This is a genomic window from Bradyrhizobium sp. AUGA SZCCT0431 (assembly GCF_018131065.1).
GTDB lineage: Bacteria > Pseudomonadota > Alphaproteobacteria > Rhizobiales > Xanthobacteraceae > Bradyrhizobium.
In genome coordinates this window covers 1-57671 of sequence record NZ_JAFCLR010000006.1, presented here as the reverse complement: position 1 = coordinate 57671, position 57671 = coordinate 1, and the positions used below count along the sequence as shown (strand labels likewise).

Sequence of the window (57671 nt, the reverse complement as noted above, 5' to 3'; positions counted from 1 at the left end):
GGCGGCGTAAAGCAGTCGGGACTAGGGCGTGAAGGATCCCAGCTCGGGATAGAAGAGTATCTCGAGATCAAAACGCTTCATGTCGGCGGGTTGGAATGAGGGGCCGCTTCCCAGTTTCGGGAAAGGAATCGAAGGGGTTTTCTATTTCGCGGCGGGCCGCGTCCGCGCGATAAATAGAATGATGCCTCAACCGCGAAGAAACGCAGTATCTATCGGATGACTAGCCGAAACACGAGAAAGGGGGCGGCTGAACCGCCCCCTTTATGCATCGATCTCTATTGAAGTTTTCGAAGGTCTGAAGTGCCGCGAAAGGGCCCGAGAAGGATACCCATTCACGCGCTTTTTCGAAGGGGCTCCAAACCGACTGCCGCGGCGAGCCCGCCGATGTCATCGACCTCGGTGTACTGATAGAAGGGGTTCGCGGGTTCATGGCCGCGGTTCACCCATACCTTGCTCTTTATGCCCATGTCATAGGCCGTCATCAGGTCGTAGCGGAAGGAGGATGAGACGTGAGTGATGTCTTCCGGACCGCAGCCCAGCCTGTCCAGCATGTACTCAAAGCCCTTCATATGCGGTTTGTAGGCGCCAGTCTCCTCGGCCGTGATGACCATGTGGAAGGGGGCGCCGAGCTTTTCCACGTTCGACATGATGAGGTTCTTCATGGAGTTCGACAGGATAACCAGCGGAATCTCTTTCGCAACCCGGGCGAGGCCTGCCGGAACGTCGGGATGTGGACCCCACGTGGGAACCTCGTCATTGATGCGCTGGGCATGCTCCGGCCGAAATGCCACCCCATTGCGCTTGCAGGCGCGCTCTAGCGAATTATACACGACCTCGGAGTAGGGCTTCCATGCGCCAAGAACCTCGTCCAGGCGATAGGCTGAAAAATCCTTGATGAAACTTGCCATCGCCGTGGGGGAAAGCTGGGAGCCGTAGACTCTCGTTGCCGCGCCGGCCATGTCGAAATTCGTCAGCGTGCCGTAGCAATCGAAAGTGATGTATTTCGGTCGGAACTTCGTCATGGCGTGGAATTCTCCAATCCTCTCGGCACTGCGCCGGTACGACAGCATCATATGAGGATCTCGGAAGATAAAGCGCCGCTTTTGCTGGAGCCGGAAGCAGATTGTGTCGTACCGGATCAAAGCTTTGGCAGAGAGTTGCGCCAAGCAACTTTCGAATTGAGCAGCACCGCGACGCGGCGGGCTGCTCCGGCATAAGATGCGGCATCGGTCACCAACGAAAGTGACAACTCCTTTGGTCCGGGCGCTGCTTGGGAGGAACTGCCGTCCTCGATATCGTACTTTGCTCTTCGGGTTGATTTGGAGAATGAAATGTTGAGCAATTCGCTGATCGAGTTGGACCGCGCGCATCTGATTCACCCGGTCTCATCTTATCGCAGCCATGAGGCGTTGGGCGTGCGAGTGTTAAAATCAGCGAAGGGCGCGACCCTGACCGATGCCTCGGGACATCGATTACTCGACGGGTTTGCTGGCCTGTGGTGTGTCAATGCCGGGTACGGACAAGACAGAATCGTTGAAGCAGCAACGAGGCAACTCCGCGAACTACCCTATGCGACAGGCTATTTCGGGTTGGGCTCCGAGCCGGCCATTCGTCTCGCCGCCAGACTGGCTGAATTGGCTCCCGGCGATCTGAACCATGTCTATTTCACACTCGGTGGTTCCGATGCGGTCGACAGCACGATCCGCTTCATTCGGTACTACTATCACGCCAAGGGTATGCCGCAGAAGGACCAGTTCATCTCTGTGGAGCAGGGCTATCACGGATCCTCGACGGTGGGGGCCGGTTTGACAGCTCTGCCGGCCTTTCATGCGGGCTTTGGGGTGCCCTACAGCTGGCAGCACAAAATTCCGTCGCACTATGCCTATCGCAATCCTGTCGGACCCCATCCCCAGGCAATTATTGATGCGTCGGTCGCGGCCCTGCGAGCGAAGATCGCTGAACTGGGCGCAGATCGCGTTGCGGCTTTTTATGTCGAGCCAATTCAGGGGTCAGGGGGCGTTCTCGTGCCACCGCCGTCTTGGCTGAAAGCCATGCATGCGGTGTGCAAGGAGAACGATATTCTGTTTGTTGCCGATGAGGTAATCACGGGCTTTGGTCGTGTCGGGCCTCTTTTCGCCTGCGAAGAAGACGACGTCGTTCCGGATTTCATGACCACCGCAAAGGGACTGACGTCAGGCTATGTGCCGATGGGCGCGGTTTTCATGTCTGACCGAGTTTACAATACGATTGCGGATGGGGCCGGCAAGACGGCCGTCGGTCATGGCTACACCTATTCTGCACATCCTGTCAGTGCGGCGGTCGGGCTCGCGTGCCTCGACCTTTACCAGAATGGCTTGCTGGAAAACGGGCGCAAGGCCGGGCACCGCCTGATGGAGGGGCTTCGCTCGCTTGGCGATCATCCACTTGTCGGCGATGTCCGTGGTCGCGGCATGCTGGCCGCAATCGAACTTGTCACGGACAAGCAGCGCAAGACGCCCCTGCCACCAGAGGCTGACGCGGCGCGCCGCATCTTCGACCGCGCATGGGATAACGGCCTCGTCATCCGCGCCTTTGCCCAGGGCGTGCTGGGCTATGCGCCGCCGCTTTGCTGCACGCATGAGGAGATTGACGGCATCATCGAACGAACCCGGACGACGCTCGACCAAACGCTCGAGGACCAGGACGTCCGCGCGGCGATGAAAGGATAATCATTTGCGCCTGCCATCGATGCGCCGCCTGGTTCGGAGCCGCGAAATATGGCAACAGCATAATCGCTGCAGAGGATTGTTCCTTAGCTGTTGAATATGCTTTCGAGAGGCAGATGGGATTTAACGATAGGCGACTTCAGTACGACAAAACTGAAGTACTTATCGATGCCAATATCGAGTTCGACGAGACGTTCCATAACCGCCTGGTATTCACTTATTCCAGCTGTGATAAACTTCACGAGGTAGTCGTATCCGCCCGAAACCAGATGGCATTCGACGACCGAATCCAACTTTTCGATGGTCGTGAGAAAGCGAGCGAAATCGATCTGGCGGTGGTTTTTGAGCGTGATCTCGGCGAAGACGGTCAGAGTTTGTCCAAGCTTTGAAACATCGATCTGAGCGGAGTAACCGGTGATGAAGCCCTCCGTCTGGAGCCTTTTGACGCGCATCAGGCACGGGCTCGGAGAAAGGTGAATCAGCTCCGCGAGTTCGACGTTGGAAATCCGTCCATTTTTTTGCAGTTCGCATAAAATCCTTATGTCGATCTTGTCGAGCTTCATAGGACGGCCCCACCAGCCGTTCGAGCCGCGGCTCGCCGAAGCCCTCTGGCGTCCATGTTGGCGGTCGATCTACCCCCGGGGCTGCCCGCGCCCGCCAGGCCGGACGGTATGCCGGCGGAGTAATTGGGGCGACGATGGCAATCGTTACTCTGAGGTGTCGGCAACATGCGCGCTTTCATAGCATCAACTCCCGTGCCACCTCGGCGGGCCACCGTGTGTTCGCCCATGAAGACACGCCGGGTGGCTCTCTAAGGTGATGCCACCCCCCGGCGTCCGTCAATCGAATATTCGCGGAGCAGGCTTTTCAGAAGTCGGCGACCTTGCCCCAAGCTCCCATTTTCAGACGCTCCGGCCTGTAGGGACGCGGATCGACGATCGGCTCGCTGCCGGTGATGATGTCGGCAATCATATGTCCCGCGCCAGGGCCAATCCCGAAACCATGACCGCTGAATCCGGCCGCGAGGATAAAGCCAGGGATCGCCTCCACTTCACCGATTGCGGGAACGCCATCCGGTGTGCTGTCGATATAGCCGGCCCAGACATTGGAGATTGCGACGCGCCGAAGCTCGGGCAGCAATTCGCAAGCTCTTTGATGTGTCGCCCGAATCTGCCGCATGTCGGGGCGGGGATTAAGTGTCCGGTTCAGCTCCATCGGGGTCACCTCACCGAGCGCCCATTTCGCCAGGGATTCGTGACCCTGGCGCATGCCCTCGAATGCGCCAGGGGCGAGACTGCGCCAGCGGCGAGTGAACATCGGCACGAATTCGCGGCCGAACCTGAATTGCTGCGGCGTTGGATCGACTCGCGCGCGCCCGCTAATCGCGAGCGTGTATCCGCCGCTGCTGCGCCGCGTAAGTGACACGAGCGCAGTGTGCAAAGCATCGGGCAGACCGTCTGCGCCTGGAGCCGTCGCGAGAATGGATTGGCGAACGGAAGCCTGCGGGAAGCGAATGCCGAGCTGGTTGCAGAAAGAAGAAGCCCACGCCCCTCCTGCCATGACCACCGTCTTCGTCCGGATTGTGCCCAGTTCGGTCACCACGCCGCTCACCCGGCCGGCACTGAGCTCTACGCCGCGAGCGGCGCAATGCTGGTGGACCGTGCCGCCAGCCGTCATGATCGCACGCGCGGCCACGGGCACCGCCTTCGAAGGGTCCGCCGTTCCGTCGGTTGGCGAGAAGACGCCGCCTTTCCATTTGCGGCCCGTCGCTTTGCCTCTCTCGCTCGCTTCTTCCGTGCTCAACATGTGCGTCGTAACGCCGACCGTCCTTGCAAAATCGCGCCAGTTCGCCCAGCCGGTCAGCTCTTTCTCGTCGTTCGACAGATAGAGAAGCCCGCAGCGACGGAAACCCGTGTCTTCCCCGGTCTCCTTTGCTACTCTCTCCCAGAGATCGAGACTCTTGGTGGCGATCGGTAGCTCGCGCGCATCGCGATTCTGTTGACGACACCATCCCCAGTTGCGACTGGACTGCTCGGCGGCGACACGCCCCTTTTCGAGCAAGGCGACCTGAACGCTGCGGCGGGCAAGATAGTAGGCCGTGAACACGCCCACCACGCCGCCGCCAATGACGACGACGTCAGCCTCTTGAGGCAGAGACCGACTGGATTCGATATGCATCAGTGGCGCGCTCATCGAGCGAGGACTCCGGCGTTTGAGGTATCGTACCGAGCTTCAGCGGATGCGCCTTGCCGAGTTTGGTGGTCAGACGGAATATCCTGCGGTTTGCTACCTTCATTACAAGCTTTTGTTGCGAGAACAGATCGCTCGCGCCGTATCTCAGAGGCAGAGACTGGGCATGTGCTCTCCGCAATCAGATCGGCGTCAGTCGGAGAATGAAGGCGTGCAGCAATGAAACTAGCATGCAGTTCGTGGTGGTAATGCGTTCTTTGCAGGACCGCTGAAGGCTGTCTTCGAGCCCACCGGGTCCTTTTGCCGCGGGGGCGGTACGTGCCAAGTTGACGAACCTTATGGACAAGCGTGCGGGGGTTCTCGTCAGCCGCGGGCGTATCGGGCGCGCGTCCCCCGGCTGATGATGGAGGCGTCGCAGCGCAGAGCGAAATGCCAAATCGGACTTCCTTTTCAGAAGTTCCTGCCGCCCGCGTGCCGCGTTTCGGCGACTCTGGGAGGACCGAAGCGGCCAGACTCGTGAGCATCAAGCAAGAATCTCGATCAATGAGTCGAGGATCATAGTGGGAGCCATCGACATGGGCCTTGCCGAGGAACTGACCTTAGCGGAAGCCGTCACGCCTCTCATGGCGTTCCGCTACAAAAGCTTCGATGTCGCAGGTACGGTGATCGATTTCGAGAGCGTGACTGAGGATAGACCTGCCGTCATCTCGGCCGTGGCTGGGCAGTTCACCAAGCCCGACTATCAGTTTCGCTCACTGATAGGTTTGGCGAACGCGGGCAACGCTGCGTCTTGAGCGGCACAGCTCTTGCTCGTCGAGCAAAGAGGTCAGAATTATGTCGCAGCTTCCGACCAGGGAATGTCAGTATGAACGGCGAGTTCTCGACCTGTCCGATCGCGCAGCCAAAAGCGTCCGAAGTCTCAATTCGCAGCAGTATGTCCCGATGCCGTTGAAAGGGGAGGATACTCTGATGGCCTCCAGCATCCAGGCTGCAGACTCCCAAGACGTGGCGCTCTCGGTGCGCGACCTTTGCGTAAGCCTGCCGGAGGGGATGGAGCGGGCCTTTGCCGTCGAGAATGTCTCCTTCGATCTAAAGCGCGGTCAGATCCTGTGCATCATTGGAGAATCCGGATCGGGAAAGTCGGTCACGGCCAACGCGATCATGGGACTTCTGCCCAAGGTGATCCGGGTTTCCTCTGGCGCAATCCACCTGGACGGAATGAACATCGCAGGTCTGCCTGCCGAAAAGCTGCGCGGCCTGCGCGGACGGGTCGTGTCAATGATCTTTCAGGATCCGCTTTCGGCGCTCAATCCGCTGATGACTGTGGGTGCGCAGATCGAGGAGGCCATAGCGGCGCATGGCATCGGCACAGCGAAATCCCGCCGCAACCGCGCAATCGAGTTGCTGACCGAAGTGGGTCTGCCCGATGTGCAACTGATGTATCATCAGTACCCGTTCCGGCTTTCGGGTGGGCAGCGACAACGCGTGATGATCGCGATAGCCCTGGCGCTCGAGCCCGCGATCTTGATCGCGGACGAACCGACAACCGCACTCGACGTAACCACCCAGGCGCAGATCCTGAAGCTGATCCGCGACATTCAGCGCCGCAAGGGAATGAGCGTGATGTTCATCACGCATGATTTTGGGGTGGTGGCCGAGATCGCCGACAGCGTCGTGGTGATGGAGAAAGGCCATGTCGTCGAGCAGGGCAGCGCCGTTCAGGTTCTGCAATCGCCCGGCCACCCTTACACGCGGCGGCTCATTGCGGCCGTCCCACATCTGACAGGCAAGGACCGGATTCCTCTGGAAGCTGCCGGGAAAGCGCCGATCCTGCAGGTTGACGGTTTGATGAAAACCTATCGCAGCGGCAGCAAATGGTTCGGCGCGACGCGGACCGTGCCGGCGGTAAACGACGTATCGTTCGACCTGGCACCTGGGCGGACACTTGGCGTCGTGGGCGAAAGCGGCTCCGGCAAGTCGTCGCTAGGGCGGCTTCTGATCAAATTGATGGACAGTGACGACGGTCGCATTCTGTTCGAGGGCCGAGACGTTGCCGGGCTTTCTGAGACCGAATTCCGCCCACTGCGGCCGCGGATCCAAATGATCTTTCAAGATCCTTTCGCCTCCCTCAACCCGCGCTCGACGATCGGTCATATCCTTACGGTAGGTCCGATCGCGCATGGAATGCCTTCTGCGCAAGCACGCGAGGAGGCCCGGGGACTACTATCGCATGTGGGTCTCGACGCTGGCGCCTTTGGCCGCTATCCGCACGAGTTCTCCGGTGGGCAACGCCAACGCATCGGCATTGCTCGGGCGCTGATGTTCAAACCGACGCTGCTGATTGCCGATGAAGCAGTTTCAGCGCTCGATGTGTCGATCCAGGCCCAGATCTTGAAGTTGCTGGATCAAATCCAGCGGGAGACCGGCGTCTCAATGATATTCATTACCCACGATCTGCGCGTGGCCAGCCAGATCTGCGACGAAATCGCCGTGATGCAGTACGGGCGGATCGTGGAACGCGGACCACCCTCGCAGATATTCCTGAACCCGAAATCCTCCTACACGCGCGAACTGGTCGCGGCGATTCCTGGAGAGCAGCGGGCGCACGATCGCCAGACTTCGGCAAACCGATGAGAGTAACTGCGGATACCGCCATAAGGAGGAATCAATGACCAAGCGTTCCAAATCTGCATCCAACTACTCGCGGCGCGACACATTGCGAATGATCGCCTTAGGCGGGGCTGCCGGCGTCTTCGCACCCAATCTGTTGACCAGGCCCGCCTTCGGCCAAAAGGCTCCACGAACTCCCAAGGGCCGGATTGTCGTCGGGCTCTCGCAGGAACCCACGGTCTTTAATCCGCTGATGGCACATATCGAGGTCGATGACGGCGTCCATTTCTCGGTTTTCGATGTGCTCTTTCGCATCGATCCCAAAGGCGTAATTCAGCCGAACCTTGCCGTCGAAGTGCCGACCCAAAAGAACGGCGGCATTTCCGAGGACGGTCTGAAATGGCGGATCCGCTTGCGCGACGATGTCAGTTGGCACGACGGCAAGCCTTTCACGGCTGAGGACGTGAAATTCACCCTCGAACTCATCACGAAGCCGAACTTCCGCAGTTGGCGTACAACGGGGCACTCGTTGGTGCGCGACATCGCCGTGGTCTCGCCTGTCGAGATCACATGGCGGATGGAGCAGGCCTTCGCACCGTATTTGTCGTTCCTGACCGAAACCTTCGTTGTGCCGAAGCACATCCTGGAGAAGGAGGCTGATCCAAACAATGCCGCTTTCAACCAAGCGCCAATCGGTACTGGTGCATTCAAGTGGGGCACGCGCGTTCCCGGCGACCGCGTCGAGCTTGTCGCCAACTCGAATTATTTCGGTGATGGTCCTTATATCGAGCGCCTGATCTTCAAATACATCCCCGATCTCACCGTCCTCTACACCCAATTCAAGAGCGGTGACATAGACCTCGTGGGCCAGACATACATCAGCCCCGATCATTACGAGGAAGCTCGCAAGCTGCCGAGCCGGGTGGTGACGCTGGAGCCCAAATCCTCATTCGAGTCTTTTTACCTGAATCTCGAGCGCCCGCAGTTCAAGGAGCTGCAGGTCCGTCAGGCGCTTTATGCAGCGATCGACAAGAAGGCAATTATCGACGGGCTCTATTACGGCGTGCCGACTCCGACTGAGACCTTCATGCCGCGGCAGTCTTTCTATTATAACCCGGGCCTGCCGGTGCAGGAGTTCAGCGTCAAGCGTGCGCAGCAGATCCTCGACGCGGCCGGCTGGGTGCCAGGAAAGGACAGGATCCGGGTAAAGGACGGGGTGCGTCTGTCTTTTACCAACTCGACCACGTCAGGCGACCCCCTTCGCGAGCAGGTGCAGCAGTATCTGCAGCAGGCGTTTGCAGAGATCGGCGTCGAAATGACCATCTCCAACCTTCCCGCCGCGGTGATTTGGGGCGAATTCTGGCAACGATCGCGTTTCGATTCGGTCATAGTAGGCAGCACTTATTTGATCGGCGCAGACCCGGACGTCACCAACCGCCTGCATTCGAATGCGATCGGTAATAAAGGCGGCCGCGGCTCAAACAATGCGCAATACGTCAATCCGGAGGTCGACTCTCTATTGGAGAAAGGCAGCCGCACCTTCGATCCGGAAGCACGGCGCGCAATCTACTTCCGCGTACAGGAACTGGTCCGGCAAGATCTACCCTTGCTACCGCTTTACCAGAACATTGCCGTGCAGGGGCACAAGAAAGGGATTCAAGGTGCGGTGTCTAATGGCAACACGCGCACCGAATCCTGGAATGCCGGCGCCTGGTCTTGGGCGAGCTGATATTCGCGTCCGCCGCTCCGTCTCGCGAAAGCCAGTCGGAGCGGCAACGTACTGCTAAATTTCTCATTCTCAGGAGGTGGGCCGAATGCGCGGATTTCTGCTGAATCGCCTCTCACAGAGCCTCGTGCTGCTGGTGATCGTCTCGATCATCGGCTTCGTCATTCTGAGCCTTATTCCAGGCGGCCCCCTGTCGCAATACGCGCGGGATCCAAGCATGACCCAGCAGGATATGGAGCGGCTGGCGGAACAGTTGGGGTTGAACAGGCCGCTATGGATCCAGTATTTCGACTGGGTATGGCGCCTTGTGCAAGGCGACTGGGGCCGCTCCTTCCGCGACGGCACATCCGTGCTGGCCGTGATCGGACGGCATATCTTTGCCACGCTGCTGCTGATGGGTACCTCGACGGTGATCGCGATCGCGATCGGCACCTGGATCGGTATCCGTGGCGCCACCCACCGCTATTCGCTGTTTGACTATCTGGCAACGATCGGCGCCATGGTCGCGCTATCGATCCCGACCTTCTGGTTCGGGCTTGTCGGGATCTACGTCTTCTCCCTGCAGCTGGGTTGGGTGCCCGCCGGGAACATGTACACGATCGGCGACGGCTCCGTTCTGGATTACCTGCACCATCTGATCCTGCCAAGCGTGGTGCTGTCACTTGTCCATGTCGCGGTTTGGAGCCGCTACATGCGGACGGCGACGCTGGACGCCATTAGTCAGGACTTCGTCAAAACTGCCCGCGCCAAGGGCCTGAGCGAGCGCCGAATCCTCTTGAAACATGTTGTCGGCAACGCACTCCTGCCAATGATCACGCTTGCAGGAGTGCAGCTGCCCAGCATTCTAACGGGTGCATTGGTGACCGAGACGGTCTTTACCTGGCCAGGAATGGGACGGTTGTTTCTCGACAGCCTCGGTTACAGCGACTACCCGGTCGTGATGGGGTTGCTGATATTCTCCGCCATCCTGGTCATTCTCGGAAACCTGATCGCCGACATCGTCGTCGCGATCGTCGACCCGCGCATTCGTCTGGCTTGAACCCGCAAAAGCCCCGACAGAGGAGCCAACCGATATGACCGCTCTCGCCGTAAGCACAGCTCCAAGCCGATGGTGGCACAGCCGCGCGGTACACCGCTTCATTAGCCATCGCCTGGCGCTGCTAGGTCTGACAATGATCACGCTGCTGACGCTGGCATGCGTCTTAGGCCCCTATCTGCTGCCATACGACTCGCTCCACATTGACTTGCGCGCCCGCTTCGCTCCTCCGATGACCGGACATCATTATCTTGGCACCGATCCGCTGGGGCGTGACTTGGCTGCTCGACTGTTGATGGCAGGGCGGATCTCGCTGCTGGTGGGATTTTCGGCGATGCTATTATCGATAGTGATCGGAACACTCGTCGGCGTGATCGCGGGGTATCGCGGCGGCTGGATCAGCGCAGTCCTCATGCGTACGGTTGATGGCTTCTTGTCGTTTCCGTCGATCTTTCTCGTACTGGCGCTGGCTGCAGCATTGCGGCCCAGCCCCGTCATGATCACGGTTATCATCGCAGTCACCAAATGGATGGAAGTTGCCCGCATCGTCGAGGCCGAGGTTCGCTCGTTACGCGAGCGTGAGTTTGTCCAGGCCGGTCGGATGCTTGGGCTAAGCGGCACGCATATCATGTTCCGGGAGATCTTGCCCAACGCCATGGGCCCGATCATCGTAGCCGCCAGTTTGACGGTCGCCCGCGCGATACTTCTGGAAGCGTATATCAGCTTCCTCGGTTTTGGGATCCAGCCGCCGCTGCCCAGCTGGGGCAACATGCTCAACGGTGCCCAGAAGTACCTGGCCAGCGCGCCCTGGCTGGCCATCATTCCTGGCGCTGCGATCACAATCGCGGTGACAAGCTTCAACTTCATCGGCGACGGGCTGCGCGATGCGCTCGACGTTCGAAACGACCACATCTGAGTTCAATACGATGCGAGTGGCAGGAAAGCGGACAGCGTTGAAGGCCATGCAGCAGTGTTTCGTGACGCGCGTAGACGTCGCAAGCAACGCCTTGGCTGATCATAACGGATCTTGTCAGTAATCGCAGGCCACACGTTAACACACGAGAAGTCAGCCACATGCACGAGCCGAGAGTCGCCGAGAAGGATACGCCCTACTGGTGGGAAGCCTCACCGCTAAAACCGCTGCCTCAGCAGCCATTGCCCAAGAAACTCGACGTGCTGATCGTGGGCGCGGGCTATGCCGGCCTTTCGGCCGGGTTGGTGCTGGCGCGCGAGGGCCGCTCGGTTGCGGCCTTTGATGCAATGGACCCGGGCGAGGGGGCTTCGACGCGCAACGGTGGAATAACCAGCGCAAGCATACGACCTGATTACGCGACGATCTCCCGGCGCTTCGGCGAAGACAAGGCGCTGGCGATCGAGGCGGAAGGCAAGGTCGCACGCGAATTCCTGTACGATTTCATCAGAACGGAACGGCTCGAATGCGACTTTCAACTGGTTGGACAGTTCAAATGTGCGTTCGGATATGAACAATACGAAGCGATGGCGCGCAGCGCTGATGCGCTCTCGAAGAAATTGCGGATCGAGTCTCACGCGGTTCCGTATGCCGAGCAGCGCAACTACATCGGCACCGACTTCTACCGTGGTGGCACGGTCCGGATGGATATCGGTGGGCTACACCCGGCGAAGTTTCACGCCGAACTCCTTCGAGTGGCGCTCGCTTCGGGAGTGGTGGTCCATGCACGCACGCCGGTCATCTCAATCGAGAGGGATGGCTCCGGATTCCGCGTCGTGACCTCGGCCGGATCGGTGCAGGCGCGTCAGGTGCTGGTTTGCACGAATGGCTACACCGACGGCGCGGTACCCTTCCTGCGCCGCAGGCTGGTCCCGGTTCGCAGCCGGATCATTGCAACCGAAGAGCTTGCACCTGACGTCATGGCGCGGCTGATGCCAAAACGAATGATGATGACGGAGAACCGCCAGGTCGGCTTCTATTACCGACCTTCGCCGGACGGCAAACGTATCCTGTTAGGGGGGCGCGACAGTTCTCGTGTGGGGAACCCGGTGGCTCCGAAGCTCCTTCTGCGCAAAGGGCTGGTGAACCTTTTTCCGGAACTGGAGAATGTTCGCCTTTCGCACAGCTGGTTCGGCAATGTGGCGATGAATCGCGACATGCTCCCGCGCATCTTCGAAAAGGACGGTGTGGCCTATGCCACCGGCTTCTGCGGCTCAGGCGTAGTCTGGGCGCCGTGGATCGGTATGCATGCGGCCCACAAGCTGATGGGTAACGACGAGGCGGCGCGCACCGCCTTTGACTTCCGTCCGCCGGCCTCCATCCCGCTCTATCGGGGCGATCCGTGGTTCATGCCCGCCATCATCTGGGGATATCGGATGCAGGATCGCTTCGCGCTGTGGCGCGACCGCCGCTGACGGCACATCGTCTGTTCTGATGCATCATCAATGAAATCCTGTGCCGTACTTTGCTTCAGTCTGATTGCGTAATGCTGTCGGACCCAAGATACGCTGCAGCTCGTGTGAGCATCGTCAAATGGATCTCGCCGCGTCAGGCACTGGCGGTAAGTCCGGCAACCCAAGCAAGAGACGTCGACCCATCATGGCAACCGCAGCTACCCAGGCCGGAGATCGCGAGAATGAAGACGTGGCCCTGGTCCCTTTCGCGAGATCGCATCTTGAAGGTGCCCTGAAGCTCTCGCAGGAGATGTCTTGGCCGTACCTGCTCAAGGATTGGGAATTTGCGCTGCAGCTTGGCCGCGGTTTCGTGGTGACGAGTGCAGGTGCTGTGGTGGGGACCGCGCTTTGGTGGCCTTACGGCGACACCCATGCTTCCGCCGGAATGATCATCGTCTCGAAAGCCGTTCAGGGATTGGGTTACGGGGCCCGGCTGATGGACGCGCTGCTCGCGGCGGCACGACCACGGATCATCACGCTGAATTCGACGGCCGAAGGCATGGCGCTTTACCAGCGCCGCGGCTTCGCCAGCATCGGCATGCTGCACCAGCATCACGGCATTCCTGGCCAGCGCCGTGACACGCCGCCGCTCGGAGACGTCAGAACGATGGTTCGATCGGACTTCGAGGCGGTCGTGGGTCTCGATCACGAGGCCACCGGCTGGACCAGGCGCGAGATGCTGAACCGGCTGATCGAGGTCGGCGATGGCTATGTCCTCTTGCGTGACGGCATACCCCGCGGCTACGCCATTTCCCGTCTCTTCGGCCGTGGGCATGTCATCGGTCCTGTGGTCGCCGAAAGCCCGACCGATGCGCGCGCATTGATCGAGGCCGCGCTCGCGCCCCTCGGGAGTGTTTTCGTCCGGGTCGATACCTCTACCACCTCGCAACTCGGGGAGTGGCTCGAAGGCATCGGGCTGCAGCAAGTCAGCGACGCCACCACCATGGTCCTTGGGACGCAGATGCCATCGACTGGGCCGGCGCGCACGTTCGCGCTCGCCAACCAGTCATTCGGCTAGGAAACATCGGGATGCTGCGCTTGGAGATGCACGGAACGGATATCCCGAACGCCGGACCGAGCGAGACGGCCGCGACGGTCGGCGCGCTGGCAACGCCGGCCCTCCTGCTCGACAAGGACCGGCTGGATCGCAATCTCGGCCGTCTGTCCTCTCGCATGGACGCGCGGGGCGTCGTGCTGCGCCCCCATATGAAGACGGCGAAATCCATCGAGGTCGCCCGGCGCGCCTGCCCGTCCGGATTGGGGCCGATCACCGTCTCCACGTTGGCGGAGGCGGAGTACTTCGCGCGGCACGGTTTTCGGGACATGACTTATGCCGTGGGCGTAGCACCGCACACCGCTGCGAGGGCGATGCGTCTCCGGAAAGCCGGCGTCGACCTCAAGGTGCTGCTCGATTCGTCCGAACAGGCGAAGATTCTGGGCGATGCTGGCCGCGCCGCTGCTGTGACGCCATCCGCCTTCATTGAGATCGACTGCGATGGTCATCGCGGCGGGCTGACCGCCACCGATCCCAGCCTCATCGCCGTCGCAGCCGCCATGGCCGAGGCCGGCGTCAAGCTCGCCGGCATTCTCACCCATGCCGGCGAATCCTACAGCCTCTACACGTCCGATGCCCTTGTTGCGGCTGCAGAGAACGAAAGGGCGGTGGCTGTGGCCGCCGCGGAGACGTTGCGGGCGGCGGGGCATGAATGTCCGGTCGTGAGCGTCGGTTCGACGCCGACCGCCCATTTCGCCGAAGACCTGACCGGCGTCACGGAGATGCGAGCCGGTGTGTACATGTTCTTCGATCTGGTGATGCACGGTGTCGGTGTCTGCACCACTGACGACATCGCGATCTCGGTTCTCACCACCGTCATCGGAACGAAGCCGGAGAAGGGCTGGATTTTGGTCGATGCGGGCTGGATGGCGCTGTCACGTGATCGCGGCACCGCGGCGCAGCGGATCGACCAGGGTTACGGTCTCGTCTGCGATCTGTCCGGCAAACTCTATCCGGATCTGATTGTTTGGCAGGCGAGCCAGGAGCACGGCATCCTCGCCATCAGATCCGGATCGGCTGCAACCCTGCCGGATCTGCCGATTGGCATGAAGGTCAGGATCCTGCCCAATCACGCCTGCGCGACGGCGTCACAGCACGAGCTGTACAATGTTGTCTCCGCGGGAAGCGACGCAATCGAAGCTCAGTGGCCGCGAATGCGCGGCTGGTAGGTTCTCAAACAGAGTTGCGCCGTCACGATTTGCGGATGCCCAGCATTCAGATAGCGAGAATCCGAGGTCGATATGAAGCTCACATCCTATTGGTTGGACACATCGGAGCCATTCAGGAGCGCCACCGCAGGACCGGTGCAAGGCACCTGCGACGTTGCGGTGATCGGCGGTGGCTTGACCGGTTCTTCGGCCGCTCTGGCTCTCGCCAAGAAGGGCGCGCGCGTCGTGCTCCTCGAAGCCGAGACGATCGGGCACGCGGCGTCCGGCCGCAACGGCGGCATGTGCAACAACGGGTTCGCCCAGGACTACGGCACGCTCTCGGCCAGGCTTGGTAAGGAAGTCGCCGATCGGCTCTATCGGGCCTTCGACGCCGGGGTCGATACGGTCGAGCGCCTGGTGGCGGAAGAGAAGATCGACTGCAGCTTCGCGCGCGTCGGCAAGATCAAGCTCGCGGCCAAACCTGAGCACTATGACAAGCTGGCGCGCAGCCAGGAATTGCTCGCCGCCAATGTCGATCCCGACACGACGATGGTGAGCCGTGCCGATCTGGCCGGCGAAGTGGGATCGGAGCGCTATTACGGCGGATTGATCTACCGCAAGAGCGCCGGCATGCATGTCGGACGCTTCGTCCGCGGTCTTGCGGAAGCGGCGGCGCGGCGCGGCGTCGAGATCCACGAGCATGCGCCGATGATGGGCCTGCGACCCGCCGCCGGCGGAGGCCACGAGATCGAGACACCGAAGGGCCGGCTTCGGGCCTCGCAGGTTCTGTTGGCGAGCGGCACCTCGCATACGGGGCCGCTGGGTTGGATTCGACGCCGGATCGTGCCGGTGGGCGCCTTCCTGATCGTCACCGAGCCCTTGCCGATCGCGACGCTCGATCGGCTGCTGCCGCGGCGCCGAATGGCGGTCGATACGAAGAACCTGGTCAACTACTTCCGAACCACGCCTGACAACCGGCTGCTCTTCGGCGGCCGCGCCCGTTTCGCCATCTCCAACCCGAGCTCGGACGAGAAGAGCGGCGCGATCCTGCAGGCTGCGCTGCACGACGTCTTTCCCGAGCTTCGCGCCATGCGCATCGACTATTGCTGGGGCGGGATGGTCGACATGACGCGCGACCGGCTGCCACGCGCAGGCGAACGCAACGGCATCTACTATTCCATGGGCTACAGCGGCCATGGCACCCAGATGTCGACTCTGATGGGGACGATCATGGCGGAAGTCATGGACGGACGCACCGAGCTCAATCCCTGGAAGGACTTCACCTGGCCCGCCATTCCAGGTCATCTCGGTCCTCCCTGGTTCCTCCCGCTGGTCGGCGCCTATTACCGGATCAAGGATCGTTTCCAATGACCTCGGCCGTTCGACACCTGATGGAAGCCGGCTTCCTCGGCAAATTCTACATCGACGGAGAATGGCGGAAGCCGAATGGATCGGCGACGGCGGACATCGTTAACCCGGCGGCCGAGCAGCCGATCGCCGAAGTCGCGCTCGGCAATGACGAGGATGTCGAGTACGCGGTCGCCGCCGCCAGACAAGCCTTCGCCGGCTGGTCCCGCACGCCGGCTGCTGGGAGGGCGGCGCTGCTCGACCGGATCCATGGTTTGCTCCTCGAGCGGCTCGAGCTGTTCGCGCAGGCAATCACGAGCGAGATGGGGGCCGCCATCACGTACGCGCGCAGCGCCCAGGTGCCGCTCGCCGCCGAACATATCCGCGTCGCGCGTGACAATCTCGCAACCTATTCGTTCATCAGCCCGCGCGGCAGCACCGCGATCATGCGCGAGGCGATCGGCGTCTGCGGCCTGATCACCCCTTGGAACTGGCCTCTCTACCAGATCACAGCCAAGGTCGGTCCGGCGCTCGCGGCAGGTTGCACGGTGGTGTTGAAGCCGAGCGAATTGTCGCCCCTGAGCGCCTTGCTGTTCGCCGAGGTGGTAGATGATGCCGGGTGTCCGCCTGGTGTATTCAACCTCGTCAACGGGACCGGTCCGGTCGTGGGGACCGGTCTGGCGTCGCATCCCCAGGTGGACATGATCTCGATCACGGGCTCGACCCGTGCTGGAGTTCTCGTTGCGCAAGCGGCGGCAGTCACCGTCAAGCGCGTCGCCCAGGAACTCGGCGGCAAGTCACCGAACATCATTTTGCCGGATGCCGATCTGAGCCGGGCGGTTCCGCTTGGCGTCGGCGCCGCGTTCCGCAATCTCGGCCAATCCTGCAGCGCACCGACGCGCATGCTTGTCTCCCGCTCGCAGATGGCGAAGGTCGAAGTTCTGGCTGCGGCGGCCGCTTCCGAACTGGTGGTCGGCGATCCGCTTGCGGAAAGCACGACCCATGGTCCGATCGCCAACCAGCCGCAGTTCGAGCGTATCCAGGCCATGATCGGCGTCGGTCTGGAGGAAGGTGCCAAGCTTGTCATCGGCGGGCCGGGGCGGCCCGGCGACCTTCAGGTCGGCCTCTATGCGCGGCCGACGATCTTCTCGAACGTCCGTCGCGACATGAGGATTGCGCACGAGGAAATCTTCGGCCCCGTGCTGTCGATCATTCCCTACGATACGATCGACGAGGCGGTCGAGATCGCCAACGACACTGTCTACGGCCTCGGTGCCCACGTTCAAGGCACGGATATCGAGACGGTGCGGGCGGTCGCCGGGCAGATCCGGTCCGGTCAGGTCCATCTCAACTATCCCGACTGGGACCCGAACGCACCTTTTGGCGGATACAAGCGTTCCGGCAACGGCCGGGAATATGGCCTCGAGGGCATGGAAGAATATCTTGAGACCAAAGCCATTCTCGGGTTTTTCCGATGAAATGCTACCTATAAGGCAATGGTCCGAATGGACATCGGCGGGCTAAATCCAGCCAAGCTACCAAACGCAGGACCCCATCGCCTTTCATTCCGCGGACCGTAGAGACCACGGCCAGTTTTTCGACTGGTTCCGAGATAATGGAATTTTGTGTGCCCGGGAAAGTGGTGCGCACGCGTGGGAAGAGCGAGGCGCTGTGGCAGTCTGTGCTGGCCGAAGTTGCAAAAAGAGCTTTTGTGTGCAGGCCTGGCAACTTCATCGGTAGGAAATTTCGCGTCTGAGATGGAGTAATCACCTCGCTCGAAGTGTGGTTGAACGTGAACTCGCGAGTTCCGTCTTCGCAGTAATTGGAGAGAGACACCATGACCATCTACCGGCCCAAATACATCAGCTTCGACTGCTACGGAACGCTGACCAACTTCCGGATGGCCGAGATGGCCCGCGAAATCTTTCCTGACCGCGTGCCGGCAGACCGGATGGAGGCGTTCGTCAAGGACTTCGCCGGCTATCGTCTTGATGAAGTGCTCGGCGCGTGGAAGCCGTACCACGAGGTGGTCCACAATTCGATCGAGCGGACGTGCAAACGCTGGCGCGTCGAGTTCCGCCCAGAAGAGGCGCTACGCGTCTACCAATCGATTCCGACCTGGGGCCCGCATCCGGACGTGCCGGATGGACTGGGGAGGATCGCTGACAAAATCCCGCTGGTGATCCTGTCGAACGCCATGAACGAGCAGATTCACGACAATGTGCGTCTGCTGGGCGCCCGCTTTCACGCAGTATACACGGCCGAGCAGGCGCAAGCCTACAAGCCGAGGTCACAAGCGTTCGAATATATGTTCGACCAGCTTGGCTGCGATCCGAAAGACATCATGCACGTCTCGTCGAGCTTCCGCTACGATCAGCAGCCAGCAAGCGATCTCGGCATCGGCGTACGAGTCTTCGTCGGGCGCGGGCACGAGCCCTCCAGCCCCTTTTACCGCGACGTGGAGATTCCTCACATCGGATGCCTCCCGGCGGTCGTCGGCTTGTGATAGGCGATGATTAATCCCAGCAAGGCGTCATAGCAGTGTCGCCCCGCGTCGAGCGCATTCACAGCGATGAGCGTCTCCCGGCCGAGGCCGACGTCGTCATCGTCGGCGGCGGCATCCTCGGCTCTACGGCCGCCTATTACCTCGCGAAGCGTGGCCTCTCTGTGGCGCTCCTCGAGAAGGGCCACGTCGCCTGTGAACAATCGAGCCGAAACTGGGGTTGGTGCCGCCAGCAGAACCGCGACCGGCGCGAACTGCCGCTCTCGGTGATCTCCATGCGGCTGTGGGACGAGCTCACGCGCGATATCAATCGGGACCTCGGATTTCGACGCTGCGGTCTCGTCTATGCGACCCACGACGAGGCTGTGCTCGCCGGTTGGGAAAGGTGGCGCGAGGTCGCCAGGGAGTACGACGTCGACACCCGCGTGCTGAGCCGGGCGGAGGTGGCCGAGCGCGTCCCCGACGCGCGCGACAAATGGGTCGGCGGGACCTATTCGGCTCGGGACGGCAAGGCCGAACCTGCGCTTGCCGCGCCGGCTATCGCCGAGGGGGCCAGAACTCTCGGCGCCACGATCCACCAGGGATGCGCCGCGCGGGCGCTCGACTTGGCCAATGGCAAGATTGCGGGCGTGCACACGGAGAAGGGCTACATCAGAACCAGCGCGGTGCTGTGCGCCGCCGGCGCCTGGTCCTCGCGCTTCCTTCGGCCGCTCGGGATCAGTTTCCCCCAAGCGAGCATCCGGCAGACCGCGCTGCGTTCCACCCCCACAATCAACATAGGCGACGCGATCTCCACACCTTACTGCACGATCACGCGCCGACTGGACGGCAGCTATACGCTTGCGATCAGCGGCAAGGCGAACCTCGAAATCACGCCCCAGGCCCTCCGGTATAGCCGGGAATTCATGCCGCAGTTCTTGCGTCGCCTGAAAAACGTCAGGCTCGGCATCGGCCAATCGTTCGTTTCGGGGCCGGATTCATTGCCCGCGCTGCTGACCAACGACGATCGGATCTTCGAACAGAATCGCGTGTTGGATCCTCCGCCCTTGAAATGGCTGATGAGCCAAGTGGTGGAGAGCGTCCGGAAAACCTTCCCCCAACTCGGCGAACTAGAGATCGATAGCGCCTGGGGCGGCTTCGTCGATTGCACCCCGGACGCAGTGCCTGTGGTGTCGCAGGTGGACGGGGTGGAAGGCCTCGTCCTCGCGGCGGGCTGCTCGGGTCACGGCTTCGGTTTGGGCCCGGGGCTCGGCTATCTGGCCGCAGAGCTTGTCGTAAACGACACGCCTTGCGTCGATCCCACACCGTTCCGGCTGTCGCGTCTGGTCGACGGCTCGAAGCTGGACATCGCCGCCATCTGAAGATCGAGCCGGAAGTCAAGCCTGACGCGCACCGTGGCGAGCAAAGGATTCGCAGCCGTGCTGGAAGATCCGCATCTGCGTGCTGGCCTGAATGTCCATCGTGGTCGGTTAACGTATCAGGCCGTAGCCGAGAGTCTCGGCCTGCCATGCTCCCCGATCGAGCAGGTTGCCGCCTGATCTGCTCCAAGAGGTCCCCAAGAGGTCCCTACGGGACATTTCCTCCCCAACTTGAGCCACTCCTTCGGAGTGGCTCCCTTTTTCGCTCCCTCACCTCGGCATCATCAAGAGGCAGCCTCCCTCCCCAACGGGCGAACCATCGCGCCAGCGTTCATGATGTCCGCTGGATCAAAGGCGGTCTTGATACGGCGCATCGCAGCGATGCGGCCGACGTCGCCGTACCGCTCCAGAAGATGCTTCTTGAACCGACCGACACCGTGTTCAGCGCTAAACGTGCCGCCGAGCGCCGCGGCCGTGTCGTAGAGTTGCAGCGACAGGCCGCTTTCGATCCGCTTGGTGAACTCTATCCGGTCGACGCCGGGAGGCACGAGCACATTGTAATGCAGATTGCCATCGCCGACGTGTCCATAGACGGACAGCTCAAGATTTGCGTCATACGACCGTACCTGCGAGCCGGCTAAATCCAGAAAACGCTGAATGGAGGAAAGCGGTACGGAAATGTCATGCTTGACCGATCCGTTCCGGCGCTTCTCGCCCTCCGGGATGGTCTCGCGTACCTCCCACATCGCGGTCCGCTGCGATCCGCTCTGCGCCAGGAAGGCGTCCTCGATCCATCCGGACTCGATCGCTTCGGCCAGAACGGCTTCCATCAGTCCGTCGAGATCGAGATGACGCGAGGAGGAGGCGAATTCGGCCAGTACGGTGCCCCCAGCGCCGGCGCGGACGGAGGGCGGGTTAGTCATCGCTTCGCTCGCGAGCGCGATCGATCGGGCCGTCATGAATTCGAACGTGGTGAGCAGGTCCGCGGATTCGCGACGTACCAGGGCGAGAAGCTCGGCGAGCGGGGCACCCATCGCGAGCTTCAGCCAGGCGGTCGCGCGGCGGACCGGCAAGGGCGCGAGGCGCAACACAGCGCCCGTGACGATGCCGAGAGTTCCCTCGCTTCCAACGAAGCACTGTTTGATGTCGTAGCCTGTATTATTCTTCCGTAGTTTGCGCATGTCCGAAACCACCGTGCCGTCCGATAGAACCGCCTCGATCCCGAGGAGGAGATCGCGGGTCATCCCGTATCTGACGACGGACAGTCCGCCGGCGTTCGTTCCGATGTTGCCGCCGATCCGGCAACTGCCTTCCGCGCCGAGGCTGAGCGGCAACAGAAGTCCGGCGGTCGCCGCGGCGTCCTGTACGTTCTTCAGGATGGTGCCGGCGTCGACAGAGATGCTCATGGAAGCGGGATCGACTTCGCGGATCCTGTCCATCCGCTCGAGGCTCACGATGATCTGCCGTCCGGAGGCGTCCGGCGTCGCGCCGCCGCAGTAGCTCGTGTTGCCGCCCTGCGGAACGATTCCGATGCCCTGTTGTGCCGCCAGCCGGACGATGTCGACGACCTGCTTCGTCGTCGCCGGCTTCAGTACGGCGAGCGTTGATCCCGTGAAGAGCTGGCGTTGATCCGTTGTGTAGGTGGCGATCCGCTCTGGATCGTCAACGACGCCCCCGCCATCCAGAAGGTCGCGAAAGGCGTGAACTTGTATTGACCGAGACATGCTTCAGCTTCCGATGGGCGTCGTCGGATCATTTTCGCGCGTTTGTGCGACATTGCTTGCTGTTCGTTGGCGGTTCCGAAGACACGAATGCCGAAATGCCACGATGTTCCGCAGTTTGCGCCGATTCAGCCTCGCACGGAACGCCTTCATCGCAGCCGTTTCGGACTTCAGAGGGGGCAATCGATGACTCGCAAGACAGCCTATTGAGCCCAGTGTTCGAATTGGGTGCGCCGCGGCCGCGTCCAGGTTGACCGAAGAAAGATGGCTCAGAGGCTTGGGGCGCAGCAGGCGCACGGGATGCTTGCTGGTAGCTAGGACGTGGATTCCCACGTGCGGGAATGAAAAACAGCTTCTACGTCAATGGTTCCGCATGTCCTATTGAAATGTGCATTTTTCGACTTCCGAATTGCTTTTTGGGTGGGACAGGTTTGGAAGGCGAGCGTGACGCGCTCTAAAATTCGGCCGAGAACTTAATTGCGCTGTGCCTTTGTTTCTGCACCGTTGACGCCAGCGAGAACCGCGCACAGACCCATTGTTACAGGTCGACTTCGTGCGCGTCGCTGCCATCTGTATAATTTCCTCCAATCCCGAGAGAGCCGAAAATGAATGGAAACGACATTACGCGTATCCCGAACAGGAATCTGCCCAGCAAGTCAGCGGTAGCAACATATCATTTGCCGGGCGGCGGCGGGTTTCTGTGGGCGGTGGCGGTTTCGCCTGATCGCACCCAAGATATTCGCATACAGACGCTGGGCGCCTTGGGCGTCATCGATAATTATCTGAAGGATGCGGGTCTGGATCGCACGCGCATCGTCAAGGCTGAGATCGTGGTGACCGACCACGACAACAAGCCGGCGTTCGACGAGGCCTGGGCGAGCTGGATGCCGGCGGGCCATGGGCCGGTGCGGTCGTTCGTGCAGTCGGTCATGCCCGATGGCGATCTTATCGAGATTATCATCACCGCCGCTCTGCCGGCCGGCACGCGCGACGCGTCTCAAGCATCAGGCTGAAGCTCCCAGAACCTCGTTCGCCCTGACCCATCTTGCTGGCGCTCATCGGCCATCGTCAGAGGACGACGTCCCGGTTGACGTTCTTGTACAGCAGATAAACCGAGTGGTTCAGGCCGGTGGGATAGAATTGCTGCGGACAGAACGATCCCATCCAGATGAAATCATCAACCCAGATTTCGTGCCAGCTATTGCCAAGATAGTATAGGCCTTGACCTTCCAGCATGAACAATCCGTGCTCCATGATGTGCGTTTCGACGGCCGGGAAGCAGACGCCGGGCTGGAAAAACATCAGGTTCATCTCAAAGTCGAACCGCAGGTCGCCCATTGGCAACAGGTGCTTGAAACCGCGGCCCTGCAGCCCGGTATGGTTCGTCATCGGCATGGCTTGTTGTTGACCGATGATCGCCGTTGGGGTGGCAATACCCTCGGCCTTCTCATAGCGCTTCTTGACCGCGATGACGCGGGCAGGCGCTGTGGGATGACAGGACATTGTGAAGGATACGCCGGGCGGCACATAGACAAAGGCGCCGGCAGCAAGCTCCACCGGCGGGTCGGAGCCGATGGTCACGTCCACGCCGCCTGCCACAACGTAGAAGAAGTGCTGCAGGTCAACACAGATCGGCTGGGCCGTACCGCCGTCGGGCTCGATTTCCAGCATATACTGGGCAAAACCGGCGCCGAGCGAAGGCGCCGCCAGAAAGCGCACAGTCGTGGACTTCCACGCCGGAAGCCGGCTCTTCAACACGCCTTCCGGCGGTATGAACGCGAAGTTGCGACCGACAACGCCGCGGTTGTGGCCGATCGCTCCGGGAGGAACGACGCCGGATTGGCCAGGCAAATCGTTGGGATGCATCTGAGGTCCTCGGTCAAATCGCGGGAGTCTGGCTCAATCGAAGGGCTCTAGCGATAGGCCGCGCCGCCTGGTTTCGGAAACATATGGCGGACACTGGAGCCCGCTTCACGTTGCAGCCAGTTCCGGACAGCCATCATCACGGGATCCTTGCGACGAAAGCGCGAATGCAGAAGATACCAGCCAGTCCCCCGCATCAATGGCGGAAAGGACAATGGGGCAATGAGCCGGCCAAGGTCGAGCTCCGATGTTACCAGGCTGGGATCGATGAGCGCAAAGCCGAGCCCGTTCATGGCGGCATGGGCGGGTAATACGCTGTTGGCGAAATGCAGCATTCGTTGCGGTTGTTCGCCGTGCAATCCGACCATCGCAAACCAGGCGGCCCAATCCTCCGCGGTGTCATCTGTGGAGATCAACGTTTCAGTGAGCAAATGAGCCGGTTCGACCAGCCTTCGTTGCGCGGCGAGGTAGGCAGGACTGCACATCGGTATCAGCCGGTCGGCGAACAAAAAATGGGCATTCAGTCGCGGCCATTCGCCTCTGCCATGGGCAATGGCCGCATCGGGTGCGCCTTCGCGCAAAAGATCCGGTAGATCCGCGTGGGTGAGCAGCCTGATCGTCAACTCCGGCTGCTCACGATGGAAGCGGGCGAAGCGCGGCAGCAGCCAGCCGGTGGCGAAAGCCGTTGGCACGTTCAATGCGAACGTTGCGCGGGGGCGCTCTGACAGCAGCCGGGCAGTCCCGCTTTCGAGCGTGTCGAAGGCTTCAGACACGACCGGAAGCCAGGTCCGGCCAAACTCCGTCAGCTCGAGCGACTGCGGGTAGCGATCGAACAGCTTGCGGCCGATCTGTGCTTCCAGCGCCTTCACATGCCGGCTGACCGCTCCCGGCGTCACCGCCAGCTCATCTGCGGCAAGCGCGAAGTTGACGTGACGAGCGGCCGCCTCAAAGGCCCGCACCGCATTGAGCGGGGGTAGACGGCGGCGGGCTGTAGATACGCGTTTCGATGGGCGTGCCACGGGTCAATCCTGCCTTTTGCTCGGTTCAGTCTCTGCAGTCGCCATCCTAAGCCTCGCCCGGGAGGCTTAGTTTTTATCATGCTTAGCCGCAAAACAAGTGGTTTGCTGAAAAATCAATGAGGACGATAGGCTCGGCAGGTCGATGACGCGGCACAATGGCTTCGCGTCATGGACCAACGACGCAAAGATCGACCGGGAGGCGACCGAACGGAATATGTCCGGTGATGGATGATGCTTCGCTCCAAAGGTGCAGTGAAGTATCTGGCAACAAAAGAGGTGCTCCCGTGGGATTGCGTCATTTTATGCTGTCTGCCGCTCTTTCACTTGTCGGTGCCGCCGGTTTTTCCGCGGCCGCGCATAGCCAAGACCGGGTGCTGAAGGTCTCCCTGCAGACCGAACTTCAGGTTCTCGATCCAATCATCACGACAATCAATGCGACGCGCGTGTTCGCTTACCTCGTCTTTGACCAACTCGTGGCGATCGACAGCGAAGGCCATTACAAGCCGCAAATGTTGGCCGGCTGGGACGTCAGCCCTGACCGGTTGACCTACACCTTCCATCTCCGTGACGGGTTGAAGTTCAGCGACGGTGCGCCCGTTACATCGGAAGATTGCGTCGCCTCGATCGAGCGTTGGGCCAAGCGTGAAGGTTTCGGTGCCCAACTGATGGATGCCGCGGATCGCTTCCGGGTCGTCGATCCCAAGACCTTCGAGTTGAAGCTCAAGCGGCCGTTCGCGTTCGTCATCGAGGCGCTCGGCAAGCCCGGCCATCAGATACCCGTCATGATGCCGGCGCGGTTGGCTCGCCTGGATGCAAACACCGCGGTGCCCGAAATTGTCGGCTCCGGGCCCTTCCTTTTCCTGAAGGACGAGTGGCGTCCGGGCGCCAAGGCGGTCTTTGCCCGCAACCCGAACTATGTTCCCCGTTCCGAGCCACCAGATGGTCTCGCCGGCGGAAAAGTCGTGAACTTCGACCGCATCGAGCTGTTGAGCATTCCCGATCAGTCGACGCGGGTTGCAGCCTTGCAAAAGGGAGAAGTCGATCTGCTGGAGGTCGTCCCATACGATCACATCGATCTGCTGCGCAAAGACGCGAAGGTGACGATCGGCAAGCAGCCGGCGATCGCTCAGAACATGATTGCGATCAATCTCAATCATGCGCAACCGCCGTTCGACAATCCCCTCATTCGGCGGGCGTTGCAGGTTGCGGTCGAACAGACCGACGTTATGGCGGGTCTCGGGCTTCCGTCCGACATGTATCGTGCCTGCTACTCGATCTACATGTGCGGCAACGACGGAAGCTCGGACACCGGCACGGAATATTCCCGCGACGTCGGGCCGAAGGCTGCCCAGAAGCTGTTGAAGGAAGCCGGCTACAAAGGAGAGCCCGTGGTGTTTCTGCATGCGGGAACATCCGCCATTCTCAATCCGGTCGGCTCCGTAGTGGCAGACCAGTTGAAGAAGGCCGGCTTCAACGTCGATCTGCGGACATCGGACTTCGCGACGGTTGCTTCGCGACGCTTGAAAAAAACGCCGGTTGCGGATGGTGGCTGGAGCGTCTCACCGTTGGTGATGGCGGGGATCGATCTGGTCAATCCGCTCGCGCAGCAGATGGTGTCGCTGAACTGCATGGAGAACAATCCAGGCTGGTACTGCGATCCGGCGATGAATGAGCTGTTGAAGGCGTATGCGCAGGCGTCGACGCCGGCTGAGAGCAAGAAGTATCGCGACGGGATCCAGGGCATCTTCCACAAGAACGTCAATTACGTTCTGGCCGGGCAATTTGCTGTACCTCCGGCGTACCGTTCCGATCTCAAGGGTATGATCCCTTTCAGCTTCCCGGTGTTCTGGAATGTTCGCCGCGAGTGAGGGGTCGGGGGCAAACGAAATCTGATTTCCGCCTTTCGGCATTCTGCTCCCGGAGCAACCGTGAAATGCTACCCAGGATTCTCTACCAGTTGACCAGCCCGATGCACCGAACCCTGGGTGTCGAGGAGATCGCGCGGCGCCGTGCGTACCTGTCGGAAGCCGCTTCATCCGATGTTACCATTGATGTCTGGCCGCTCGAAGATGGACCGTCGGCGGTCGAGTCGAACGCCGACGCGGCCCTGGTGGTGCCTGAACTTCTCCGTACCGTTCCAAAATGGGTAGAGGAGAGCTATGAAGCCGTCATCATCGGCTGCTTCTGCGACCCCGGCATTGCGGCGATACGAGACGTCACTGATATTCCGGTCATTGGGCCGGGCGGCGCCGCGATGCATCTGGCGGCTCAATTCGGCGAGCGCTTTTCGGTGTTGTCGTCCGATCCCACTCCCAAGGGGTTGATCGCCCGCCTTCGTTCCCTCGGGCTCGCCGAGCTCTTTGTCTCCGAACGCTTGGTTGGCTGCTCGGTGCTCGATCTCGTCCGAAATCCGGATGAAGCCTTCAATGGTATTTTGGCAGCGGCGCGCAACTGTGTTGATGACGGCGCCGACATTCTGGTCATGGGCTGCATGGGAATGGGATTCACGCCGCAGCTGACGGAGCGCCTGCAGGATCGTGTCGGGGTACCCGTGGTCAATTCCGTTCTTGCCGGTCTCAAGATCGCCGAGGCCGCCGTCAGTTTACGTCTTCGCCGGGCCAGCACCGCCGATGCCGTCACGGCACCGGTCGTGAGTGCTGCGTGAGTCATTGTCGTTGCGGTCTCATTCCGCCGTATCCAGGGTAAATCGATGACAAGTGCCGCGCTCGCCCATGACGTCGAACAGCTGAAGGCCGCAGCCCTTGGGTACGAGGCGCGGCATCTTCCGATCGCGAACTTCATTCTTCCGCCCGGAGTGCGGATGGCGGTGAACTTCACCCTGGATTTCGATGCCATGCTGGCCCGGCGGCTTGCGAATGAGCCGCCGATGCAGCTCACGAAAGGGGAGTTCGGCGGCCGCATCGGCATTTGGCGCCTGCTGGAAATGTACGAAGCCCATGGCATCAAGGTCACGGTGTTCACCCCGGGGCGGATCTGTGAACTCTATCCTGAGGCCCTCAAGCGGGCGGCCAGAGCCGGGCACGAAATCGCCGATCACATGTGGGAGCATCACGTTCCCAAGGACAAGGCACTCGAGGAAGACCACCTGCTCAAGACGATCGCGGCGCTTGAACGCGTCGCAGGTCGCCGTCCCGTCGGAACCCGCAGCGAACACAGCCCCGCGCTGCTCCGGCGGGAGGGGTTCATCTACAATTCCTCGACCTCGTGCACCTACACGCCACTCTATCAGGACGACGAGAACGGCATGAACCGGATGGTGCAGTTGCCGGTGCATTTCGCGATCGATGATGCAATGTATTTCAGTACCAACTGGGCCGGCAGCAAGACACCTTCTCAAAGACTTCTCGATCCGGACGAGGTTTTCGAGATGTGGTGGAGCGCCTTCTGGAACCAGTACAAGGCGGGCGGCTACCTGAACTTCATGCTGCATCCCTTCGTGTCCGGGCGCGCCTCCAGGGTCGACATGCTGGAGCGACTGATCGTCGAAATGAAGAAACTTCCGGGGGTTTGGTTTCCAACCTGCGAGGAACTGGCGCGGCACTGCCTGTCCCAGCATCCAGCCTAATCACCGCCGGCAAGCCATCAGGACCAGCTCAATGCCTTGGAAGCAGAACTATACGATCTCGGATGAAATCGGGATTAGCGATGCCGACGTCCGCTGGCCTGAGGGCAAGCGCTGTTGTTTCAGTCTGGTCGTCGATCTCAGTCCGGCCTCGACACCAGCCGGGATTACCGCCGGTGATCTCACCCATCCGACTTCGCTGTTCGGCATCACGGTGGGGCTGCAGAACATCATGCAGCTGCTGCGGCGATTCGATCTGCGCGCGACCTTCGTCGTCCCGGCGGTGATGGCCGAGATTTACCCCGATCGGATCAAGGCCATCCGTGACGACGGACATGAGATTGCCGCCGGGGGATGGAAACACGAGGACGTCAGCACGTTGAGTGTTGCGGAGGAAAGGGAGCGGGTCGCGCTGACGACGGAAACGCTGGAGCGCATCGTCGGAAGGCGGCCGAAGGGGTGGTTTTCACTGCCACGCCAGCAGGACGCATTCGCGGTAGGCACCGTCAGCGCGGCGACGATGAGCTTACTGATCGATGCCGGCTACGGCTATATGGGGAACGGTCTCGCGGACGACGCGCCGCATTATTGGGTTGCTGACGTCCTTCAATGCAAAACGATCCTGACGCTTCCGTACCATTACAGCTGCGACGACCAGTTTTTTCTGATGTTTCCAACGGAGGGCACTGGCCTTGATCGGGTCAATGCGTTGAAGCGAAACTGGCTTCGCGAGTTCGAGGCCCAATATCGACGCGGTCGGTATTTCTCGCTGACGGTTCATCCGAAGGGGATCGGCTGGGGGCATCACGCCGAGGCGTTTGAAGAGGTTCTTGCCCACATCGCGAGCCTCCCTGATTTATGGAATGCGACGGGGACGGAATGCGCGGATCATTGGTCGGCGACCTATCCCGCGGACACCCATCTTCGCCTTTCCCCTTCGATCTGGAAGGATCACGAGGGAAGCTTGAGCTGACGTCTTGAGGTTATTGGTCAATCGGCGCCAAGGGCGTTGCAAATATTTTAGCGGGGGCATGATGCCGGAGCGATTACAGCAATCCGATGCGGAATCGATCCTTGCCGGTCTGCGTCGTTGGGTGGAGATCGAAACCCCGACCGGTGACGTCGAAAACATGGCGCGACTGCTCGATGTCGTGGCTGCCGACTTTGCGCAGCTTGGTGCCCGCCTCGAGCGAATTCCGGGGAGAGACGGGATGGGCGACCATCTGCTGGTTCGGCTGCCGTGGGGAACCGGGCCGGGCATTCTCTCCGTTTCCCATCTCGACACGGTGTGCCCGCCGGGGTCGGTCGCCATGCGCCGGGACGGAGACCGCTTTCATGGCCCGGGCATCGCCGACATGAAGGCGGGCGGTTATCTGGCATTCAAGGCCGCTGAACATATTGCTGGCCTGGTCCACCAGCCGATCATGCCGTTGACGCTTCTTTACACCTCCGATGAAGAGATCGGTTCTCCGACCTCGCGCGGCATCATCGAGCGGCTGGCGAGCGAGTCCCGCTACGCCCTGATCGCCGAGCCGGCACGCAGGGACGAGGTCATTACCTTCCGCAAAGGCCGCGCAAAATATCGCCTGGACGTCGAGGGAAGGGAAGCGCATGCCGGCTCGGCTCACGCGAATGGCCGCAGTGCCATCTCGGAGATTGCTCGCCAGATCATAAGATTAGATCAATTGACCGACTACTCCACCGGCACGACGATTAATGTCGGTGAGGTCGGCGGCGGAACCACGCCGAATGTCGTCGCGGGCCGTGCGTTCTGCACCATCGATGTTCGCTTTTCTAGCCCCGAAGCCGGTCGAATGGTTGACGAGACGGTCCTCTCGGTAAGCCCGATCGGTTCCGACGTGACGGTCGCGGCGAGCGGAGAGATTGAAAAGCCGTGCCTCGAACGGACCGCGGGTGGATTGCAACTGTTCGGATTGGCAAAATCCATCGCCCGTGAGCAGGACATCGAGTTGATCGAAACGTCGAGCGGCGGCGGCAGCGACGGGAATTTTACGTCGGCTGTCGGCATCCCGACGTTGGACGGGCTTGGTGCGATCGGCAACGAGTGGCACTCCCCGAACGAATACGTCGTGGTTTCCGCGCTTCCACGACGCGCCGAGCTGTTACGGCGAATGATCACCGATCTTGGGTCATAGATACCATGGTGGCCGATAGCTGACGGCGCTCTCACTTCAGCGAAGGAGCTTCTTGCTAAGAGCACAGATCGTTACTATTTGATTGCGACTGGCCGCTTCTGGCGCGAAAGAGACCACCGGCGTGGAGGCCGGTGGTCGGCGATTAGAGCTCAATCTGTTCAGCCATATTCAAGGCGTCGTCCACCTCAATCCCGAGATATCGTACGGTGCTTTCCAACTTGGTATGACCGAGGAGAAGTTGGACTGCACGCAAGTTACCGGTCTTACGATAAATCTGGGCCGCCTTCGTGCGGCGCATCGAGTGCGTGCCGTAAAATACTGACTCTAAGCCGATGCTTTTAACCCAGCGATGCACCAGCCGGGCATATTGGCGAGTTGAAATGTGAGGACTGGCATGAATTCGAGTTGGGAAGAGGTATCGGGAGCCTGTGGCCCGCAACGTTGGTAGCCAGGCTTCAACGGAATTCCTCGAGTGCTCCGAAATCTCGAACTGCACTGGTCGACCTGTCTTCTTTTGGACAATAGTCGCTCGACGCCGCACATTTGCTCCCGAGCAAACGTCGTCCAGTCGCAGTTTGACCAGGTCACAGGCGCGAAGTTTACTGTCGATTGCGAGGTTAAAGATCGCAAGGTCACGCATTGACCGCGCGATTTCTAGGCGGACTCGAATAGACCATACGTGCTTGGGCTCAAGTGGTTTCTTCTGGCCGACGAGTAATCCCTTGTTCCAAGGTCGTCGGCATCGATCAACGGGGCGTGCAGGCATACGCGATCCTCCGCCGTCCCGCCCCCCGCGTCGCTCATCGCGAGCGAATGACTTTAGTGCCGACTGATCAATCCGGCGTTCCCGACGAGCATGCTCAGGACCGACCGCTTCTGGCGCGAAGCTGACATTCGACGAAGCGCGGGGATCGAAGGTGCCACAATCGGACGTTCTCATAAGGACGCGCTATGTGCCGTAGATCGCGGAGGCGCGCACTTCCACCAGACTGGCGCGCAGCGCAATTGCATTCCATGGACGCTTGAGGTAGGGCGGGGGCTTTTGCTCTTTCACCGGGCACGATGCAAAGAGCCAATCCGTTTAAGTTCGCTCTGGCTGAGCGCATGCACATTTGGGACGACGGTTCTTCTCCGATCTTGCCTTCAGGCAAAAAGCTCGCCGCGTTGCAAGTGGGCGCGCTCCCAGCGCAAGCTTGACATTTCGCATCATGAAAATTGCACCGGCGTGGGCGGTCCGCCCGCCCACGCTCCAATGCGACCTCGTCATGTAATCGCGATCGGGCAGCCGTTGCTTCCCGTGGCGCCCTTGATGGGCGACGGGGTAAAGCAATAGACGAACTGATATTTCTTGTCGGCGATGAGCTCGTCGAAGATCAGGTTCTCGTGGTTGAGGATGCCGTGCTTGGTCTGCAGTTCGGCATGGACCACGAAGGCGAGCGACTTGTCGGGATTCGGGACCACCTCGACCGCCCAGGTGTCGGCCGCGGTGAGCGCGAGGTCCTTTTCGATCACCCATCGGGCAGCGTCGAGGCCGATACCCGGCTCTCCGCTGTTGAAGCGATCATTGTTTTTCATCCACAGCGAGCCCCAGCCCGTATGGAACATGATCGCGTCCCCGGCCTTGATGTCGCTCTCGGGGATGTTTTGCTTGGCCAGCGCCGCCTTGATATCGGCAGCGGAAATCTCCTGACCGGCGTCCATCATCCCGCCCTTCAATGCGACCATGTCGATGAGATGCGCGCGGGTGAAGATCGGCTTCAGCTTCTCGATGCCGAGCTTCTTCAGGCCGTAGGCGTCGCTGATATCCTGGGCGGTGTGACCGTTGTAGAACCGCATCTCGCTCTTGTCGCCGTCCTTGCCCAACTGGATGCCGATATGGCCGAGGCCGTCGAACTGCGTGCCGGTCTGGCCGATCTCGGTGGCAAGGAATTCGTCATGGTAGACCAGCTTGTTGTCGCCGAACGGGCCGCCGGTCGGACCGCCGGGAATGCGCAGCGAGAACGCACGCGCTCCGAACAGCGGCATGCCTTGCTCGTAGACCCGGCCGATCTTGTAGATCTTGCCGTCCTTAATCCATTTCGCGGCATCGAGAACCTTTGCCGGCGTGATGTGGTTGGACGAGCCGGCCTCGTCGTCCTTGCCCCATTTCGACGGCCACCATGGCCCGGTGACGTTTTTGGGCAGGGTGGCCGTCTGCGCCTGCGCTTCGGATATCGGTGCCAGCGAGAATTTGCCATGCATCGCGCCTGCGAGCGCCGCGCCCGCAGCACCAGCCAGGCCGGCGGTGCGAAGCAAGGTCCGGCGATCGGTTTCTGCGATACCGGCTTGCTTCTCTTCGCCGCCTTTCTGTTCTTCACCCCTGACTGGATCGGCCATCGTTCTCTCCCAGGTTGTGCCCTTGCTGGGCTAAAAAAACCATTTTCGGTATGCTCCTCCTCCGCTAGGCTGTTGTCCAGCGACAAAAATAAGACGGGATGGGACGCGCCGATGAGCCTGTTCGAGAGCGACAAATCAGCCGAGCGGCTGCCGGTATCATTGATCACCGGCTTTCTCGGCAGCGGCAAGACCACGCTGCTCAATCGCCTGTTGCGCCACGGCGCCATGCGCGACAGCGCCGTCATCATTAACGAATACGGCGAAGTCAGTCTTGACCATCTCCTGGTCGAGCGCGTCGATGGCGAGGTCGCCGTGCTCGCGAGCGGTTGCATTTGCTGTACAATTCGCAGCGACCTCGAGGAGACGCTGCGCGCATTTCTGGTGAAACGCGATCGCGGCGAGGTACCGCCATTTCGTCGTGTTCTGGTCGAGACGACGGGTCTGGCAGACCCAGCCCCGATCGTGCAACTGCTGCTGAACAATCCAATGGTCTCGCATTTCCTGCGGCTCGATACCGTGGTGACGACGGTCGATGCCGCCAATGCCATTCACCAGCTCGACCATCAATATGAAGCGGTGAAGCAGGTGGCGCTGGCCGACCGGCTATTAATCACCAAATGTGATTTGGTCAGCAATATTGCCGTATTGGAGCAGCGTCTCCGCCAGATCAACCCCGGCGCGAGGGTCGAACGCGTAACGCATGGCGAGATCGATCCGGAGCGGCTATTCGGTGCCGCCCTGATCGATCCCGAGAAAAAAGCGATCGACGTTGCGCGCTGGCTCAACGAGCAGTCGTTCGCAGGATCCCGCGAGCCGGCGCACGAGCACCACGATCACACCCATCACAGCCACGATACAGGGATCACCAGCTTCGTGGTCTCTTTCGACGAACCGCTCGACTGGATGACGGTTTCGCAATGGCTGGCGTATCTGCGCGGCGCACGCGGCGAGGATCTGTTGCGGGTCAAAGGCATTCTCAATCTCTGCGGGGAGCAGACACCGGTCGTTATCCACGGCGTTCACCATGTCTTCCATCCGCCGGTCGCCCTCTCCGAGTGGCCCGACGCCGATCGCCGCTCGCGCATCGTGTTCATTACCCGCGGCATCGCGCGCCAAGATGTTCTCGCGCTATGGCAGGCAGGCCGCGCGGCAGCTTAAGACAGTTGCTACAATCCATTTGCGGAATTCTCCCGATGTCCGTTAAAGCCGCCGTGAGGTTTGCCGCTAAAATCCCTGGGCCCGCTAAAACGAGACCAGCGAATGGCCCGCTAAGTCGGCAGCTATGTAATCGAAGGAGGGAGACAGCAGTGCGTATAAATGTTGATAGCCCGCCGACCAGAGCCCGGGTCGTTGCTTTTGTTATCCTCTTTGGAGGCCTCGTTTCAACGCCGGCCCAAGCGGCCGATGGCGGCACTTGCATCAGTGACATTCGCCAAGTGGTAGCGCGTATGCCGACGCCCATGATGATGAAGGCGACCTTGCCGAAGGACCTTACGGCCAAGGTCGACGCGGCGGCGCAGAGTTCGTTCGCCAAGGCCTTCACGCCGGGCGCTGTTGTAGGTGTGCGCACGCCTGAGGGTACCTGGACCGCCGCTTATGGTATGGCCGATCCCAGCGCTGGCCGACCAATGACGGTTGCTATGCACACCAGGATCGGCTCCGTCACCAAGACGTTCACCGGTACGGTGATTATGCGACTTTCGCAGGACCATAAACTCTCGCTCGAGGATTCGATCGAGAAGTATATTTCCGGAGTCCCCAATGGAGATTCCATTACGCTGCGTCAGCTTGCTAACATGACGAGCGGCGTTGCCAGCTATACCCGCAGCGCCAAATTTACCGACACCTATTTTGCCAAGCCTGAAACGGTTTTCACCCCCGAGCAGCTCCTCAAGGTTGGCATCGCCGCATCTCCATTGTTTGCGCCGGGCGCCCAGTTCGACTATTCCAACACCAATACAATCCTGCTCGGTATGGTCATCGAGAAAGTGACGGGGAAGCCGGTGGCCGAGGCATTCGAGGCAATGGTGTTCAAGCCCCTCAAATTGCTGAACACGTCATGGCCGGGCCAATCGCCGAAACTGCCCGTACCTTATGCAGAGGGTTTCACGCTACAAGGCAATTTTGCCAAGCCGGATGCGCCCAGCAATGCCACTTTCTGGAACCCTGCCTGGGGCTGGACCGCAGGGGAGATGATTTCGAATATGGATGACCTCCTGACATATGGCCGCGCACTGGGCACCGGCCAAGGTTTGCTGAATGCCGAGACGCAGGAAGAGCGACTCAAATCCATTCCCGGCGCCGCCGGCTATGGCATCGCGATCGGCTGCATCGATGGTTGGGTCGGACATACCGGTGAACTGCCGGGCTACAACACTGCCGTGTATTATCATGCCGCCAGCGACATTACCGTAGTGGTGCAGACTAACAGCGACATCGCGTCCGGCAATTGCGCTGAATCGCCCACTCTTGCCAATGACCCGCGTGACAGTGTCTGCTCTTCACCCGCGACAAGAATATTTGCGGCCATTACGGAGGCCCTCGGACACAAGTTCACGCCGCTCCCGGCAAGGTAACGGTTGAGGGCTATGCACCATCGTTTGTGGTTGGCGGTCTCGCCGGCGCTACCACGTCTTGGCAATCGCCCCGATCCTCATCCGATTTTTGTCGGCGCGAACGGCCAGTCATTTGTTGCTGGACTCGCTCAAATCGGCAACCTGCCTCGTGGTCCACAACTCACAAATCTTGTTTTATGTGCATTGTGTCTAATCTCTATGGTCATCGGATCGATTATCGTCAGAAAGTAGGTGACCTTCTGTCTGAACCAGAAGCGCTTGCGAACATCCGGAAATTCAGTCACCCAGTAACCGCCCTCTGCTGGCTTCGTGGAAACCAGCGTGCTGACGGTCTGTAAGTTCCGTTTCACCTCGTATCGCTTGTTCTCGTTAAATATGAGCATCTCAGAAATGAGTTTCCTAGCCACGGCTTCAACGCCTGACAGTCTTACGGTAAAACAAGCTTCATTTTGTCCGATTGGAAAATCACGATTTCGGGCTACCCACACCCCTCTAATAGGATAGGTGTCGGCAGCGGCGGCAGAACTTATAAGCAGGCCTATTCCCAGAGCGAACGCTAATCGCTGGATCCCAATATTAGAGGTCCTCATGTCGACCTCCACCGCCTCGCTAAGCTGGATAAATTCTTATATCGTTCGCTGATCTTGGTCACAATCCTTACCATGCAAACGGAGTTGGGATCAGAAAGCAACTTCTGATCCGCAAGGCGAGCAATCACGCGTTCTCGTTATAAATGTCTCAGAGCTGGGCGGTTTGGCCGCGATTTACGAAAGTAAACCACTGTATACGGCGATTATTTGCAGGAGCCGGCTTCCAGAAAACGTCCGGAGCAACGATAATCCAAAATTGTAATAGGAACTTTGAATCGGCTGCTGCGTCACCCTTCTCAAGCGCGCCTCCAAAATTCGCACAGAGATAGCGGTGTTTAGCTGGTTCAGGCTCAATAGGCAGCGAGGAAAGATCCGAGAGGATCGTAAATATCTCGAACCGCGGGTTCGACGCTTCTTAAGAGATTATTTGTCTTCGGATGAAATCCAAAAACGACGATACTATGAAGTTGTCGCCGGAGCGGCTGCAGGGTGCCAGCCGAGTATTACTGACTCGAAGTTGGAAAGTGTGCAATTTGCTCAAGCCTCTGCCGAAGTAGCGCTGAAGGTCGTTAAAGTGCGTGTACGGCGAGGTATAGATGACAACGATGAAATAAAAGGATTGATCACAGATGCCTACGCAACCGTAGCCATCGCATACCGCCGTGCCGCCGCCGCCTATACGATGGATGAAGAGATGCTACAGCTAGGGACTGCAGCCGTGCACCTTCTCACAATAGCAACGTCGTATATGACAGCTCAATCAGAAGACATTGCAGACAAATGAGGGGTTTCATTCAGACAAGGACTACCCCTGCCGCGCCGGCGGCCCTTCAACCAGTGCGCATCCGTGCGGTGCGTTTGATCAAACAACCGCGACGTGCGAGATCACGCCTTACAAGTGGGTGCATCCGGATTATGAGAGATGATCCCGAAACTCTCACCGTGCGCCCCACCGTCATCGGCGGCGAAAGGTGCGCTAACGATGCGTGGCAAGGAAAGAGGCCAACCGAGTGACTCCGAACTAGTTCGGAAAGATCAACCGATTGCGATAACTTGGCTGACCCATTGGCAACCGCCGTTGCCTGCGGTTGCCACGGGCGGCACCAGTGCATCGCCAGGCGCGCTGGGGCCGCGGCCGCTGGCCTGGCCATATTAGCCACTGTTTTCATTGTCCCCACTTCGGGTCAAGGGCTCCTGAAGGGCGTATTCATTGCCGTGGCGCTCGCTGTCGCTGCAGCTCTACTCTTGGCGGCGGCTCGGCAGTTAGGCTGACCAAGAGGGCCGCTACAGTTGGCGGCCTGTTCCTCACGGTGGCGGCACCATCAGAAACCCCAGCGCGATGACCGCGAGCAGCCCGACGATAGCGACTGCGGTGATGGCACCGGCCGTTATCTTGGCTTTTTCATGCTTAACGGGCACCGGCGACCTTCTTCACGATCTGATATCCGTTGGCCGCAAGATCCTGAAGGATCGCCTTAGCGATGTGAGTGCTCTGGTCCGGCGCTATCCACTCATAATCCAGATTCGGCCCCCCATCGCCCTCGGGGTACTTGATGAAAGCCGTGTGGATAGCATTCGTAATCAGAATTTCGACCGCTTGATCAGACATTCGCTGAGCCTCCAATAATCAGCAAGACTAACATTAATTGGGGTCAATATTGCCCCGTTTGTGTAAGGGCGCGCAAACGCAATTCGGCCAGCATGACCCTTGGATCTGTGGTCGGACTGGCCGACGATGCAGCGCGAAACAATTCCTGGAAACGGCACAATCGGCCGGCGAGCAGCGCAGTACGTCCGCATGTCTACGGATCAGCAACGGTATTCGACAGCAGCAATCGCTGCCTACGCGCTCGAACGCAATCTGACAATCGTCCGGACGTATATCGACCAAGCTCGCAGCGGGCTGCGCTTCAAAAACCGCATAGGGCTAAGAGGCCTGATAAGTGACATCGTCGACCATAAGGCGGAGTTTGATTTTGTCTTGGTTTATGACATCAGCCGCTGGGGTCGGTTCCAGAATATCGACGAGAGCGCCTACTACGAGTTCATTTGCACGCAAGCCGGCGTCCGGGTCCTTTATTGCGCAGAGCAGTTTGAGAACGATGATAGCTTCGCGTCCGCAATCTTGAAGGCTCTGAAACGGGTCGGGGCCGGCGACTACAGCCGCGATCTATCAGTCAAGGTCTTTGCTGGAAGTTGCCGCGTCGCGAAACAGGGCTTCAAGCAAGGCGGAACAGCCGGTTTTGGTCTGCAGCGCGTGCTCGTGGATCAGTTTGGAGCTCAAAAACTTGTCTTGGCTCGGGGTGATCGAAAGGCTCTGCAAACAGATCGAGTCATTCTTCGGCCGGGTCCAGCAGAAGATGTTGAGACGGTTCGGCGGGTTTTCCGTTCTTTCGTTCGCGATCGGAAATCAGAGTTGGCCATCGCGCGAGAACTGAATGAAGCGCACATCTACAATGAGTTTGGCCGACCGTGGCGTATGCTCGCGGTGCGTCGGCTGCTGACTTGCGAGAAATACATCGGTAGTTACATCTACAACCGGAAATCGGGTAAGCTAAAGAGCAGGCGGACACCCAACCCACCTGAAATGTGGATTCGTCGCGACAACGCCTTTGAAGGCATCATCACGCCAAAGATGTTCGAGGCGGCTGGAAGGATTGTGGAGGGTCGCCCGCGTCGAACGATCCGCGCCTGGAAGTCGGACAGCGAAATGCTGGATATTCTTAGGGCGCTTTGGATTGAGAAAGGTCGGCTCTCGGCCAACATCATCGACGCCGCCGCCGACGTGCCTTGCCATATGACTTACATTGAACGGTTTGGCAGTCTGCGACAGGCTTACGATCTGATCGGATATCACCCCGACGCCTTCAAATGCTACGACGCGCGTCGCGCCGCTGTGGCCATGATCGTTACTGTTGCCAACGATCTACTATCTAAAATCCAGGGCGCCGGCAGGTCGGCGGCATTTGATGAAGGATCAGGCCGGCTCATAGTCGCTACAGACTTACAGGTTTCCATCCTTCCCGTGCGGTGCCAGCGCATGGAGGGCGGTTTTCTTAGATGGCCGGTCAGGCGTCGAATAGACCTCACTCCGGATTTGGTACTTGCCGTTCGCATGAGGGAGGGGAACACACTACCCTTGGATTATTTTTTGTTGCCGCCTGCGCGCATCCCCAAAGGCAAACTAAGTTTCAGACGGGATTGCCGACCGAAACTTGATTCCCATCGGTTTGCAACCTCGGATGACCTTGCGAAGGCGATACTGACAAAGGTCGTAGCATAGTTTTCACCAGCCGCACCTGAGCCACGCCTGGATGCTTAGCACTGCCATCATGACAAGCGACGCTAACAGCCCTAACGGCCCTGGACGACGTCGCGCAAAATAGAGACTGATCAAGGTGATCACGGCAGCCAGTTTACGCCCGAATGCCCGTTCCAGCCGGGGAGCATTGGCGAGCACGATACCTACTTCGGATTCATCAGACATGGCTTCTCATTCGGCGCATGCGATTGCAGGGCCGCTACATAGAGTTGAAAGATCGAGGGGGCCACTCGGGATCGCAAATGGGCGAACTCAGGGAAGCGGCATTGAAGTAATTTGCCGGTGATTTGCCCGACGGGGCAAGTCCTAATTTTGGGGGAAGGGTCCGGTCCCCTATCCCTGACGCGCGATGCCTAGTCGCTCAGAGCAGATGCTGCTGGTGACCAGGATGGTTAATTCATAACCGATTGCGCGTATTGGAGTTAAAAGGCTTTCTCCAACATCGTCAAACCGCGACGGTGCCAAGGCACGACAAGCACTCGATACCAACTGTGGACGAGCGAGTAGGAACTGTAACCTTGGTATCGAGCTTAAAACTTAAGAAGGAAACTGTTTACCTGCTACGCGTCGGGAGGTCGCCTCTTTGAGGCGCATCAACGCCATGAATGTTTGGATCGTGGGGAATACCAAGCTGATGCGCCGTGCTCACAGGGTTGGTTTGCTGCGGCGGGGCAATGGTCCAAGGCGCGGACGCTGCCCCGAAGCATTGGCACAATACGTTGCCGCCGGGATTTTGGTTGATGCCTTTACGCTGATGTCGTGATCGCATTGAGCGTGACACTGGACGGCGCCGAGATCTCCGATGTGCAGGCGCGTAAAGCGTTGGCAGTTGAGCGAGTGCAGCCCGGTTCAAGGCCGCTTCATCTCAAGACAAATGACCGCCCGAAGGCGGTCTTTGGGAGTGCGCTGATCTGTCAGCAGCGCGGCTGCCGACCTATCGGGAAAAATAGGTTCGGGATCAAACTTTTTCGTCCGATCAGAAGATAGCAGCCATCCGGGATCAGTGGCTTACAAAATTAGTTTCAATTTTGAAATGGAACAGTCGTTTCGATGTTGGTGATCAGCCTTGGCGAGCGCCGGGATAGCGTCCGGCGTCTGTCGTGATCCACGTTGTCTAGGGGCGGCTTATCCTTGCCCGTAATTTTACGGGGAAAGCATTCAAGCCCTATTCATCATGAAACATTTAACTCCGCTCGGGGAGGCGCGGCCGCTTTATGATGGAAACTCATGTCGATTTCGAGGGACGTGTTCGATCCTCTGGCACTGGTCGTGGACTGGCTCGATGCCTGCCGATTAGGAGAGCTCAATGGTTTGCTCTACCTGTACGATGAGCGCGCGGTTTTGGAATGCGAGTGCGAGCGCGTCAGCCTGACAGGCCGCAAATCGATTGCGGCTTACTGGGCGCCGAAGCTCGAAAGCAAGATAGCATCCGCCTTCACCCTAGACGACATGATCCTGACTGGGGATGGCGTCCAGGTCGATTATCAAAGCTACGAAGGCAAGCCGGTCCGAATCCACTTTCAGTTCGGTCCAGCGGGCAAGATACTCCACACCAGCTGCGGCCCACTCGCACGTTGCGCCGTCTAGAAGCGCTGCCCAATGAGTTTTAAGGCATTCACCTGTCGAACTGCTACGGCCGCGGGACTGCCCCAGTATCCAACCGCCGCTTTTGGCTTGATCACCATGTTCACCCGATAGTCGCCTATCAGTGCCGAAGCGGATCTTGGCAGTCGCGCGCGGCTCGGCGCTATTCGCGGGCGCGCAGAACCACGTGCGCAAACGCAGCTTCCACAGCCCGGCCGACCCAGAGGCAGGTTGGCCGGATTTGCTAGATAGAAACCATCTCAAATGATCCAAAAACTTTAACGAAACAAGTTAGCCGTCTCGGCGTAAGTTTGTCGGAGGGCGCAACTCATGACAAATCGCCAGATCAGAGAGCAAGAAGTTCAGATCGCGCGTTATCAGTTTTTGTCGCGGGAGGTTACTGATCCGCTTGCCTCGTGTTTGCTTCGGGCCATCATCGAAGAGCTTGAAGCTGACCTACGAAGGGATCGCGCCATCGATCAGAGCGGTTTTGAATGAGGGATGCTGGCCTGCCCGGTCAGTTCGCCGGGCAATGCCGCACCGGTTGACGCGAGAAGCAACAGTGCAGCGATCTTCTTTCGCGAGATCATCGAACGATCCGATACTTCCTCGCGGCCTTCTTTCGCGGGCCCGTCCGCGCGGCGAGCGTCAGAAATTACCATCTAGCCGGACATGCGGCGGGTATGTCAAAATCGACGCGATTGACCCGCAGCCGACATTGGCTGACTGCTAACGCTCTCTCTTACCTCCGCAAGCGGGAAATTTGGTCGGTCGGGCCGAAACGCCGTCCGATTCAACTCCTGAGACACTCACCGCGCGAGATCGGGGCATATGATCGACTTCGAGATGCATGGCGTCGTGGCATTCGCACGCTGCCGCCGCGAGTCGCGATCGGTCGATCTCGATTCGGCCTCGTTGATCAGACCTGATCGCCCCACGCGCGCGCAGTTTGCGCATTAAGAGCGTGACCGTCGTTCGACGTACACCAAGTATTTGCGAAAGCGCCTGCTGGGTGAGCGGGAGTACGTCGTGATCGTTGCGGTCGCGAAGCTGGAGTAGCCAGCGAGCCATGCGGGCTTCGACCGGATGCAGCGCATTGCAGGCCGCGCCGAGCTGGAACTGTACCAGCATCGCTCTGGTGTATTTCTGGACTACGTGCCGGATCGCAGGGCTGCAGTTGAAAGCGGCGTGAAATCGCGATGCAGAGATCCGCGCGGCGGTGCCCGCCGCATGCACTACGGCGGTAGCGGCTGACGGGGACGGCCCCAGCACCGAGAGCATGCCTACTGCCCCCTCGCGTCCGACTGCGGCTGTGGCAACCGTCTGTCCGTCCGCCATGTCGATCATCAGTGAGATGGCCCCGCCATGAGGGAAGAAGACATACTCTATCGGCTCACCCGCGCGCGAAAGGACCACGTCCTGATCGAGCGCGACCATCGCTAGCTCGGGCCTCAGCAGATCGAGGTCCGTCGCCGGCAGCGCTGCAAGAAGGACGTTAGAAATTCCGCCTGGAGCGGTCACTGCGGGGAACCAGCGGTGAAACATCCGCAGCCTGCTCCATTTGGAGCGTAGCGGAGCGGCGGTCTCAACATAGGTTTAAATCTGCTTCCTCTAAGCGCACGATATTGAACTCACTTTACGAGACACTTTCACTCAGAAAAACAAACTCCAAACGCTTGGTCGCGAGGACGGATTTTCCGCACGTAGCATCGCGAGCGGGTTAGATGCAAATGGCTGCCGGACGCAACAATTAAATGTGCATGGGTAACGCCCGAGGCGTGCGAGAACGCATGAGTTTGATGAAAGTGAGTGTTTGAAACAGCGTTTGAAGCAAACGTCTAGCGATGTCTTAGTTCGGCAGGTTTGTCACTTAGTAGCAGGCCATCGAACGGGCAACGTCGGCCGTTGGCACCTTTCGGACGTAGCGCGATGTCCGAGTTAGGTCCGGCGAGGAGCGGACATTGATTGATCGTTCTGATCGTGCCGCTGCTGCGCGATCTTCTTTGTCAGCACCACGGGCCGCAATCCGCAGCGCGTCTCCGCCAGCGGCCGTTGCAGCGCTTCGCCTCATCCCACGGCGCGCGCATCCAGATATCGCGTTTTCCTCGTGGTCAGGATACCGGCATAGCCTTCGGTATTGGATCGGCGCGCCTATCGTCAGACCGGCGCGGGCGCGATTAGCGCTCATCTGAAGACCTATGTGAGCCCGATGCGAAACAACTCGCAACCAAACGCGCCTTCGCCGAGAACCTAAAATTTAGTTCTGAGTCATAATCATAATGACTCCGAAGCAAAAATAAAAAATAGGGTGGGGAAAACCACAGGGAGGATGGGAATGGAAACTGTACGCCGCCTCCGGGCGATGGCGTCTTTGTGTCGGCAGAGTGCTGCATATCATCCTGACAATAGCTGGAAGCTGCTCGCCGAGGCAGAGTATTGGGAGCATCTGGCAAGTGCCACGGTCGTTGAGCACTTCCAAGATTGCACTAGCTTGAATGACCAGGCGCACCGACAATCAACCGTAAACGCGACGAGGCCGGACGCAAGGCTTTTGCCGGTCGCCTGAGCACTCTCGTGCTAGCGGCTAACTTCGCGTGCGGATGCGGCGTTTGCTCTGGCGAGGAGACGAAGAGGGCCGCCTGTCCTTGCTTGTTACCGATGGGCGTTGGCATCATCCGAGCAATCGAACGGCATGCAATGTCGATCTTGCTGCTTGCTGACGAAGTTATTGAGTAACGCGTGACTTCCGTTTCGGGCACGAAACGGACCAGCTGCGCCGGTCGGTAAATGTCCGTTCGTCGAAGCAAAGCGGAAGTGGCGTTGCGGGGCTGTCGAGGCAGCTTTTGACCCGGAACGGACATCAAGCCAATTAATCCCCGACCGTGGTTCACAAGGTGCTAAGGTTGAACGCGTGGGCTGCTCGACCCTTCGAGGCTCCGATGCGACGACGCGAGTTTATTTCGGTTGTTGGCGGCGCAGTGGTTGCGTGGCCGCTTGCCGTGCATGCGCAGAAATCGCTGCCCCGGATTGGGTGGTTAGTATTTGGCGACGCCAAAAAAATGGGACCGGTCGATCAGTCGTTGAAGGACGCACTCGCACAAGCCGGACTCATCGAGGGCCGCAACGTCGAAATCGTCTTTCGCTATGCCAACGGAATGCCGGATCGACTTGCGGCATTGGCCACCGAACTTGTCGCCCAGAGGCCCACCCTTCTGCTCGCTGTTGGCGGTGATGTTATCAAGCCACTGTTTGAGGCAAGTAAGGGGAACATACCCATCGTCGGCGGCGTTAGCGATAGCCCCATCCGGTCAGGAATTGCCGTGTCTCTTGCGCGACCAAGTAAGAACTTCACCGGGATCACGTTTCTTACGGATGAAATGGCGGCGAAGCGGATTGAATTGCTCAAGCAAGTGGCCCCAAACGTCAGGAAGGTTGCGGTGATATTTAATCCCCAGCATTTCGATGACGAAGTGACTTTTGCACGGCGCGGAGCCCAGTCGCTCGACCTTGAGCTAACGACCCACTCGATAAACAAGATCGCCGACCTCGATGCGGCACTGCAGGGGGTGGAAGCAAGCCGCGCTGATGGCCTGCTCGTCATCTCGTCACGCCTTACTGGCGTTGTTGCCGCGAAGATCGCGCAACACGGCCAAGAGCGTCGTCTTCCAGTGATTGCGTCGTGGCGGGAATTCACAGACAGCGGTGCTTTGCTGTCCTACGGTCCGAGTCGGACTTTTGAGGCCAAACGTCTAGTGGGCTATGTGCAAAGGGTCTTAAACGGGGAGAAGCCGGCAGATTTACCTATCGAGCAACCTGTGAAATTCGAACTTGTTATCAATCTCCAAACTGCCAAGGTCCTCGGGCTCACGGTACCGCCTTCATTGCTCGCCCGCGCCGACGATGTGATTGAATGAAGCGGCTGACCACTGCAGCGCAGGAGGTCCGTTCGCGGCACCTGCAAGACGTGCCCGCCAATCCTGGGAATGTCGGAGCCATTTCACCGTTCAGCCCGGTTGCCCGTTCAGCAGCAGGCGGGCACGAGTTTACTGGATAGAAACCATCTCAAATGATCCGAAAACTTTAACGAAACAAGTTTGCCGTCTCGGCGTAAGTTTGTCGGAGGGCGCAACTCATGACAAATCGCCAGCTCAGAGAGCAGGAAGTTCAGATCGAGCGTTCAGTTTCTGTCGCGTGAGGTAACTGATCCGCTTGCCATATGTTTGCTTCGGCTCATTGTCGAAGAACTTGAAGCCGACCAGCGGAGGGATCGCGACATCAGTCAGAGCTGCTGCGCAAGCGAGCCGCTTTCGTGCCGAATGTGAGCCGCTTCACGCCGTGCGGTTGTCACATCATTGCCCAAATTAGATGGCGCAATCAAAGAACGTTGTTTGATCTGAAGGCTCGGCGGATGTAACCGAGGCGGATGATCTTGAATGGCCCGACGTGCAATATCGTCGGGCCATTTGTTTGCTATGCATAAGTATTCACGACTTACTTAATTGCTGCGGCGCGGTACGAAATCTCATAATTTGCAATGACGCCTGCGTGTTTCTATGTCCGTTCTTGAGGGCAAAGGAGACTTCTGAGTTACCCGCCCAGATTTCTGAGTTTGACCCAAGGCAGACATTTGGACTGGCGACACGCACGCTCACGGAGCGAGCGTTTGGAACTCCGGCGCGAGCTCTACTAGATTACGCGCGTCGACCCGTGCAGCAGCCGACTTAGCCTAATTGAACCACCAGCAGGTCACGAGAGTGCGGCGGCGCAGAAGCCGTAACTGTGCGCTTACTAGCATGGCGCGTCTCGCTTGCGCCGAACCAGGCAATGGCGCCACGTTTTGTGCGACATCGAGCAGTGTCTCGATCACGGGAATTTTGCAATTTCGGCTAATCGACTACGCAGCCAACGATGGGCTTTATCCTTATCGTTGCGCGGATGCCAAACGGCAATCACCTCGAAACTGGGGACTTGGAAAGGGAGCTCGCGCACGAACAGCCGCTTATTGTTCTGACGCAGGAGGCGAGATGGAACGAGTGCCACAAGATCGTCCGTCTGCAATATCTCCGGAATGAGCAGGAAGGTTGACAGGGAATAGCGAACCTTGCGCCGTTGCTGAAGCCGCGCAAACGCCTGATCGCCCTCGAACGATCCGCCTGTTGGCGACACCACAACGTGATCGTATTCGCATAAGCGCTCAACAGTCATGGCCGCATCGCCCGCGAGCGGATGCTGACGGCGAACCGCGACGACATAGCGGTCGCGATAAAGCAGCCGTGACGGCAGATCAGACATCGCAAACTGAGCCGCGGTGATCGCCAGGTCGATCTGCCCGCGTGCGAGGGCGTCGCTGAGGCCCTCGATAATCGGTGGCACTATGGCTAGCCGGATCTGTCTCGCCTCGCTCCTCAGCACTTTTACGAACGGGGTGAGAACGGCGTGCTGCATATAGTCGTTGCTTGAGACCCTCAAGGTGACCTCGGCGTGAACCGGATCGAACGCATCGTGTGCGACGAGATGGCGGCTGTCATCGAGCAACTGTTTCAATGGAATGGTCAGCGCCTGTGCTCGTGGGGTCGCCAGCAGGCCGCGTTGGGTGCGTACGAACAGGGGATCGCCAAAGAGGTCGCGGAGGCGCATCAACATGCCGCTAACCGTCGGCTGCGTGTAGCCGAGCCGCGCGGCCGCTCGCGTGACGTTGCGTTCTTCGAGCAGTGCGTCGAGCACGACGAGCAGGTTGAGATCAACTTTCCTGATATTGGCCATAGCAATATTAGAACCATAGTATTGCGATTAGAGCAATGTCAGGTCGCTCGGTATGATCGTTACACGGATTTCCACACGGGAGTGAACAGCAGGGAGGCAGACGCGATGCCGACGATTGAGGGAGGGTGCCTCTGCGGTGCCGTACGCTACCGCTCTGGCGCTGAGCCGCTGATGCAAGTGGTCTGCCATTGCGGGACCTGCCGCAAGAACTCGGGCTCTGCTTTCTCGATGAACGTCGCCGTGCCGCAGGACACGCTCCGCATCGAAAGGGGCAGTCCGCGCCACTACGAGGATCACAGCGGCGCGAGCGGCAAAGCCTTCTATCGGTTCTTCTGCGGCGATTGCGGCTCCCACGTCTACAGCCACGGCGCGGCATACGGCGCTATCGTGTTCATCAAGGCTGGCACGCTCGACGACTCGAACTGGCTCGCGCCCAACCTGCATATCTGGTGTGCCGAAAAACTGCCTTGGGTCGGTATTCCCGAGGGCGTCACCGAAGCACCCGCGAACCCGGGCTGAGCAGGACAGCAATTTCCTCCATCGAACCAGCGAAGCCGATCAACGCGTCTTCATCGTCGTCCGCCATTCCCCACGGCATCGGGCTAGAGGATCTGCTCGGGCGCTTGGTCTGCTAATGGCACTTATAACGTGCCCAGCACGCTAACTCGGGCAATATTGCCCAACGATTGGTCCAGAATGCGTATTTTGCTGATGGAGTGACCCAATGATTACGGCAGGTTGTGAACGGCTTGGGATCGAAGTCCCAATAATTCAAGCGCCCATGGGTGGGGCAGTCGGCCCCGCCCTAGCTGCTGCAGTTAGCAACGCTGGCGGCCTCGGTACACTTGCGCTGTGGGGGGCGGATGTATCGAGATTGCGCCAGTTGGTCCGCGAAACTCGCGCTCTCACGACTAAACCGTTTGCCGTCAATCTGAACTTAGAGTTTCCGCAAGAAGAGCGCCTTGACGCCTGTTTGGAGGAGGGCGTGCCGGTTATCTCCTTCTTCTGGCGCGATCCTTCAGGCCTTGTGGCCCGCGCAAAGTCTGGTGGTGCCACAGTGCTCCACACCGTTAGCACGGCTGCGGAAGCGCGGCACGCAGTAGCGAGCGGGGTTGACGCCGTTGTCGCACAAGGATGGGAAGCTGGGGGCCATGTGCGTGGTAACGTCGCAACGATGCCACTCATTCCCGCAGTAGTCGATGCGGTCGGACCAGTTCCCGTCTTTGCAGCGGGCAGTATTGCCGACGGCCGCGGGCTTGCTGCTGCCTTGGCACTGGGCGCTTCGGGGGCTTGGATCGGGACCCGTTTTCTTGCGAGCGATGAGGCCGACATTCATCCGCGCTATCGCGAGCGAATATTGCAGGCCACGGAAGACGATACCGTTTATCTCGAAGAACTGTTTGACATCGGCTGGCCCAACGCACCTCATCGTGTATTGCGCAATAGTACTGTCGCTGCGTGGGAAGCCGCCGGACGCCCGGCAACGGGCAAGCGCCCCGGTGAGGGTGATATGGTGGCTAACTCGAAATCACGCGGGTCGATTGTGCGCTATCGATCCTACACGCCCGGCGCTGATGCCGAGGGAGATATAGATGCGTTGTCGCTCTGGGCTGGACAGGGTGTTGCCCTTGTTCACAAGAGACAACCCGCAGCAGAGATCGTGCGCGAGATTGTTGGCGAAGCTCAAGCCATCTTGCTTCGGTTAGCTCAACAGCAGCTAGGAAGTTGAATGGTGAGGCGCATGTCTGTTCCTGGCACCCTTGAGACGTGCTGACCGGTCATGGCGATGTCCGCTTCAGGGAACCGGAAGCCATCGGCGGACCGGTAAAACGACGCGATTGACTCAATGCGGAAGTCGGCCTCCGGGCGAATCGCTAATTCCGCCCCATACCCCTGCCAAATAACGGCAATTCAGATGCCTCGCGGGTCAATATCCGGGTTCGAGGCCACGTACTCGATGTCGCCATGCGAAATGCCGATATCGTGCAGGTCGCGGCCATTGAGGCCGTACAAGGCGGCCCGCACCTTTTGGCATTTGCGCCGTTCCTGAAGTGCGTTCCAGCATCCCCTGATGAAGCCGGGGACTCGCCCGGTCAACACGGCGCGCAGTCCCAGTGCTGTTATCGTGCTCATGGCAGTGTCCTTGGGTGTTGTGTCTGCCCTTAGGATGCCAAGGCGCCGGCAAGCCCGCTTTACTTGCTCCTTACATTTTCCTCACCAGCAGCTTAATCTTTGCCATACCGGCGTATTGGAGCCCCGATGTTCGGAGGTTGCTTGGGGGAAAGGCAGCTTGCGCTACCTCTTCGAGAATTACGCTTTCGACACTGACCGCCGCGAGCTTCGTCGCGGCGCTGAACCGGTTGCTATCCCGCCGCAGGTCTTCGACTTGCTAGACTACCTGATCCGCAACAGGGAGCATGTCGTCAGCAAGGACGACCTGATCGACGCTATTTGGAAGGGCCGTATCGTCTCCGAAACGGCACTCACGACCCGCCTGAATGCCGCTCGAAGCGCAATCGGTGATACGGGCGAGGAACAGCGCCTGATCAAGACATTGCCGCGAAAGGGCTTCCGCTTTGTCGGAACAGTGCGGGAAGCGGAAGGTACTGCAGCCGCAACTGCCGCCGACAACCCGGAGGAACCGCCGAAACCCGCCCTCACGCTTCCGGATAAACCCTCGATCGCCGTACTTCCTTTCACCAATTTGAGCTCCGACCCCGAACAGGACTACTTCGCTGACGGAATGGTCGATGACATCATCACGGCGCTATCTCATTTCAAGGCGCTATTCGTCATCGCCCGAAACTCGAGCTTCGCCTACAAGGGGCGCGCCGTCGATGTGAAGCAGATCGGGCGCGAGCTCGGGGTGCGTTACGTGTTGGAAGGCAGCGTTCGCAAGGCGGCCAACCGGTTGCGCATCACGGGACAGCTTGTCGATACCGCCACTGGGGCGTATCTCTGGGCGGAACGGTTTGATGGCGGGCTTAGCGACGTCTTCGATCTGCAGGACAAGGTGACCGAGAGCGTCGTCGGGGCGATCGCACCAGCGGTGGAAAAAGCCGAGATCCAGCGTGCGAAGCGCAAGCCTACCGAAAGTTTCGACGCCTATACCGTCTATTTGCGCGGTTTGGCCGAGCTTTATCGGTTTACTAGCCGGCAAGCGAATGAGGAGGCATTGCGCCTGTTCAAAAGCGCGATCGAACTCGACCCGGATTTTGCGTCCGCGTACGGCCGTGCCGCCTCTTGCTACGCCTATGCCAAGGGCATCGACTGGATTCCAGACACTGCGAACGATATTGCCGAAGTGATCAGGCTCGCTAAGCGTGCGGTCGAGTTGGACAAGGATGACGCGGTCGCGCTCGCTGCCAGCGGGTGGGCGTTAGCGTATAGCGCTCACGATCTCGAGCTAGGCGCCGCCTTAATCGATCGCGCGCTTGTGCTCAATTCCAACTTGGCAGAGGCTTGGTTTTTGAGTGGATGGGTGAAAACTTTTCTCGGGGAGCCTGAGCCGGCGCTCGAACGCTTCGAGCGCGCAATGCGCTTGAACCCACTTGATCCGCGGATGATGAGTATGCGAACCGGAACCGCGTATGCACATTTCCTCTTAGGCCGCTATGACGAAGCGGTATCGTGGGCGGCAATGGCATTGCAGGATAATTCGGACTATCAGCCTAGTTTACGCATTTCCGCCGCAAGCAACGCAATGGCCGGACGATTGGAGCAAGCACAGAAGGTAGTGGCTCGGCTGCGGCGACTCAATCCCGCGCTACGTGTTTCCAATCTCAAAGATGCGGTGCCCTATCGGCGGGTCGAAGACCTCTCTCCGTATGGAGAAGGATTGAGGAGGGCCGGGCTGCCTGAATGACCATCGCAGTCTCACTCGGCCAAGAGTGAGTGCGACTTCCGCGATTGGCACAAAACGGACATCCCGGAGTCGGCGGCCAATGTCCGATGTTGAGGGCACATCGGACATCCTTGGACCACTATAAATTTCCCAGGAGTGACACGCCCGTTCGACGGGCCACCTCAGTCGCCATCGCAAGCAGCACACAACAGATCGAAAGACCAGCGAAACTCCCTGTTACGTTGCGAGGATAGCCCTGTTAGGCCAAAAAAATTCCCTGCTAATTGGAGTAGGGAATTGACCCAGAAAACGGCTGTATGCAGCGGTTTCTGACTACTTGCCATGTCTCCGAGCCTCCCAAACCGCTAGATTCCCTGTAAAATTCCCTGTTAGCAGGGAATCTGCGCGGAGACAGGTGCGATCAGCACTGCGTCCCCAGCCAGCCATTCCTGCGTCAGGCGATCGTTTGCAACCTGCGCCTCTCAGGCCCGGAAATCCCGGCTTTTCACGCATTCGACTTTGTCTCCAAGCTCCCGATCTCTCAATCCCAGGGGCAAAATGGCGGAAAGTCTCCGGCCCTGACCGCGGAAATTCCCGTTTTGCAGAGATTATCGGCGGAGACAGGTTCGATCAGGACTGCCGCCCGAGGTAGGCAGTTCGATTCCATCCTTTCGATACCACACGCGCTTGGTAATTTTGCCTTTCAACGCTGCGAGCGCAGATTCGGTGCTGGCGTTCTAACGCAAAGCTTCGGCGCCGCCAGATTTACGCCTGACGCAAAGGGAAGCAATTTGCTGCACGGCGAGCGACGGTGGGTTCGGTGTGCCCCCGCGGGTATGTTCTCAGGTTACGGTAGACCGCCAGTTCAAAGTAGTTCACTTTGCGACTAGTAGTCTTAGACATTTTTGAAAGTGCAGGTTGTCATGGCGTCGAGGCGCGGCTCAAAGAAAGCAGGGTTTTTATCTAGCTTTACTGAAGACGGAAATTATCTCGTTCGCCCAGACAAAAAGAATGGTCGGCCCGGCATTTTTCGAGCCCGCGATGCCGAAGGTCGCGATGTTTTAGTGAAATTCTGGCCGTCAGAGCGGCCGGAGGCCGATACCGACCTCCTAGAAATCTGGCGCAGCGAAATTCGCCAGTTGACTGTTTTCTAAAGGCAAATTCGCATACCGTTGCACATAGTCTATTTCGGCTGTTGGCAAGCTTTTCCGACAGCGAGGGAAAGGTCGCTCGGGCGGCAGGGTGTTGTGATGTCCGGTTTGATCTCAACGGGCGTCCACGGCCGGGGAATCCAGAATGGGCCACGACCCGAGATCTCTGCCGGATGCGGACCCGCAAGGGCACATCCCACGCTGTCGACGAGGGGGGCCGGACACTGTATCATGCGGTGGGCTCCTCCCGCTGATCGCGGGCGGGAGGCGCGTGATCGTGGACTGGGTTCGTTCAGCTCAAAAGTCGCCGATCACATTCGAAACCCAAGTCCGACACGCGTGGCGACCACCGTGGCGGTGGGGGCTCGCACGTGCGCCTCATTCCGAACATTCGCTACGGTACTGAGCGATACCCGGAGAAGGTGGCCCGACGATTGCGAGCGACCAACATCGCAGCCTGGATTGGTGCCTCCACCATCGCACTCTTTGCTGTCTGGCGCTTCTTCGGTGGAATGGCACATTGGAAATACGCCGCGCTTGTCGCACTTGCCTACGGGCTCACTCCGTTGCTGCACCGCTTCAGCCCGCTGGCTGCGCCGCTCGCTTTGGCGGGCCTCATGTATGCCTGGAACTCTTGGCTCGGCTTTAACTTTGGCATCACCAATGGGGTAACCTTCTTTTATTTCACGGCCGGGGCGCTTGGCCTCCTGCTGCTCGGCGCCGAGCACGTTTTCCTCTCCATCGTGATCGGTGCCGTCGGGGCAGCGTTGCTCGTCGTTCTGCACATCGGCGATGCAAACAACACTCCAACGTCGCACCTGACCTTCGTTATCAACGTGCTCTGCAGTTCGGCTGCGCTTTACGGTATCGTCTTCTACGCGGTTCGGCAGTACACACGTGCCGAGGAGCGGGCGGAGCGCGAGCGCCAACGTTCCGAGAGTCTGCTGGTCAACATTCTGCCGCCGAGTATCGCCGGGCGCCTGAAGGATCACCCGGATGTCGCGATTGCTGATGCCTATCCGGAGGCATCGATCCTGTTCGCCGACATGGCGGGCTTCACCGCGCGCGCAAGCGATACCACGCCGGAGGAACTCGTCGGCTTTCTCAACAGCGTTTACATGCGGCTCGACAGCCTGGTCGAGCGTCACGACCTGGAGAAGATCAAGACGACGGGCGATGCCTATATGGTGGTGAGCGGCCTGCCAAACCCGCAGCCGGATCACGCCATGGCGCTGGCTGATCTCGCCCTCGACATGCAGGTGGCGCTGGTCGGGTTGGTCGACCCCAAGGGTCGCGCGGTGCCGGTGCGCATGGGCATCGCGTCGGGTCCGGTGGTGGCGGGCGTTGTCGGTACCCGCAAGTTTTTCTATGACGTGTGGGGCGATGCCGTGAACACGGCATCGCGAATGGAGTCAACCGGCGAGCCTGGGAAGATTCAGGTTGCGTCCCGGACCCGTGAGTTGCTCGCCGGCTGCTTCGAGCTCGAGGAACGCGGCATCATCGAAGTGCGCGGGAAAGGTCCGATGCCAACCTGGTTTCTGATCGGACGAAAACCGACGCAGTCAAAATTCGGGCGGGTGCGGCCTGATAAAGGGAATTTCTATGTGGGGCGATGAGATCCTGATCAGATCCCGGTTTGCCAATCGCGCAAAAAGTGAAATTAAACCAAAGCGTTCTCGGAGGGCTTTGGCGCTCCCTAGCGGAATCGAACCCTCTTTCAGCCTTGAGAGGCTAGCAATTCCGAACGGGCGAATTTCATGAGTAACATCAATGGGTGAACGGAGGGGGAAAGTTCGGTTGGGCGCTTGAAAAACAAGGAGAAATCAGCGGATTTTGATTCCGCCATTCGGAGGTTCGATCTCGCTCAACTAGAGATAGCGAGCACCTTGTGGGCGAAAACCTTGCATTTTTCGGGCTTTTCGCGCGTTTCCGACTCGTCTCTAGACTCCAAAAAATGGCAACTCTGGCGAGAATCTCCCGAAAGTCTCCAGGCAAAACCGCAGAAACTCCCGTTTTGGGGAGACTTTTAGCGGAGACAAATTTCGATCCCACTGGGCGGTAGAGGTGGCAGTGAGTTTCCGTCTTGTCACCGGGCTTCAGACGGGTCGCGCTGCTCGCCCCGTCGGCGGTCGCCGATCTCGACCTCGCGCAGGGCGAGGCGGTCATGCAGAAGCGCAGCGACGACGCGATGTGGGGCGGTATCGATCACCAACTCTATGGTATTGACGGCGGCAGATCAGCGATTGACCGATACTGTTTGAAAAAGACCTCGCTAGGCGGCCTTGGTCTTAGGCTTTTTCACCGCTTGGTACCTAATTCAGCCATTTCTATCGAATACTTCTGGAACATGGCGATCCGCTTGCTTGTGAATTCTGCAATGACGCTGAGAATTTCAACGGGCGACCTAATCGTCGCAAGCCTCTGGGCGAATTCAAAAGCCAATTGCATGTTGGCTTGTGCCATTTCCAGCAGCTTTGCTTGATAAGCCCGCACGTTTGCCGTGGCTGAAGAAAAAACAAGCCCTTTCTTTGAATCGTTATCCGTCATCGTCTGTTTGCAGTCATCTTGTAAGGCTGTCGCCGGTTTCTCAACAAGGGGAGCCTCTTGTTTTGAGTCGTTATGACGCTCAGGGGGCGATTCAGTCGAGCCTGCCGCAACCGAGCGCAGGGGGCTGTTTTTCGGGCTTCTAATAATAGCCTGATTGGCCCGTTGGGCGGCTATTTTCGTGCTGTGGGCGTGCTTTGACGCCGTTGCCGGTTTACGTTTGCTCATCTGACACTCCAAGGGATGATTTTGGGCGACCACAACGGTCATTCGCGCAGAGGCAAAACATGCTGTGTAGTTTAACGTTCCAAACGCAGAATTTAACTTTTCCGATGTGAGCAATATTGACCAGTATCTGGGAACCGGACGTGTGAGAATACCGCATCACCGAGAGTGCTGCATGCTCCCGCCTGTTAATCAGGAGAGCCAGCAATGTTGAGCATCCAACTCAACCCGCCCAAACCCACGTTCGAGCAACGCTTGGCGCAGGAAGCGCACCGCGCCAATGAGCGAGCCAAAACTCTGCCGCATGGTAAGGAGCGCGAACTTCCCTCAAGGCCCGGCAACTCGAGACCGCTTCGCACATCAGCGAGTGGATATCGTCTCCCGGACTCCAGCGACCGAGGTAGGGGAGCATCATGCCCCAGGCAATTCTAAATCAAGCCCAAGGAGGACTCCCACATGATGAAGATCACTCTTGCAGTGGCAGCAGCCGCAGCGGTGCTGACGACTGCCCACCTCGCCACTCCGGCCAAGGCCCAAGGCGTCAAGATGGCCCAAGGCGTCGATGTTCAGATCGGGCGGGACCGCGACGACCGCTACGATAGGGACCGTCGCGGGCGGTACGACTCCGACACCACAGTTGGCGTCGGCCGGGGCGGTGTCACCGTCGGCCCACGACAGCGCTGCCGCATGGAGACTACCACGATTGAACGGGACGACGGCCGCAGGATCACGCGCAAGGAGCGTCGCTGCGACTAGGCATAGCGCTTTGTTTGTTTAGTGTCACGACTAGGACTTCGCTTACATCCGGCTCTCGACGCCGGGGTGGTTATCCACGTTCGCTTCCGAAAAAGAGCGTAGCCCACCTTGGGACTATTCTCTGTGGAGTTTAACGCGGTAGTCCGGGAGCTATGTCGCGCGGATTCTGCGGGGCGCCGACCCCGCCGACCTGCCGACCCAGCAGCCCACGAAATTCCAACTCGCCATCAATTTGAAAACCGCCAAGGCGCTCGGGCTGACAATTCCACCCCTGCTACTCACCCGCGCCGACGAGGTGATCGAATAAAGATACGCTTTGCTGGTGAGTCCGAAGATGGCCCTTTGCGACATGCTCGCCTATCCTGAGCATGTCCGTTCACCGAGGTAGACCGGAAGTCAGTGTGGTCCGGTCAAATCGGCGCGAATGACCCAGAGCGGAAAATCGGCGCGCCGGCGAGTGGATATGGCAATCGAAATGAGTAGAGGGCTAGGAACGTGCAAAAACGCGCAGGCACTGTGACGTCGCTTCCGCAAGCGAGTCGACCAACGCGCCGGCAGTCGTGTCGCTGGCGAGTGCCGCGGATTGACCGGCAAACAATGCGGTAAGCTCCCTGTCTCCCGTGCCGCCAAGCGGCGCGGTGAGACTGTACTGGCCGGGAAACGCCACCGGCCTCAGCTCCGAGGCCACGAGGTCCTCAATCAGTCCGTTCTTCACATAGCGCGCCGGCCGGCCGGTAATCACGTCGGTTACAACAGTGCAGGCGTCCGTGGGCTCGCGCAGCGCCGCGCGGTGAGCGTCGAGCACGTTGGCCTCCTCGCAGCGCAGGAAAGCCGTACCCAACTGCACGGCGCTCGCGCCAAGGACAAAGGCCGCAGCCGCCGTCCGCCCATCGGCCACGCCGCCGGCGGCAATGACCGGAACCCTCACGGCATCCACCACTTGCGGCAACAGCGCGAACAGGCCCGGTTGCATACTGATGTCGACACCGGTGAAGGTGCCACGATGCCCGCCGGCCTCGGTACCCTGCGCGATGACGGCGTCGACACCCTGCTCCTCAAGCATCCTCGCCTCGGCCACGGTCGTGGCGCTGGAGATGATGAAAATCCCGGCGTCCTTGATGGCGTCGATGACCTCCCGATCAGGCAGGCCAAAATGGAAGCTCACCATCTGCGGTTTGGCCCGCATCAGCATCGACAAATGTTCGCGGCTCACTTCACCCGCCGCACCTGCTGGCTCGGGTACCGCTCCCAGGCCCTTGGCGTCGAAGTGTGCCTGCAGACGCGCCCGCATCGGCTCGCTGATTTCAGGGGTAATGCTGGGTTCCGGCCAGAGCGGATAGTTGACGTTGAGGCTGCCGCCGCTCATCTGCTGAAAGCCGGCGATCCGCCGCTCTGCGTCCTCGGCTGAAAAGCCCCACATGCCGAGGCCCCCCAGGCCACCGGCGTTGCTGACAGCGGCGGCGAGTGCAGGTGTAGTGATCCGGCCCATCGGCGCCTGAAGGATCGGCCACTTGAGATTGAGCCTGTCGGTGAACGCGTTTTGGGACCACATGAATCGTTTTCCCGTGACATGGACATCGGGCTCGACAGCGTCAGGCATGCCCGCCTAGTCCTCTAGTTCGCTATAACCGTCGTAAGTATCCTGTAATTGGCCGAAAGTCTCTCGCAATCCGATACGCGTCTGGGTGCCATCGCTGCCGGCGGCACGCGCCGTTCCTAGTCAACGTAGGCCTGGCACTCGATCTCGACCTTCATTCGCGAATCGACCAATCCCTTCACCTCGACGAGCGTGGAGGCCGGCAGATTTTCGCCGAAATACGCTATGCGGCGCGGGTTGATTTTCGGTCGTTCCGTAATGTCGGTCATGAAAACTTGCACCTTGACGACATGCTCGGGTCCGGCACCAGCCGCCTTCAGGCACTTGTCCATCATGGCGATGGCGATGTCGAATTGGGCAACAACGTCGGACGGTATGCTGCCGTCCTGCGCCTGGCCAACGACGCCAGCGACCCAGACGTGGGGGCCTGCGCGGGTCACGTGGCAATAGTGGCTGACTGGCTTTGGGATGTCGGGAACGATGATGCGCTGGATTTTTGGCATGCCTAGCTCGCGAATTGGGATCGACGCCCAGAGGCTAGCTGCTGTTGGCCCTGTCGGCCAGCACATCCTCTGCCGCTCCCCGTGGTTTCGCGGTTTCGCAAGCGTTGGCTTCAATACTTAGAAGTGCCGACAAGGTAATCGACGAAATGGGTACCATGCCCGCTTCTGGCACCCTTGAGACCTGCCCGCCTATCCTGAGAATGTCCGTTCACCGATGTAGGCCGGAAGTCGCCGTGGTCCGGTCAAATCGACGCGAATGACCCTGGCTGTGTGAAAACGCCGCTGCTTTGCTATGATTCTCTCGTGATTCTGCGGGGGAGGCTGATGCGGCGCTTCGTTGAGCAGGCGGATCGTGGGCAGTGGACGCTATTGCCCGAATGCCTTGATGATTTCATTG

50 protein-coding genes and 2 pseudogenes (1 of these 52 running past the window's edge) are annotated in these 57671 nt (G+C 59.6%); 37 read left to right on the top strand and 15 right to left on the bottom strand.

Translation table 11 applies throughout. The annotated features are described in order from the left end of the window. Positions 1–99, top strand: partial view of an NAD-dependent succinate-semialdehyde dehydrogenase gene (locus JQ567_RS07245; RefSeq protein WP_212438177.1) — the final stretch only. The gene continues 1359 nt to the left of window position 1, outside the view; the window shows 99 of its 1458 coding nt (coding positions 1360–1458); its start codon lies beyond the left edge, outside the window; its stop codon occupies positions 97–99. A gap of 233 nt (positions 100–332) precedes the next feature. Here the strand turns inward: JQ567_RS07245 and JQ567_RS07240 are convergent, their stop codons facing one another. Then, positions 333–1022: a haloacid dehalogenase type II gene (locus JQ567_RS07240; RefSeq protein ID WP_212438314.1), complete on the bottom strand. Its 690-nt coding sequence runs from the start codon at positions 1020–1022 to the stop codon at positions 333–335. A 309-nt stretch (positions 1023–1331) separates the two neighbouring features. Here JQ567_RS07240 and JQ567_RS07235 point away from each other — a divergent pair, with 309 nt between their 5' ends. Then, positions 1332–2708, top strand: a complete 1377-nt coding sequence (locus JQ567_RS07235) for an aspartate aminotransferase family protein (protein ID WP_212438176.1) — start codon at positions 1332–1334, stop codon at positions 2706–2708. A gap of 83 nt (positions 2709–2791) precedes the next feature. Here JQ567_RS07235 and JQ567_RS07230 read toward each other — a convergent pair whose 3' ends face one another. Then, positions 2792–3268 carry an Lrp/AsnC family transcriptional regulator gene (locus JQ567_RS07230; protein WP_212208370.1) on the bottom strand — a complete coding sequence of 159 codons (477 nt, stop codon included), beginning with the start codon at positions 3266–3268 and terminating at the stop codon, positions 2792–2794. 304 nt (positions 3269–3572) lie between these two features. Beyond that, complete coding sequence (locus tag JQ567_RS07225; protein ID WP_212438175.1) at positions 3573–4898, bottom strand: FAD-binding oxidoreductase; 1326 nt, start codon at positions 4896–4898, stop codon at positions 3573–3575. Between the two features lie 572 nt (positions 4899–5470). Between JQ567_RS07225 and JQ567_RS07220 the strand changes: the two genes are divergently transcribed. The 13 genes and pseudogenes from JQ567_RS07220 to JQ567_RS38080 all read left to right on the top strand — a co-directional run. After that, the gene (locus JQ567_RS07220) at positions 5471–5689 is read left to right on the top strand and encodes a hypothetical protein (RefSeq protein ID WP_212438174.1); all 219 of its coding nucleotides are present in this window, start codon (positions 5471–5473) and stop codon (positions 5687–5689) included. 175 nt (positions 5690–5864) lie between these two features. Further along, a complete protein-coding gene (locus JQ567_RS07215; protein WP_212438313.1) occupies positions 5865–7529 on the top strand; it encodes an ABC transporter ATP-binding protein in 1665 nt (554 codons plus the stop codon). 34 nt (positions 7530–7563) lie between these two features. Continuing rightward, positions 7564–9234 carry a peptide ABC transporter substrate-binding protein gene (locus JQ567_RS07210; RefSeq protein WP_212438173.1) on the top strand — a complete coding sequence of 557 codons (1671 nt, stop codon included), beginning with the start codon at positions 7564–7566 and terminating at the stop codon, positions 9232–9234. An 85-nt stretch (positions 9235–9319) separates the two neighbouring features. Continuing rightward, on the top strand, positions 9320–10270 hold the full coding sequence (locus tag JQ567_RS07205) for an ABC transporter permease (protein ID WP_212438172.1): 951 nt from the start codon (positions 9320–9322) through the stop codon (positions 10268–10270). Between the two features lie 34 nt (positions 10271–10304). After that, the gene (locus JQ567_RS07200) at positions 10305–11183 is read left to right on the top strand and encodes an ABC transporter permease (protein ID WP_212438171.1); all 879 of its coding nucleotides are present in this window, start codon (positions 10305–10307) and stop codon (positions 11181–11183) included. A 158-nt stretch (positions 11184–11341) separates the two neighbouring features. Further along, positions 11342–12652 carry an FAD-binding oxidoreductase gene (locus tag JQ567_RS07195; RefSeq protein ID WP_212438170.1) on the top strand — a complete coding sequence of 437 codons (1311 nt, stop codon included), beginning with the start codon at positions 11342–11344 and terminating at the stop codon, positions 12650–12652. Between the two features lie 184 nt (positions 12653–12836). After that, complete coding sequence (locus JQ567_RS07190; RefSeq protein WP_212438169.1) at positions 12837–13709, top strand: GNAT family N-acetyltransferase; 873 nt, start codon at positions 12837–12839, stop codon at positions 13707–13709. A gap of 11 nt (positions 13710–13720) precedes the next feature. Next, positions 13721–14914 (top strand): alanine racemase, encoded by a 1194-nt coding sequence (locus JQ567_RS07185; RefSeq protein WP_212438168.1) that lies wholly within the window; start codon positions 13721–13723, stop codon positions 14912–14914. Between the two features lie 72 nt (positions 14915–14986). Continuing rightward, complete coding sequence (locus JQ567_RS07180) at positions 14987–16264, top strand: FAD-binding oxidoreductase (protein WP_212438167.1); 1278 nt, start codon at positions 14987–14989, stop codon at positions 16262–16264. Next, positions 16261–17718, top strand: coding sequence for an aldehyde dehydrogenase family protein (locus JQ567_RS07175; protein WP_212438166.1), 1458 nt, complete (start codon positions 16261–16263; stop codon positions 17716–17718). Before JQ567_RS07180 ends, JQ567_RS07175 begins: the two co-directional genes overlap by 4 nt. A 359-nt stretch (positions 17719–18077) precedes the next feature. Continuing rightward, the gene (locus JQ567_RS07170) at positions 18078–18746 is read left to right on the top strand and encodes a haloacid dehalogenase type II (RefSeq protein ID WP_212438165.1); all 669 of its coding nucleotides are present in this window, start codon (positions 18078–18080) and stop codon (positions 18744–18746) included. Between the two features lie 35 nt (positions 18747–18781). Next, complete coding sequence (locus JQ567_RS07165; RefSeq protein WP_212438164.1) at positions 18782–20104, top strand: FAD-binding oxidoreductase; 1323 nt, start codon at positions 18782–18784, stop codon at positions 20102–20104. Between the two features lie 33 nt (positions 20105–20137). Continuing rightward, positions 20138–20281 (top strand): annotated as a pseudogene (locus JQ567_RS38080) (alanine dehydrogenase); the annotation flags it as partial. 104 nt (positions 20282–20385) lie between these two features. Here the strand turns inward: JQ567_RS38080 and JQ567_RS07160 are convergent. Beyond that, a complete protein-coding gene (locus JQ567_RS07160) occupies positions 20386–21825 on the bottom strand; it encodes an FAD-binding oxidoreductase (protein ID WP_249165303.1) in 1440 nt (479 codons plus the stop codon). 602 nt (positions 21826–22427) lie between these two features. On the opposite strand from JQ567_RS07160, the gene JQ567_RS07155 reads away from it, so the two are divergent. Next, positions 22428–22835 carry a RidA family protein gene (locus JQ567_RS07155; protein WP_212438163.1) on the top strand — a complete coding sequence of 136 codons (408 nt, stop codon included), beginning with the start codon at positions 22428–22430 and terminating at the stop codon, positions 22833–22835. 55 nt (positions 22836–22890) lie between these two features. Here JQ567_RS07155 and allE read toward each other — a convergent pair whose 3' ends face one another. Both allE and JQ567_RS07145 read right to left on the bottom strand, forming a co-directional pair. After that, the gene (allE, locus tag JQ567_RS07150; protein ID WP_212438162.1) at positions 22891–23688 is read right to left on the bottom strand and encodes a (S)-ureidoglycine aminohydrolase; all 798 of its coding nucleotides are present in this window, start codon (positions 23686–23688) and stop codon (positions 22891–22893) included. A gap of 47 nt (positions 23689–23735) precedes the next feature. Then, positions 23736–24704, bottom strand: coding sequence for a LysR substrate-binding domain-containing protein (locus JQ567_RS07145; RefSeq protein WP_212438161.1), 969 nt, complete (start codon positions 24702–24704; stop codon positions 23736–23738). A gap of 302 nt (positions 24705–25006) precedes the next feature. Between JQ567_RS07145 and JQ567_RS07140 the strand changes: the two genes are divergently transcribed. The 5 genes from JQ567_RS07140 to JQ567_RS07120 all read left to right on the top strand — a co-directional run bounded on the left by JQ567_RS07140 (position 25007) and on the right by JQ567_RS07120 (position 30443). Further along, positions 25007–26572 carry an ABC transporter substrate-binding protein gene (locus JQ567_RS07140; RefSeq protein ID WP_212438160.1) on the top strand — a complete coding sequence of 522 codons (1566 nt, stop codon included), beginning with the start codon at positions 25007–25009 and terminating at the stop codon, positions 26570–26572. 65 nt (positions 26573–26637) lie between these two features. Next, positions 26638–27369 (top strand): aspartate/glutamate racemase family protein, encoded by a 732-nt coding sequence (locus JQ567_RS07135; RefSeq protein ID WP_212438159.1) that lies wholly within the window; start codon positions 26638–26640, stop codon positions 27367–27369. A 45-nt stretch (positions 27370–27414) separates the two neighbouring features. Then, complete coding sequence (locus JQ567_RS07130) at positions 27415–28290, top strand: polysaccharide deacetylase family protein (protein WP_212438158.1); 876 nt, start codon at positions 27415–27417, stop codon at positions 28288–28290. A gap of 229 nt (positions 28291–28519) precedes the next feature. Next, positions 28520–29260 (top strand): polysaccharide deacetylase family protein, encoded by a 741-nt coding sequence (locus tag JQ567_RS07125; protein ID WP_212438157.1) that lies wholly within the window; start codon positions 28520–28522, stop codon positions 29258–29260. 61 nt (positions 29261–29321) lie between these two features. Beyond that, positions 29322–30443 (top strand): M20 family metallopeptidase, encoded by a 1122-nt coding sequence (locus tag JQ567_RS07120; RefSeq protein WP_212438156.1) that lies wholly within the window; start codon positions 29322–29324, stop codon positions 30441–30443. Positions 30444–30585: 142 nt separating this feature from the next. Here the strand turns inward: JQ567_RS07120 and JQ567_RS07115 are convergent, their stop codons facing one another. Next, a complete protein-coding gene (locus JQ567_RS07115) occupies positions 30586–31209 on the bottom strand; it encodes a tyrosine-type recombinase/integrase (protein ID WP_212438155.1) in 624 nt (207 codons plus the stop codon). A gap of 497 nt (positions 31210–31706) precedes the next feature. Further along, on the bottom strand, positions 31707–32684 hold the full coding sequence (locus JQ567_RS07110; protein ID WP_249165302.1) for a cyclase family protein: 978 nt from the start codon (positions 32682–32684) through the stop codon (positions 31707–31709). Here JQ567_RS07110 and JQ567_RS07105 point away from each other — a divergent pair. The 3 genes from JQ567_RS07105 to JQ567_RS07095 all read left to right on the top strand — a co-directional run bounded on the left by JQ567_RS07105 (position 32679) and on the right by JQ567_RS07095 (position 36769). After that, on the top strand, positions 32679–33977 hold the full coding sequence (locus tag JQ567_RS07105; protein ID WP_249165301.1) for a GTP-binding protein: 1299 nt from the start codon (positions 32679–32681) through the stop codon (positions 33975–33977). The two genes, JQ567_RS07110 and JQ567_RS07105, sit on opposite strands and share 6 nt — an antisense overlap. Before the next feature lie 149 nt (positions 33978–34126). Beyond that, the gene (locus tag JQ567_RS07100) at positions 34127–35395 is read left to right on the top strand and encodes a serine hydrolase (protein ID WP_212438153.1); all 1269 of its coding nucleotides are present in this window, start codon (positions 34127–34129) and stop codon (positions 35393–35395) included. Positions 35396–36316: 921 nt separating this feature from the next. Continuing rightward, positions 36317–36769 carry a hypothetical protein gene (locus JQ567_RS07095; protein WP_212438152.1) on the top strand — a complete coding sequence of 151 codons (453 nt, stop codon included), beginning with the start codon at positions 36317–36319 and terminating at the stop codon, positions 36767–36769. Between the two features lie 624 nt (positions 36770–37393). On the opposite strand, the gene JQ567_RS07090 is transcribed toward JQ567_RS07095, so the two are convergent. After that, positions 37394–37594, bottom strand: coding sequence for a hypothetical protein (locus JQ567_RS07090; RefSeq protein ID WP_212438151.1), 201 nt, complete (start codon positions 37592–37594; stop codon positions 37394–37396). Positions 37595–37720: 126 nt separating this feature from the next. On the opposite strand from JQ567_RS07090, the gene JQ567_RS07085 reads away from it, so the two are divergent. From JQ567_RS07085 to JQ567_RS07070, 4 genes are all read left to right on the top strand, one after another. Further along, complete coding sequence (locus JQ567_RS07085) at positions 37721–39268, top strand: recombinase family protein (protein WP_212438150.1); 1548 nt, start codon at positions 37721–37723, stop codon at positions 39266–39268. A gap of 622 nt (positions 39269–39890) precedes the next feature. Then, positions 39891–40070, top strand: coding sequence for a hypothetical protein (locus tag JQ567_RS07080; RefSeq protein WP_212438149.1), 180 nt, complete (start codon positions 39891–39893; stop codon positions 40068–40070). Between the two features lie 464 nt (positions 40071–40534). After that, the gene (locus JQ567_RS07075; RefSeq protein ID WP_212438148.1) at positions 40535–40894 is read left to right on the top strand and encodes a nuclear transport factor 2 family protein; all 360 of its coding nucleotides are present in this window, start codon (positions 40535–40537) and stop codon (positions 40892–40894) included. Between the two features lie 327 nt (positions 40895–41221). Further along, positions 41222–41389, top strand: coding sequence for a hypothetical protein (locus tag JQ567_RS07070; protein WP_212438147.1), 168 nt, complete (start codon positions 41222–41224; stop codon positions 41387–41389). 231 nt (positions 41390–41620) lie between these two features. Here JQ567_RS07070 and JQ567_RS07065 read toward each other — a convergent pair whose 3' ends face one another. After that, positions 41621–42412 carry a Crp/Fnr family transcriptional regulator gene (locus JQ567_RS07065; RefSeq protein WP_212438310.1) on the bottom strand — a complete coding sequence of 264 codons (792 nt, stop codon included), beginning with the start codon at positions 42410–42412 and terminating at the stop codon, positions 41621–41623. 444 nt (positions 42413–42856) lie between these two features. Between JQ567_RS07065 and JQ567_RS07060 the strand changes: the two genes are divergently transcribed. Both JQ567_RS07060 and JQ567_RS07055 read left to right on the top strand, forming a co-directional pair. Further along, positions 42857–43072, top strand: coding sequence for a hypothetical protein (locus tag JQ567_RS07060; protein ID WP_212438146.1), 216 nt, complete (start codon positions 42857–42859; stop codon positions 43070–43072). A 758-nt stretch (positions 43073–43830) separates the two neighbouring features. Further along, positions 43831–44805, top strand: coding sequence for an ABC transporter substrate-binding protein (locus tag JQ567_RS07055; protein ID WP_212438145.1), 975 nt, complete (start codon positions 43831–43833; stop codon positions 44803–44805). A gap of 949 nt (positions 44806–45754) precedes the next feature. On the opposite strand, the gene JQ567_RS07050 is transcribed toward JQ567_RS07055, so the two are convergent. Next, a complete protein-coding gene (locus JQ567_RS07050; RefSeq protein WP_212438144.1) occupies positions 45755–46654 on the bottom strand; it encodes a LysR family transcriptional regulator in 900 nt (299 codons plus the stop codon). 105 nt (positions 46655–46759) lie between these two features. Between JQ567_RS07050 and JQ567_RS07045 the strand changes: the two genes are divergently transcribed. Together JQ567_RS07045 and JQ567_RS07040 are read left to right on the top strand one after the other, a co-directional pair. After that, positions 46760–47173, top strand: coding sequence for a GFA family protein (locus JQ567_RS07045; RefSeq protein WP_212438143.1), 414 nt, complete (start codon positions 46760–46762; stop codon positions 47171–47173). Between the two features lie 205 nt (positions 47174–47378). After that, positions 47379–48383: a nitronate monooxygenase family protein gene (locus JQ567_RS07040; protein WP_212438142.1), complete on the top strand. Its 1005-nt coding sequence runs from the start codon at positions 47379–47381 to the stop codon at positions 48381–48383. A 182-nt stretch (positions 48384–48565) separates the two neighbouring features. Here JQ567_RS07040 and JQ567_RS07035 read toward each other — a convergent pair whose 3' ends face one another. Then, positions 48566–48787 (bottom strand): DUF1127 domain-containing protein, encoded by a 222-nt coding sequence (locus JQ567_RS07035; RefSeq protein ID WP_212438141.1) that lies wholly within the window; start codon positions 48785–48787, stop codon positions 48566–48568. A gap of 157 nt (positions 48788–48944) precedes the next feature. On the opposite strand from JQ567_RS07035, the gene JQ567_RS07030 reads away from it, so the two are divergent. From JQ567_RS07030 to JQ567_RS38600, 3 genes are all read left to right on the top strand, one after another. Next, positions 48945–50519: a winged helix-turn-helix domain-containing protein gene (locus tag JQ567_RS07030; protein ID WP_212438140.1), complete on the top strand. Its 1575-nt coding sequence runs from the start codon at positions 48945–48947 to the stop codon at positions 50517–50519. A 902-nt stretch (positions 50520–51421) separates the two neighbouring features. Continuing rightward, on the top strand, positions 51422–51652 hold the full coding sequence (locus tag JQ567_RS07025) for a hypothetical protein (protein ID WP_212438139.1): 231 nt from the start codon (positions 51422–51424) through the stop codon (positions 51650–51652). Positions 51653–52020: 368 nt separating this feature from the next. Continuing rightward, a complete protein-coding gene (locus JQ567_RS38600; protein ID WP_212438138.1) occupies positions 52021–53265 on the top strand; it encodes an adenylate/guanylate cyclase domain-containing protein in 1245 nt (414 codons plus the stop codon). A gap of 682 nt (positions 53266–53947) precedes the next feature. Here the strand turns inward: JQ567_RS38600 and JQ567_RS07015 are convergent. Further along, on the bottom strand, positions 53948–54421 hold the full coding sequence (locus tag JQ567_RS07015) for a phasin family protein (protein ID WP_212438137.1): 474 nt from the start codon (positions 54419–54421) through the stop codon (positions 53948–53950). 453 nt (positions 54422–54874) lie between these two features. Between JQ567_RS07015 and JQ567_RS07010 the strand changes: the two genes are divergently transcribed. Together JQ567_RS07010 and JQ567_RS07005 are read left to right on the top strand one after the other, a co-directional pair. Continuing rightward, positions 54875–55174, top strand: coding sequence for a hypothetical protein (locus tag JQ567_RS07010; protein WP_212438136.1), 300 nt, complete (start codon positions 54875–54877; stop codon positions 55172–55174). 151 nt (positions 55175–55325) lie between these two features. Continuing rightward, positions 55326–55481, top strand: a pseudogene (locus JQ567_RS07005) (ABC transporter substrate binding protein); the annotation flags it as partial. Positions 55482–55661: 180 nt separating this feature from the next. On the opposite strand, the gene JQ567_RS07000 reads toward JQ567_RS07005, so the two are convergent. Together JQ567_RS07000 and JQ567_RS06995 are read right to left on the bottom strand one after the other, a co-directional pair. Further along, the gene (locus JQ567_RS07000; protein ID WP_249165299.1) at positions 55662–56774 is read right to left on the bottom strand and encodes a nitronate monooxygenase family protein; all 1113 of its coding nucleotides are present in this window, start codon (positions 56772–56774) and stop codon (positions 55662–55664) included. 116 nt (positions 56775–56890) lie between these two features. Beyond that, positions 56891–57274: a RidA family protein gene (locus JQ567_RS06995; RefSeq protein ID WP_212438135.1), complete on the bottom strand. Its 384-nt coding sequence runs from the start codon at positions 57272–57274 to the stop codon at positions 56891–56893. Positions 57275–57671 lie beyond the last annotated feature (397 nt).

Excerpts from the sequence above, each read along its gene's own strand:
- JQ567_RS07240 (WP_212438314.1), bottom strand. The coding sequence starts at position 1,022 with ATGACGAAGTTCCGACCGAAATACATCACTTTCGATTGCTACGGCACG.
- JQ567_RS07235 (WP_212438176.1), top strand. The coding sequence starts at position 1,332 with ATGTTGAGCAATTCGCTGATCGAGTTGGACCGCGCGCATCTGATTCAC.
- JQ567_RS07230 (WP_212208370.1), bottom strand. The coding sequence starts at position 3,268 with ATGAAGCTCGACAAGATCGACATAAGGATTTTATGCGAACTGCAAAAA.
- JQ567_RS07225 (WP_212438175.1), bottom strand. The coding sequence starts at position 4,898 with ATGAGCGCGCCACTGATGCATATCGAATCCAGTCGGTCTCTGCCTCAA.
- JQ567_RS07220 (WP_212438174.1), top strand. The coding sequence starts at position 5,471 with ATGGGCCTTGCCGAGGAACTGACCTTAGCGGAAGCCGTCACGCCTCTC.
- JQ567_RS07215 (WP_212438313.1), top strand. The coding sequence starts at position 5,865 with ATGGCCTCCAGCATCCAGGCTGCAGACTCCCAAGACGTGGCGCTCTCG.
- JQ567_RS07210 (WP_212438173.1), top strand. The coding sequence starts at position 7,564 with ATGACCAAGCGTTCCAAATCTGCATCCAACTACTCGCGGCGCGACACA.
- JQ567_RS07205 (WP_212438172.1), top strand. The coding sequence starts at position 9,320 with ATGCGCGGATTTCTGCTGAATCGCCTCTCACAGAGCCTCGTGCTGCTG.
- JQ567_RS07200 (WP_212438171.1), top strand. The coding sequence starts at position 10,305 with ATGACCGCTCTCGCCGTAAGCACAGCTCCAAGCCGATGGTGGCACAGC.
- JQ567_RS07195 (WP_212438170.1), top strand. The coding sequence starts at position 11,342 with ATGCACGAGCCGAGAGTCGCCGAGAAGGATACGCCCTACTGGTGGGAA.
- JQ567_RS07190 (WP_212438169.1), top strand. The coding sequence starts at position 12,837 with ATGGCAACCGCAGCTACCCAGGCCGGAGATCGCGAGAATGAAGACGTG.
- JQ567_RS07185 (WP_212438168.1), top strand. The coding sequence starts at position 13,721 with ATGCTGCGCTTGGAGATGCACGGAACGGATATCCCGAACGCCGGACCG.
- JQ567_RS07180 (WP_212438167.1), top strand. The coding sequence starts at position 14,987 with ATGAAGCTCACATCCTATTGGTTGGACACATCGGAGCCATTCAGGAGC.
- JQ567_RS07175 (WP_212438166.1), top strand. The coding sequence starts at position 16,261 with ATGACCTCGGCCGTTCGACACCTGATGGAAGCCGGCTTCCTCGGCAAA.
- JQ567_RS07170 (WP_212438165.1), top strand. The coding sequence starts at position 18,078 with ATGACCATCTACCGGCCCAAATACATCAGCTTCGACTGCTACGGAACG.
- JQ567_RS07160 (WP_249165303.1), bottom strand. The coding sequence starts at position 21,825 with ATGTCTCGGTCAATACAAGTTCACGCCTTTCGCGACCTTCTGGATGGC.
- JQ567_RS07155 (WP_212438163.1), top strand. The coding sequence starts at position 22,428 with ATGAATGGAAACGACATTACGCGTATCCCGAACAGGAATCTGCCCAGC.
- allE (WP_212438162.1), bottom strand. The coding sequence starts at position 23,688 with ATGCATCCCAACGATTTGCCTGGCCAATCCGGCGTCGTTCCTCCCGGA.
- JQ567_RS07140 (WP_212438160.1), top strand. The coding sequence starts at position 25,007 with ATGCTGTCTGCCGCTCTTTCACTTGTCGGTGCCGCCGGTTTTTCCGCG.
- JQ567_RS07135 (WP_212438159.1), top strand. The coding sequence starts at position 26,638 with ATGCTACCCAGGATTCTCTACCAGTTGACCAGCCCGATGCACCGAACC.
- JQ567_RS07130 (WP_212438158.1), top strand. The coding sequence starts at position 27,415 with ATGACAAGTGCCGCGCTCGCCCATGACGTCGAACAGCTGAAGGCCGCA.
- JQ567_RS07125 (WP_212438157.1), top strand. The coding sequence starts at position 28,520 with ATGCAGCTGCTGCGGCGATTCGATCTGCGCGCGACCTTCGTCGTCCCG.
- JQ567_RS07120 (WP_212438156.1), top strand. The coding sequence starts at position 29,322 with ATGCCGGAGCGATTACAGCAATCCGATGCGGAATCGATCCTTGCCGGT.
- JQ567_RS07115 (WP_212438155.1), bottom strand. The coding sequence starts at position 31,209 with ATGCCTGCACGCCCCGTTGATCGATGCCGACGACCTTGGAACAAGGGA.
- JQ567_RS07105 (WP_249165301.1), top strand. The coding sequence starts at position 32,679 with ATGCATCGCGCCTGCGAGCGCCGCGCCCGCAGCACCAGCCAGGCCGGC.
- JQ567_RS07110 (WP_249165302.1), bottom strand. The coding sequence starts at position 32,684 with ATGCATGGCAAATTCTCGCTGGCACCGATATCCGAAGCGCAGGCGCAG.
- JQ567_RS07090 (WP_212438151.1), bottom strand. The coding sequence starts at position 37,594 with ATGTCTGATCAAGCGGTCGAAATTCTGATTACGAATGCTATCCACACG.
- JQ567_RS07085 (WP_212438150.1), top strand. The coding sequence starts at position 37,721 with ATGCAGCGCGAAACAATTCCTGGAAACGGCACAATCGGCCGGCGAGCA.
- JQ567_RS07075 (WP_212438148.1), top strand. The coding sequence starts at position 40,535 with ATGTCGATTTCGAGGGACGTGTTCGATCCTCTGGCACTGGTCGTGGAC.
- JQ567_RS07070 (WP_212438147.1), top strand. The coding sequence starts at position 41,222 with ATGACAAATCGCCAGATCAGAGAGCAAGAAGTTCAGATCGCGCGTTAT.
- JQ567_RS07055 (WP_212438145.1), top strand. The coding sequence starts at position 43,831 with ATGCGACGACGCGAGTTTATTTCGGTTGTTGGCGGCGCAGTGGTTGCG.
- JQ567_RS07050 (WP_212438144.1), bottom strand. The coding sequence starts at position 46,654 with ATGGCCAATATCAGGAAAGTTGATCTCAACCTGCTCGTCGTGCTCGAC.
- JQ567_RS07045 (WP_212438143.1), top strand. The coding sequence starts at position 46,760 with ATGCCGACGATTGAGGGAGGGTGCCTCTGCGGTGCCGTACGCTACCGC.
- JQ567_RS07040 (WP_212438142.1), top strand. The coding sequence starts at position 47,379 with ATGATTACGGCAGGTTGTGAACGGCTTGGGATCGAAGTCCCAATAATT.
- JQ567_RS07035 (WP_212438141.1), bottom strand. The coding sequence starts at position 48,787 with ATGAGCACGATAACAGCACTGGGACTGCGCGCCGTGTTGACCGGGCGA.
- JQ567_RS07025 (WP_212438139.1), top strand. The coding sequence starts at position 51,422 with ATGGCGTCGAGGCGCGGCTCAAAGAAAGCAGGGTTTTTATCTAGCTTT.
- JQ567_RS07015 (WP_212438137.1), bottom strand. The coding sequence starts at position 54,421 with ATGAGCAAACGTAAACCGGCAACGGCGTCAAAGCACGCCCACAGCACG.
- JQ567_RS07010 (WP_212438136.1), top strand. The coding sequence starts at position 54,875 with ATGATGAAGATCACTCTTGCAGTGGCAGCAGCCGCAGCGGTGCTGACG.
- JQ567_RS07000 (WP_249165299.1), bottom strand. The coding sequence starts at position 56,774 with ATGCCTGACGCTGTCGAGCCCGATGTCCATGTCACGGGAAAACGATTC.
- JQ567_RS06995 (WP_212438135.1), bottom strand. The coding sequence starts at position 57,274 with ATGCCAAAAATCCAGCGCATCATCGTTCCCGACATCCCAAAGCCAGTC.